We start from the raw sequence: 56,747 nt of genomic DNA on the forward strand, positions 1-56,747 counted from the left end.
GCGCGCGCCCTGGCCGTCGAAGTGGCAGCCGGTCGCCTGTTGCCCGAGCAGATCGACGAATCGCTGCTGGGCAGCCAGGTCGCCCTGGCCGACCTGCCGCCGCCGGACCTGTTCATCCGCACCGGCGGCGACACCCGCATCAGCAATTTCCTGCTGTGGCAGCTGGCCTACACCGAGCTGTGGTTCACCGAGGCCCTGTGGCCGGACTTCGATGCCGGGCAGCTGCAGCAGGCGCTTGACGCCTATGCCGGCCGCGAGCGTCGTTTCGGCCTGACCAGCGCCCAGATCGCCGCACTGGCCACCGAGACTTCCAGCCCATGACCAAGACCCGAGTCCTTGCCGCACTGATCATGGCGCCGGTTGCCATTGCGGCGATCCTGCTGCTGCCCACGCAATGGCTGGCCGCCGCCGCCGCCGCGGTGCTGCTGATCGGCCTGTGGGAGTGGCTGAAGCTGGCCGGTATCGAAGACACCCTGGCGCGCACCGTGCTGCTGGTGCTGAACCTGCTGCTGATGGTGCTGCTGGTCTGGGCCGATGGCAGCACGCTGGTGCTGTTCCAGATAACCACCCTGGCCGGCGTTGCCTGGTGGCTGGCCGCGCTGGTCTGGCTGCGCTTCTTCAATTTCGGCGCACAGCCGTCGGCGCCCTCGCGCATCCTGAAGATGCTGGCCGGCACCCTGGCCATCGTGCCGGCCTGGGCCGCGCTGGTGCTGATCCATGCCGGTGGCGATCCGCCGGGCAAGCAGGGCCACCTGTGGCTGCTGGCTGCATTGGCGCTGGTGTGGGCGGCCGACTCGGGCGCCTATTTCGCCGGCCGCCATTTCGGCAAGCACAAGCTGGCCCCGCGGATCAGCCCCAACAAGACCTGGGAAGGCCTGTTCGGCGGCCTGCTGGCCGGTGTCGCCGTGGCCGTCGGCCTGGGCTGGCTGGCGGGCATCGATACCGCACACCTGCCGGGCCTGCTGATCACCTCGGTGGTGGCCGTGTTCGCCTCGGTGCTGGGTGACCTGTTCGAGAGCCTGATCAAGCGCCACGCCGGCGCCAAGGATTCGGGCCACCTGATCCCGGGCCATGGCGGCGTGCTCGACCGTGTCGACGGCGTCCTGGCCGCCGTACCGGTGTTCGCGCTGGGCAAGGAAATCTTCGGGTTCTGACCATGAATGCTGCTGCAGACCTGCGCCGGGTCGCCGTATTCGGCGCCACCGGCTCGATCGGTGCCTCCACGCTGGACGTGATCACCCGCCACCCGCAGCGCTACCAGGCCACCGTGCTCGCCGCCGGCCGCCAGGTGCAGGCGCTGCTGGCGCTGTGCCGCCAGCACAAGCCGGCGCACGCGGTGATCGCCGACGAATCGCTGTTCGCCGAACTGCGCGACGGCCTGCGCGACGCCGGACTGGCCACCGAGGCCCATGCCGGCCAGGCCGCGCTGGACCAGCTGGCCGCCAGCGACGCCTGCGATACCGTGGTCGCGGCCATCGTCGGCGCTGCCGGCCTGTCCTCGACCCTGGCCGCGGCCGCCGCCGGCAAGCGCATCCTGCTGGCCAACAAGGAATCGCTGGTGCTGGCCGGCGAACTGCTGACCCGCACCGCCGAACGTGCCGGCGCCGAAATCATCCCGATCGACAGCGAACACAGCGCGATCTTCCAGTGCCTGCGCTCGCGCGACGCCAGCGTCGACGGCGCCGGCGTGCGCCGGATCCTGCTGACCGCCTCCGGCGGCCCGTTCCGTGGCCGCAGCCGCGCCGAACTGGCCCAGGTCACCCCGGCGCAGGCCGTTGCCCACCCGAAGTGGTCGATGGGACCGAAGATTTCGGTCGATTCGGCGACGTTGATGAACAAGGGCCTGGAAGTCATCGAGGCCCACCACCTGTTCGGCGTACCCGGTGAACGCATCGAGGTGCTGGTGCACCCGCAGAGCCTGGTCCATTCGCTGGTCGAGTTCGTCGACGGCTCGACCCTGGCGCAGATGGGCTTGCCGGACATGCGCACCACCCTCGCCGTCGGCCTGGGCTGGCCGCAGCGCATCGACTCGGGCGTGGCCGGGCTGGACCTGCTGGCCCAGGGCCGGCTGGATTTCGAGGCCCCGGACACCGACGCCTTCCCCTGCCTGGCCCTGGCCTGGCAGGCGATGCAGGCCGGCGGCACCGCACCGGCGGTGCTGAACGCCGCCAACGAAGAGGCGGTTTCAGCGTTTCTTCAGGGCCGGATCGGTTTCCTGACGATCCCGGAGCTGGTTGCTAACGCTCTTTCAACACTGCCGACGCAAGCAGCCGATACACTGGAGGTCCTGTTGTCCGCCGACCAGCGGGCACGCCAGCTCACCCTGAACGCCATCGACGCCGCCTGAACGACCGCCTCGCCCAGCATGACGCCGCCGCCCCTGCCCGCCACTGTGAGCCTGCATGACTGACTTCATCGGATCGGTCTGGTGGATGATTGTCAGCCTCGGGCTGCTGGTCACGTTCCACGAGTTCGGGCATTACTGGGTCGGGCGCCTGTGCGGGGTCAAGATCCTGCGCTTCTCGGTCGGCTTCGGCCGGCCGCTGTGGTCGCGCCGCGACAGGCACGGTACCGAATTCGCCATCGCCGCCATCCCGCTGGGCGGCTACGTGAAGTTCCTCGACGAACGCGAGGTCGAAGTCCACCCGCACGAGCGCGGCCAGGCCTTCAACCACAAGACCGTCTGGCAGCGCATCGCCATCGTCGCCGCCGGCCCGATCGCCAACCTGCTGCTGTGCATCCTGCTGTTGTGGGCGATGTTCGTGATCGGCAAGCAGGACTACTCGCCCACCATCGGCCGCGTCAGCGGCATCGCCGCCAGTGCCGGCCTGGCCAGCGGCGACCGCGTGCTGCGCGTGGACGAGCGCCAGGTGGTCACCCTCGGCGAGGCCAGCATGGCGCTGACCGCCGCCGCGATGGACCGCCGTGACGTGAAGCTGGAAGTGCTGGATGCGGCCGACCAGGTGCGCATGCGCACCCTGCCGCTGTCGCAGCTGCCGGCCGGTTTCGATGAACGGCGGGTGCCGATCCTGGCCGGCCTGTACTGGCAGTCGTGGCTGCAGCCGGCGCGGGTCGATTCGCTCACCGCAGACTCCGTGGTGGCCGGGCAACTGCAGCCAGGCGACCTGATCGTGGCCATCGATGGCCAGCGCATCGACAGCGTCGACCAGGTGATCGGCGAGATCCAGGCCCTGGGCCGCGCCGGCGGACCGGGGATGATCGAGGTCCTGCGTGGCGGCGAGCGCCTGGCGCTGGAAGTCACCCCGCGCCAGGGCAAGGACGGCAAGGGCAACCCGGTCTGGCAGATCGGCGTCGGCTTCCCCACCACCTACAGCCCCGCCTACGACACCCTGCTGCGCTACGGGCCGCTGGACGCGGTGACCGTCGCGGTGCGCGAAACCGGCCGCCTGGCGGCCGACTCGCTGGGCATGATGGGCCGCATCGTCACCGGCAAGGCCTCGCTGCAGAACGTTTCCGGGCCGGTCACCATCGCCCGCGTGGCCAATGTCTCGGCCAAGCGCGGCCTCGACTGGTTCCTGCAGTTCCTTGCCCTGCTGTCCCTCAGCCTGTGCATCATCAACCTGCTGCCGATCCCGATCTTGGACGGCGGCCACCTGCTGTATTACCTTATCGAGTTGGTCAAGGGCAGCCCGCTGAGCGAGCGTGCCATCGCCGCCGGCCAATACATCGGCCTGGCGTTGCTGGCCGGGCTGATGGGGTTGGCGTTCTACAACGACATCCTCGGCCTGGTCCCGCGATGAACTTTTCCACGTTGTTGCCGTCTACAGCGTCGGCATCCCGCACCAATGAAATCGACCTTCCTACCGGACGTGACATGACGCGACTCCCCAATCGCCGCCTGCTGGCCCTCGCCCTCGCCGCCGTCACCGGCGCTCCCGCCCTGGCCCAGGCAGCCGAGCCCTTCACTGTCAGCGACATCCGCGTCGATGGCCTGCAGCGCATCAGCTCGGGCACGGTGTTCACCTACCTGCCGGTGGAACGTGGCGAGACGGTCACCGACAACAAGGTCGGCGAGACGATCCGCGCCCTGTACAAGACCGGCTTCTTCGAAGACGTGCAGCTGGACCGCCAGGGCACGATCCTGGTGGTGACCGTCAAGGAACGCCCGGCGATCAACAAGCTGACCGTGACCGGCAACAAGGACATCAAGTCCGACCAGCTGCTCAAGGGCCTGTCCGACATCGGCCTGACCGAGGGCGGCACCTTCGATCGCCTGAGCCTGGACCGCGTGACCCAGGAACTGCGCCGCCAGTACAACGACCGCGGCAAGTACAACGTCGACATCACCCCGACGGTGAGCCCGCTGGACCGCAACCGCGTGGACATCGCCATCGCCATCAAGGAAGGCAAGGCGGCCAAGATCCGCCACGTCAACCTGGTCGGCACCGAGAAGTACGAGAGCAAGGACATCCTGGAGACCTGGGAGTCCAAGGAGCACAACTGGGCCTCGTGGTACCGCCGTGACGACCAGTACTCCAAGGAAAAGCTGTCCGGCGACCTGGAAAAGCTCAACTCCTGGTACCTGGACCGCGGCTACGTCGATTTCAGCATCGATTCCACCCAGGTCTCGATCAGCCCCGACAAGCGCGACATGTTCCTGACCGCGGGCGTGACCGAGGGTGCGCAGTACAAGATCTCCGAGATCAAGGTCAGCGGCGACACCATCCTCCCGCAGGAGGACGTCGAGCGCATGGTGATCCAGAAGTCCGGCGACACGTTCTCGCGTGCCCTGCTGGAATTCAGCTCGGACACCATCACCAATTCGCTGTCCAACATCGGCTACGCGTTCGCCAAGGTGAACCCGATTCCGACCACCAACCGCGCCGAGCAGACCGTCGCCATCAACATGCAGGTCGTGCCCGGCCCGCGCGTGTCGGTGCGCCGCATCCTGTTCCGCGGCAATACCCGTACCTCCGACGAAGTGATGCGTCGCGAGCTGCGCCAGTTCGAGAACAGCTGGTACTCGCAGGCCGCGATCGACCGCTCCAAGATCCGCCTGCAGCGCCTGGGCTACTTCGAATCGGTGGAAGTGGAGACCCCGGCCGTCAGCGGCAGCAACGACCAGGTCGACGTCGTCTACAACGTCAAGGAAACCACCTCGGGCAGCTTCGTGTTCGGCCTGGGCTATTCGCAGTCCTACGGCATGACCACCTCGGTGCAGCTGTCGCAGAACAACTTCCTCGGCGGCGGCAACCGCGTGTCGGTCGAAGCCTCGCGCAGCAGCTACCTGCAGCGCTACGGCTTCAGCTACACCAACCCGTACTTCACCGATGACGGCGTGTCGCTGGGCTACAACCTGTCCTGGCGCGAACTGGACTACTCCGACTTCAACACCGCGCAGTACAACAGCACCAATGGTTCGGCGCAGGTGGTGTTCGGCGTGCCGCTGACCGAGACCGATACCGTCTCGCTGATGTTCGGCATCGACAGCAACCAGATCACCACCTACCAGGGCTCGACCCCGCAGTCGATCATCGACTACATCAACGCGGTCGGTAAGCGCACCTTCCACGCCTGGCGCACCGAGCTGGGCTGGGCGCGCGACTCGCGCAACGACTACTTCATGCCGACCCGCGGTACCTACCAGCGCGTCGGCCTGGAAACCACGCTGCCGGGTTCGACCATCGAGTACTACAAGCTGAACTACCAGATCAGCAAGTACTGGCCGATCATGCCGTCGCTGGTGATCAACACCCGCGCGGAAATCGGCTACGGCGATGCCTACGGCAAGGACTACACCCGCGTCATCGACAACGGCGACGGCACCACCCGCACGGTCACCGCCACGGGCCTGCCGTTCTTCGAGAACTTCTACGCCGGTGGTACCAACTCGGTACGCGGCTTCGAGGACAACACCCTCGGCCCGCGCGAAGTCACCACCGGTTATCCGGAAGGCCAGCCGCTGGGTGGTTCGCTGAAGACCGTCGGTTCGGTCGAAGCCTACTTCCCGCGCCTGTTCGACAGCCCGTCGGCACGCGTGTCGGCCTTCGTCGACTTCGGCAACGTCTACAACGGCACCAAGAACTTCAAGGCCAACGAGCTGCGCGTGTCCACCGGTGTGGCCCTGCTGTGGCGCGCCCCGGTTGGCCCGATCTCGATCAGCTACGCCTTCCCGCTGAAGAAGGAAGACGATGACAAGATCGAACGCCTGCAATTCACGTTCGGTGGGCAGTTCTGACGAACCGCCCTGCGGTTCATCAGAACTGCACGCGCATCCCTCCTATCCCCCGCGCCGTTGGCGCGCCCCCCTTAACAGAAGGGGGGCTCTCCACCAGACGGGGTGCGAAGCGCCGGGCATTGCCCGGCGTTTTCGTTTTACTTGCTCGCCGCCGCCGTTACTTCCCGCGCTCGCGCGAAGTCATCTGGTGATGGCGCAGGGGGCTGACCAGGACCGATGGCGCCATGGATGGCGCCATCGAGCCCCCAGGGATGGGTTTACGGCGTGTCCTGGGCAGCCCCCTGCGCCATCACCCCGGGACATCAGGCAGGCGCCGCTTCTGACCCCGCATGACCGCAATGGCGTCACACGTTAAACTCCCGCCGTGAATACTCCCACCTACACCGCCCAGCAACTCGCCGAGCAGTTCGGCCTGCAGGTCCACGGCGACCCGGCGACCGCCATCCATGGCGTGGCCACGCTCGCCCACGCCGGTCCTGGCCAGCTGACCTTCCTCGCCAACCCGCGTTACCGCGTCCAGCTGGCCGACAGCCACGCCTCGCTGGTGGTCCTGCGCGCCGACGACGTCGAGGCCGCCCCGGGCGCCGCGCTCGTGGCCAAGGACCCGTACACCGCCTTCGCCAAGATCGCCGCGCTGTTCGACATCGCGCCGACCCGCCCGCCGGGCATCCACCCCAGCGCGGTGATCGATCCCGACGCCCAGGTGGCCGCCAGCGCCCACATCGGTCCGTTCGTCACCATCGGCGCACGCAGTGTCATCGGCGAGAACTGCATCGTCGGCGCCGGCAGCGTGATCGGCGAGGACTGCAGCCTGGATACCGGCTGTGAACTGATTGCCCGGGTCACCCTGGTCACCCGGGTCAAGCTGGGCAGGCGCGTGCGCATCCACCCCGGTGCCGTGCTGGGTGCCGATGGTTTCGGCCTGGCGATGGATGCCGGCAAGTGGATCAAGGTGCCACAGCTGGGCGGCGTCCGCGTCGGCGACGATTGCGAGATCGGCGCCAACACCTGCGTTGATCGTGGCGCACTGGAAGACACCATCCTCGCCGAGGACGTGCGCCTGGATAATCTGGTACAGATCGCGCACAACGTGCAGATCGGCGCGCACTCGGCCATCGCCGGCTGCACCGGCATCGCCGGCAGCGCCAAGATCGGCCGCTACTGCCTGCTCGGCGGTGCCGTGGGCGTGGTCGGCCACCTCGAGATCTGCGACAAGGTCGTGATCACCGGCAAGTCGGTGGTCCGCAATTCCATCACCGAGCCGGGCGAGTATTCGTCCGGCACCCCATTGACCGACAACCGCACGTGGCGCAAGAACGCCGCGCGCTTCAAGCAGCTGGACGCATTGGCTCGCCGCGTCCTGGCTGCTGGCAAGGAGAAAGAATGAACGATTCGCTGCAGCTTCCGATCGACGTCTGCCAGATCCAGGAACTGCTTCCACACCGCTACCCGTTCCTGCTGGTGGACCGGGTGCTTGAACTCGACGTCGAGGCCAAGCGCATCCTGGCGCAGAAGAACGTCAGCATCAACGAGCCGTTCTTCCAGGGCCACTTCCCGGGCCGCCCGATCATGCCCGGCGTGCTGATCATCGAAGCGCTGGCGCAGGCCGGCGGCGTCATGACCCAGCTCACGCTCGGCCGCGATGCGCAGTCCAAGCTGTTCTACATGGTCAAGGTGGAAAACGCCCGCTTCAACAAGCAGGTCGTGCCCGGCGACGTGCTGATGCTGGATGTGCAGATGAAGCGCCTGATCCGCAACATGGGCTGGTACTACGGCGAAGCCAAGGTCAACGGCGAAGTCGTCGCGTCGGCCGAGGTCATGTGCGCCGGCGCCAAGGGCTGATCCACTGGAGGCAGCAATGACTGACAACGCACCGCGGATCCACCCCACCGCCGTCATCGATCCGGCCGCGCGCCTGGCCGACGATGTGCAGGTGGGCGCCTTCACCCTGATCGGCCCCGACGTTGAAATCGGCGCCGGCACGGTGGTGGGCCCCCATTGCAGCATCCACGGCCCGACCCGGATCGGCCGCGACAACCGCTTCGTCGGCCATGCCGCGATCGGTGGCGAGCCGCAGGACAAGAAGTTCGCCGGTGAGCGCACCGAACTGGTGATCGGCGACCGCAACGTGTTCCGCGAGTTCGTCACGCTCAACCGTGGCACCGGCGGCGGCGGCGGCATCACCACCATCGGCAACGACAACTGGATGCTGGCCTACACGCACGTGGCGCACGACTGCCATGTCGGCAACTTCTGCGTGTTCTCCAACAACACCACGCTGGCCGGTCACGTGACCGTGGGCGACTACGTGATCATCAGCGGCTTCGCAGGTGCCCACCAGTTCTGCCGCATCGGTGCGCATGCCTTCCTCGGCATGGGCGCGCTGACCAATGGCGATGTACCGCCGTTCACCATGGTCGGTACCGATTCGCTGGGCCGCCCGCGCGGCATCAACAGCGAAGGCCTGAAGCGCCGCGGCTTCGACGCCGACCGCATCTCGGCCATCAAGCGTGCCTACCGCACGCTGTACGTGGCAGGCCTGCCGCTGGCCGAAGCCAAGGTGCAGCTGACCGAACAGGCGCGTGACAGCGATGACGTGAAGGCCATGCTGGACTTCATCGAGCACGCCGAGAGGCCGTTGCTGCGATGAGCAGCACGACCGGCCAGGCGCCGGCCGGCGCCGCGGTGATCCCGCTGGCCTCGATGGCCGGCAGCGTTCCCGCGCAGCGGGTGCTCAGCGGGCGCCCGTTGCGGATCGCGCTGGTCGCCGGCGAAGCGTCCGGCGACCTGCTCGGTGCGGGCCTGGTGCGTGAACTGAAAGCGCGCTTCCCGAATGCCGAGTTCGCCGGTATCGGCGGCGATGCCATGCGCAGCGCCGGCTGCCAGACCTGGCACGATGCCAGCGAGCTGGCGGTGATGGGCCTGACCGAAGTACTGCGCCACCTGCCACGCCTGCTCAAGCTTCGTTCTGCGTTCCGCCAGCGTGCGCTGGAATGGCAGCCGGACGTGTTCATCGGCATCGACGCACCCGATTTCAACCTCGGCATCGAGCGCTGGCTGAAGCAGCGCGGCGTGCGCACCGTGCATTACGTCAGCCCCTCGGTCTGGGCCTGGCGCGAAAAACGCGCCGAGAAGATCGGCAGCAGTGCCGACCTGGTGCTGTGCCTGTTCCCGATGGAGCCGCCGATCTATGCCAGGCACGGCATCGATGCGCGCTTCGTCGGCCATCCGATGGCCGATGACATCCCGTTGCAGGGCAGCCGTGAGGAAGCACGCGCCGCGCTTGGCCTGCCGGCCTCGGCCAAGGTGCTGGCGGTGTTGCCGGGCAGCCGCCTGGGCGAGATCTCGCGCCTCGGTGAACCGTTCTTCGAGGCCGCCTGGCAGGTCTCCGAACACATCCCCGGCCTGCATGTGGTGGTGCCTGCCGCCAACCCCGCCTGCAAGCGCCTGATCGAAGAGCAGCTGTCACGCTCGGCATTGCCAGTCGCTTACTCGCACGTGCTGGACGGCCAGGCGCGCAACGCGATGGTCGCCGCCGACGTGGTGGTACTGGCCTCCGGCACCGCGACCCTGGAAGCGATGCTGGTGAAGCGGCCGATGGTGGTCGGATACCGCGTCAATGAACTGACCTATCGACTGGTCAAGGCGCTTGGCCTGATCAAGGTCGACCGCTTCGCCCTGCCCAACATCCTGGCTGGCCAGGACCTGGCACCGGAGCTGATGCAGCACGACTGCACGCCGGACAGGCTGGCCGCAGCCATCCAGCAGTGGTTCGACCACCCGCAGCGGGTGATCGACCTGCAGGACACCTACGTGCGCCTGCACGAGCGCCTGCGCCGCAACGCCTCGGCGCGCGCCGCCGACGCCGTCGGCGAGCTGCTGATGCGCGACCAGGCACAGGCATGAGCCGCCGCCACGCCGCGGCGGCCAGCCTGGCCCTGTTCGACGGTTCGGCCGTGGTCGAGCCGGAGCGCCTGGTCGCCGGCGTCGACGAGGCCGGCCGGGGCCCGCTGGCCGGACCGGTCGCTGTGGCCGCGGTGGTGTTCGACCCGTCCCGGCCACGGATCAACGGCCTGGATGACTCCAAGCAGCTGACTGCGGCGCGCCGCGAGCAGCTGCATGACCGCATCATCGAGCGCGCCCTGGCCTGGCATGTGGTGCTGGTGGACGTGGACACCATCGACCGCCTGAACATCTACCAGGCCACCCTGCAGGGCATGCGTGACGTTGTTGCAGCGGTCGCCCATGTGGCCGGCTTCGCCCGCATCGATGGCAACGTGGTGCCCAAGGGCCTGGTGCTGCCGGCGCAGGCGCTGGTCGGCGGCGATGGCATCGACCGCGCGATCATGGCCGCCTCGATCCTGGCCAAGGTCTCGCGCGACCGTTACATGCAGGACGTGCATACCCGCCACCCGCAGTACGGTTTCGAGCAGCACAAGGGCTACGGCACCCCGGCCCACCTGGCCGCCCTGCGCGAGCACGGCCCCTGCGTGGAGCACCGGCGCAGCTTCGCCCCGGTGCGTGAATGCCAGGAAGCGGCGCAGGCGGCCACCACCGCGATCGCCTGAACGGCTGCCGCAACCCCGCTGGGGAACAGTCCCCCTGAGTCAGGGGGACGCGTCCCTGGCGGGAGGGTGTGGAAGCGCGGTGAGACGGGGCCCGCGATTCGCCTGCGAACCACGGGCGGCGAGAGCGCGAATGCGATATCGCGTGCCGTCAAGAGCTTGTCGCCTCCCCCTGCCCTCGCTACCCTGACCGGGCACTCCAGCGCATCCCGACCCCGGCGACGATCTTCCGTCAGCACCCGGGGCCCGCGCGCTCCAACCTGGTCCGGCATGTCCAACTCCCGCTTCGTACATCTCCACGTCCACACCGAGTTCTCGCTGGCGGACTCGACCATCCGCGTGCCGGCCAAGCCCGACCAGGCGGACCCGAAGAAGGCCAAGCAGGCCAACCTGCTGTCGCGCTCGGTCGAACTCGGCCTGCCCGCGCTGGCGGTGACCGACCTCAACAACCTGTTCGCCCTGGTCAAGTTCTACAAGGCGGCCGAAGGCGTGGGCATCAAGCCGATCGCCGGCGCCGACGTGCTGATCGCCGAGGAAGGCCAGGACCCGTGGCGGATGACCCTGCTGTGCCGCGATCGCGAGGGCTACCTGAGCCTGTCGCGCCTGCTGACCCGCGCCTGGATGGAAGGCCATCGCCCGGAAGGCGGCGTGGCCGTGCACCCGGACTGGCTGAAGGCCGGCAACGCCAACCTGTTCGCGCTGGCCGGCCGGCAGAGCCTGGCCGGGCGCCTGGCGCTGGACGGCAAGCATGAACTGGCCGAGCAGCAGCTGGCCGACTGGCAGCGCGTGTTCGGCGATGGCCTGCACCTGGAGCTGACCCGCACCGGCCGCGAGGGCGAGGAAACCTTCAACCAGTTCGCGCTGATGGCCGCCGGCCAGCGCGGCCTGCCGGTGGTGGCCAGCAACGACGTGCGCTTCCTGTCGCCGTCGGACTTCAGCGCGCACGAAGCGCGCGTGTGCATTTCCACCGGCCGCGTGCTGGACGACCCCAAGCGCCCGCGCGAATACAGCGACCAGCAGTACCTGAAGTCGGCCGAGGAGATGTGTGCGCTGTTCGCCGACATTCCCGATGCGATCGACAACACGCTGGCGCTGGCCGAGCGCTGCAACATCGAGATGCGGCTGGGCACCTACTTCCTGCCCAACTACCCAGTGCCGGACGACGAGACCCTGGACACCTGGATCCAGAAGATGTCGCGCGACGGCCTGGAAGAGCGCCTGGAGAAGAATCCGCTGGCGCCGGGCAAGACCCGCGAAGAGTATTTCGAGCGCCTGGAATTCGAGCTCAACACCATCATCAAGATGGGTTTCCCGGGCTACTTCCTGATCGTGGCCGACTTCATCCAGTGGGGCAAGAACCAGGGCATTCCGATCGGCCCCGGCCGTGGTTCGGGTGCCGGTTCGCTGGTGGCGTGGGCGCTGAAGATCACCGATCTGGATCCGCTGCCGTACAACCTGCTGTTCGAGCGATTCCTCAATCCCGAACGCGTGTCGATGCCCGACTTCGACATCGACTTCTGCATGGACCGCCGCGACGAGGTGATCGACTACGTCGCACGCAAGTACGGGCGCGAGCGCGTCAGCCAGATCATCACCTACGGCACCATGGCCGCCAAGGCGGTGGTGCGCGACTCCGGCCGCGTGCTCGGTTTCCCGTACGGCCTGGTCGACGGCGTTTCCAAGCTGATCCCGAACATCCTCGGCATCCACCTGAAGGATGCGCTGGGCAAGGGCAAGGAAGGCCCGAGCTCTGAGATGGCGTCGGCCGAACTGATCCAGCGCTACGAGACCGAGGACGATGTCCGCGACCTGATCGATCTGGCGCTGCAGCTGGAAGACCTGACCCGCAACGCCGGCAAGCATGCCGGTGGCGTGGTGATCGGTCCCGAGCCGCTGAGCGAGTTCTGCCCGCTGTACGCCGAACACGACGAGAACGGCCTCGGCAAGAACCCGGTCACCCAGTTCGACAAGAACGACGTGGAAGAAGTGGGCCTGGTGAAGTTCGACTTCCTTGGCCTGCGCACGCTGACCATCATCGACTGGGCGGTGAAGGCGATCAACAAGCGCCATGAGCGCGCCGGCATTCCGCCGGTGGACATCGCCGCGATCCCGCTGGACGACACGCCCACCTACAAGGACATCTTCGCCAACGGCAATACCGGCGCGGTGTTCCAGTTCGAATCCTCGGGCATGCGCCGCCTGCTGAAGGATGCGCGCCCCGACCGTTTCGAAGACCTGATCGCGCTGGTGTCGCTGTACCGACCCGGCCCGATGGACCTGATTCCCTCCTTCAACGCGCGTAAGCACGGCCAGGAAGAAATCATCTATCCCGATCCGCGCACCGAAGCGATCCTGAAGGACACCTACGGCATCATGGTGTACCAGGAGCAGGTGATGCAGATGGCGCAGATCGTCGGCGGCTACTCGCTGGGCGGCGCCGACCTGCTGCGCCGCGCGATGGGCAAGAAGGTGCCGGCGGAAATGGCCAAGCACCGCGAGATCTTCCGCGAAGGCGCGGCCAAGGACGGCGTGGACGAGGCCAAGGCCGATGCGATCTTCGACCTGATGGAGAAGTTCGCCGGTTACGGCTTCAACAAGTCCCACGCCGCCGCCTATGCGCTGGTCAGCTACCAGACCGCCTGGCTGAAGCGCCACTACCCGGCCGAGTTCATGGCCGCCACGCTGTCTTCCGACCTCGACAACACCGACAAGGTGGTCGGCTTCCTCGACGAGGTGCGCAACCTCGGCCTGACCGTGCTGCCGCCGAAGGTGAACCAGTCCGCCTTCATGTTCGAGGCGGTGACGCCTGACACCATCCAGTACGGCCTGGGCGCGATCAAGGGCGTCGGCCAGGGTGCCTGCGAAGCGGTGGTCGACGAACGCCTGAAGGGCGGCGAGTACAAGAACCTGCTCGACTTCTGCACTCGCGTCGGTTCGGCCAAGCTCAACCGGCGCACGCTGGAAGCGATGATCAACTGCGGCGCACTGGATGAGCTCGGCCACAACCGCGCCTCGCTGATGCTGCAGCTGCCTGAGGTGATCAAGGCCACCGACCAGATGGCGCGCGAACGTGCGTCGGGCCAGAACTCGCTGTTCGGCGGCCCCGACCCGAGCGCGACCACGATCCAGCTGGACCTGCCCGAAGCCGAGGAGTGGCCGCTGTTGCAGCGCCTCAATGGCGAGCGCGACACGCTGGGCTTCTACCTCAGCGGCCACCCGTTCGACCCCTGGCGCGACGACGTGCGCGACCTGGTCGGCAACGACCTGGGCGCGGTGGAGAAGATCTGGAGCGCCAACAGCGGTGGCGGTGGTGGCGGCGAAAAGCGCTGGCGCCCGGAAGTGCAGACCGTGCTGGCCGGCCAGGTGGTCGGCGTGCGCCGCAAGGGTGAGAGCCAGATCTTCATCCAGCTCGAGGACGGCCGTGGCCGCGTCGAGTGCAGCGCGTTCTCCGACGCGATGGCCGAATTCGGCCACCTGATGACCAAGGACCGCATCCTGGTGGTCAAGGGTGGCCTGCGCGAGGACGAATTCAACGGCGGCTTCGCGCTGCGCATCCGCCAGTGCTGGGACTTCGACGAAGTCTGCGCCAACTACGCCACGCGGCTGTCGCTGCGCCTGGACCTGCGCCAGCAGCGCCCGGTCTGGGAGCGCATCGACGCCCTGCTCGACCGCCATCGCCCCGGGCGAACGCCGCTGCGCCTGGACCTGCTGCTGAAGGGGCCGCACGGTGGCGTCGCCGGCATGCTCGATGTGTCCGGGCAGAGCGCGGTGCGCATCGATTCCAAGCTGATGGAGGCGCTGCGCGCCGACCCGGCCGTGCGCACGTTGAAGGTGCGCTACAGCCCGCCCTGGGCCAGCTGAGGCTGGCTCCCTGGTTTTCCTGTCCCCCCTGTTTCCCCGTTCCAAGTATCAAGGACGATTGCCGATGAAGACCCTGCTGTTCCCGTTCGCTGCCGCACTGGCCCTGGCCGCCTGCTCCCCGTCGAAGATCGAGTTCCAGATCGACAACCCGACCGACACGCCGCTGGCGCTGAGCATCGACGGCCAGGACCTGCCGGTGGCCGCGCAGGGTTCGCGCCCGGTCTCGCTGGCCATCGGCGAACATCGCCTGCATACCGACAAGCTCGGTGATGTGCGCTTCATCGTCTACGTCGACGGTCGTGGCGGGCTGATCAACCCGACCCTCAGCGAGTACGTGATCGCCCGTGAGATCTATGTCACCGACGAAAGCAAGGTGAAGAACTTCGGCGTCGGCAATTCCGGTATCCAGCTGGGCGGCGTCGACTTCGAAGGCCCGTTCGAGAAGAGCCACGCACTGTTCATCGACAAGACCTGGACCTACGGCGTGCGCGAACCGTTCCCGAAGGAAAAGGTGGTCGCCCACGTTGATTCCAGCGGCGGCCAGATCGTGGCCAAGGTGTTCACCGCGCCGGATTTCATCGCCTACGTGGAAGAAGGCATGGGCGAGCCCGGCGCCTTCAAGCGCGAGCAGCCGGCCGGCTACGTGGCCCCGGTGTTCAGCCTGGAACCGGCCCCGGCCAGCCTGCCGGCGCTGGTGCCGGCCTTCGAGGCGCATGCCGCGCCGCTGCGCGAGGTCTATGCGCGCTGGCTGAAGGCCACCACCGCCGATGAACAGAAGGCCCTGCGCAAGCAGGACTTCGCCGCGCAGATGGCCTTCACCTCGGCCACCGCCAGCCTGGGCGGCAACCTGGGCCGGGAGGCCAACGAGGCCTACAACGACTTCGTCTCCCAGCGCAGCCAGCTGATGGGCCGCAGCGCCCTGGTGGTGCCCTGAGCTGACTGGCGCCCCCTGCGCGGCTGCGCTACCGTCGCCTTCCAGACGAAGGCGTACGGGTGGTTTGCACGCATTCGGCTAGAATTCCCCCCTTCTTTACACGACGGCTTCCGATGAATCCGAACTACCTCGACTTCGAGCAACCCATCGCCGACCTGGAAGCCAAGATCCAGGAACTGCGCAACGCCAGTGCCGGGCCGGCGGTCAATGTCGAGGCGGAAGTGCATGCGCTGCAGGACAAGCTGCGCGTGCGCACCGCGCAGATCTTCCGCAACCTGACCTCGTGGCAGGTGCTGCAGCTCGCCCGCCACCCGTCGCGTCCGTATACCGCCGACTACATCCGCATCATCTGCGATGAGTTCCAGGAACTGGCCGGTGACCGTGCCTTCGCCGACGACAAGGCCATCATGGGCGGCCTGGCGCGCATCAACGGCCGCGCGGTGATGGTGATCGGCCACCAGAAGGGCCGTGACACCAAGGAAAAGATCAAGCGCAACTTCGGCATGCCCAAGCCGGAGGGCTACCGCAAGGCGCTGCGCCTGATGAAGATGGCCGAACGCTTCGGCCTGCCGGTGCTGACCCTGATCGACACGGCCGGCGCCTGGCCGGGCATCGACGCCGAATCGCGCGGCCAGTCCGAAGCGATCGCGCGCAACCTGATCGAGATGGCCGAACTGAAGGTGCCGATCATCTGCACCGTGATCGGTGAAGGCGGCTCCGGCGGCGCGCTGGCGCTGGGCGTGGGCGACCGCACCGTGATGCTGGAGTATTCGGTGTACTCGACCATCACCCCGGAAGGCTGCGCCTCGATCCTGTGGAAGGATGCCGGCAAGGCCAAGGATGCCGCCGAACAGCTGGGCCTGACCGCGCCACGCCTGAAGAGCCTGGGCCTGGTCGACAAGGTCGTGCGCGAGCCAACCGGTGGCGCCCACCGCAACCCGACGCAGATGGCCAAGCGCCTGAAGGCCGTGCTGCTGAACGAACTGGACGCGCTGGAAAAGCTGTCCACCGGGCAGCTGCTGGAGCAGCGTTACACCCGTCTGCGCAGCTACGGCACGTACGAAGCAGCCTAAGCCCGGTAGTGCCGGCCGCTGGCCGGCAACACGCAGGTGATTGCAGAAACGAAAGAGCCGGGCAGATGCCCGGCTCTTTCGTTTGCGCCCTGGCGGCATCCACGCATGGCGTGGATCTACCGGGTACAGATGACCCCACTCAGAACGGCTTGGCCAGCACCAGCCACACGATCGGAATGAACGCCAGCAGCGGGATCTCGTTGATCCAGCGCAGCGCGCGCGACGACGGCAGCGCCCTGCCCTTGGCCACGCCCTTCAGCAGCCGCCCGATCCAGATGAAATACGCCAGCAACACCACGACCAGCCCCAGCTTGGCATGCAGCCAACCGGCACCGCCCGGGGCGACCATGGTCGGGAAGTCCGGAATGACCTTGTAGCCCAGCCACAGCACCAGCCCGAGCAGGAATGCCAGCCCCAACATCGAGTGGCCGAAGCGGTACAGGCGCAGGCCCATCAGCTGCAGGCGCTCGGTCACCGCCGGCTGGCCTGCGGTCTCGGCCAGGTTGACCAGGATGCGCGGCAGGTAGAACACCGTGGCCATCCACGCCACCACGAACACGATGTGGAAGGTCTTGACCCAGTAGTAGCTCTGCATGCGCTCGCTCCGGCGGCTGGCGTAGGTTGGCCGTCATTCTCGCATGCCATGGCAAGGGGGCCGCAGGCACGCACGCCGCGACACATCGACGCATGGCGCGCCGCAACACCGTACGATAGGCGCCGTTTTCCCCGATCGCGCACCGCCCCATGGACAAGACCTACGACGCCGCCTACTTCCAACGCTGGTACCGCCGTGCCGACATCGGCGGCAGCGCCCGCCTGGCGCGCAAGGTCGCGTTGGCCGTGGCCAGTGCCGAGTACTACCTGGAGCGACCGATCCGCAGCGTGCTGGATATCGGCTGCGGCGAAGGCGCCTGGCGCGCGCCGCTGCTGAAGCTGCGTCCGAAGGTCGAATACCTCGGCTTCGACAGCAGCGAGTACGCTGTGCGCCGCTACGGCAGGACCCGCAACCTGCACCTGGCCAGCTTCGGCGATTTTGCCTGGCTGCGGCCCTGTGCCCCGGTCGACCTGCTGATCTGCTCGGACGTGATGCATTACGTGCCCGACCGCGAGCTGCGCGCCGGTCTGGCCGGCGTGGCCGAGCTGACCGGCGGCGTGGCCTTCCTGGAGACCTTCGCCGCCGAGGACGAGTTCGAGGGCGACCATGACGGCTTCCAGGCCCGCCCGGCGCGCTGGTACCGCCGCACGCTGGCCCGGCACGGCCTGCAGCCGGCAGGGTCGCACTGCTGGCTCGGCCCCGTCCTGGCAGGCGATGCGGCCGCGCTGGAACGGATGTGAATCCGGATTCATTATTTTCATCCGACTTAACCTGCGGGACACCCGGATGGGATATGCTGCGCGGCAACATATGACCATACATATTCGGTCGTCATGCTCTATCAACTGCACGAACTGACCCGCAACCTGCTCGCCCCTTGGGTGCACCAGGCCCAGGCCAACGCCAAATTCTTCGCAAACCAGGGCCACTGGTGGTCGCAGATGCCCGGTGCTGATCGCCTGGCGGCGGTCAATGAACTCTTCCATCGCATCGGCAAGGATTACGAGAAGCCCGAGTGGGGCATCAACGAAATCGACGTCGATGGCGAGCGCGTGCCGATCGTCGTGCACGAGGAAGTGAGCAAGCCGTTCTGCAAGCTGCTGCGCTTCAAGCGCCACAGCAATGAAGCCGACCAGCTGCACACCATGCTCAACCAGCCGTTCGTGCTGGTGGTGGCGCCGCTGTCCGGCCACCATGCCACGCTGCTGCGCGATACCGTGCGCACCCTGCTGCGCGACCACCGCGTGTACGTCACCGACTGGGTCGATGCGCGCATGGTGCCGGCCGGCGAAGGCGAGTTCGGCCTGGACGACTACATCGCCTACATCCAGGAGTTCATCCGCCACCTTGGCGTGGAGCGCCTGCACGTGGTCAGCGTGTGCCAGCCGACCGTGCCGGTACTGGCTGCGGTTTCGCTGATGGCCAGCCGTGGCGAACCGACGCCGCGCACACTGGTGATGATGGGCGGCCCGATCGATGCACGCTGCAGCCCGACCGCAGTGAACAACCTGGCCACGCAGAACCCGCTGTCGTGGTTCGAGAACAACGTCATCCACACCGTGCCGGCCAGCTATCCCGGCGCCGGCCGCCGCGTGTACCCGGGCTTCCTGCAGCACGCCGGGTTCCTGTCGATGAACCCGAGCCGCCACTTCAGCTCGCACTGGGATTTCTACACCGACCTGGTCAAGGGCGACCTGGAAGACGCCGACGCGCACCGTCGTTTCTACGACGAGTACAACGCGGTGCTGGACATGCCGGCCAAGTATTACCTCGATACCATCCGCGTGGTGTTCCAGGACTTCCTGCTGCCGCGTGGCGAGTGGGTGGTCAACGGCGAGAAGGTCGATCCGTCGGCGATCCGCGATACCGCGCTGCTGAGCATCGAAGGCGAGCTGGACGACATCGCCGGCCTCGGCCAGACCGAAGCCGCGCAGGCGCTGTGCACCGGTATCGCGGCTGACCGCCGCGAGCATTTCATCGTCGAAGGTGCTGGCCATTACGGCATCTTCAGCGGCCGCCGCTGGCGCGAGGTGGTGTACCCGAAGGTGCGCGACTTCTTCGCCGCACATGCCGAAGCCCCGGCGGCGAAGGCCACGAAGAAGAAGAGCAACGTGACCCCGTTGCGCCGCAAGGCGGGGTAATGCCCCGCCCGGGGTCGGATCCCTTTCCAACGGAAAGGGCTCTGACCCCAGCATGATGGGATCCGGGGTCAGAGCCCTGTTCTGCGAACAGGGATCCGACCCCTGGCCTGTTACAACCGCACCAGCAGATTCTTGGCGATCAGCCCGTGCAGCTTGCCGATGCCGCGCGCCAGGTGCATCGTCAGCAGCAGCAGCAACGCGCCCACGGCGGCAACCACGATCGCTACCAGCGGCGAGGCCGCCATCGGCAGCACGTTCACGCCGTCGACGTAGACGCCCGGAATGTCGCCGCTGAAGATCGCCGCGACCGGCGCCCAGATCAGGCCCAGGGACAGTGACAGCAGCGTCACCGCGATGGTGAAGTAGATGACGCCCAGCGGCAGCATCAGCACGAAGTACAGCAGGGTCAGCCAGGTGCGGCCGTCAGTGAACATGTCGCCGATGCGCTGCAGCCACGTGCGGCTGCGGTCGGTGTAACGCGGGCGGCGCGGCATGCGTTCGCCCAGCAGTGCTTCCACCAGCCGCCCTTCCAGCAGCGCCAGCCCGCGCACCGAGCCGAAGAACAGCACGGTCAGCGGAATGCCGATGATCAGGATCAGCAGGCCCAGCGACAATGACAGGCCGGTCACCACCCAGGTGAAGAAGAAGATGCCGGTGGCCAGCGACAGCAGCATGTAGAACAGCGCGCCGTAGGTATGCGGATCGGTCACCACGCCAAAGAAGCGCGCCAGCAGCGAACGCTGCACCGGCGCCGGCGGCGGTGCAGCCGGCTCGACGCCACTGGCTTCGGCCGCTGCGCGCAGCACCGGCGCAGTATCCGCGCGCGGCGTGCGCAGCGCGCGGTTCACCGTCACTTCGGTCTCGCGGTAGATCTCGGCCACTTCGTCCGGCGCGCCATAGCTGCCGGCAACGTCGGCGATCACCTCGGCCTCGCTGCGGCCGGGCTGCGCCGCCAGCTCCGAACGCAGGTACTCCTCGGCGTCGTACAGCGCGTCCTGCACCATCGCCGGATCGGCGCCTTCCAGCGCCGCGTGCAGCTGCGCCAGGTACTGCGGAATGGTGGTCGGCAGGGCACGGCCTGCCAGGCTCGGGTCGTTCATTGCGGTACCCCCTCCAACACGGAATCGACGGAATCGCGGGTGGCCTGCCAGGCCTGGCGCCACTGCGCCAGCACGTCGCGGCCACGTTCGTTGATGCGGTAGTAGCGCCGCGGCGGCCCGCTGCTGGACGGCTCCACATGGCTTTCCAGCAGACCGGCGCCCTCCAGGTTGCGCAGCACCGGGTACAGCGCGCTCTGCTTGCCGCTCAGCACGCCCTCGCCCACCCGCTCCAGCTCCTTGGCAATGAGGTACCCGTACAGCGGCTCGCCGGCCCGGGCCAGCACCGCCAGCAGGGCCAGCGACACCGTCCCGGCGCTGAGCTCCTTCTGGAACTTCTTCAGCTGGACATCGTCCTCGGACATGGCCGGCCCTCCACTACGTTGAAGTCCACAATAGTGCGAAGTTCGGTATAGCGAATGTGTCGTTAGTCATCGTGCCGGTTGGCGTGGCTGGGCGGCTCGCGCAGAATCGAAGCCTCGTTCATGTTCCGGGGTTCCCATGCCGCACCGTCGTCGCCTTGCCCTGACCGCCCTCGCCCTGTCCTGCCTGCTGCCCGCCATGGCCAGTGCGGCCACGCCCTACCGCAGCCCGCAGCAGATCCTCGACGCGTCGGCGGCCAGCGACTGGCGCACCCCGGACCCGGCCAACCTGCTGTACATGGACCTGCCGGCCGGGCGGGTGATCATCGAACTGGCACCGCAGTTCGCCCCGCGCCATGTCGCCAACATCCAGACCTTCGCCCACGAGCACTTCTGGGACGGCACCAGCATCTACCGTTCGCAGGACAACTTCGTGGTGCAGTTCGGTGATGCCGACGCCGATGACGCGGCCAAGGCCAAGCCGTTCGGCAGTGCCGCGCGCAAGCTGCCGGCTGAATTCGAACGCGCCAGCGCCGGCCTGAAGGTCAGCGTGCTGCCGGATCGCGACGGCTGGGCCGCGCAGACCGGTTTCGTCGACGGCTTCCCGGTCGGCCAGGACCCGCAGGCCGGCAAGGCCTGGCTGGCGCATTGCTACGGCATGCTCGGCGCCGGCCGCAGCAACGAGGAAGACAGCAGCATCGGTGCCGAACTGTACGTGGTGACCGGGCAGTCGCCGCGCCAGCTGGACCGCAACATCACCCTGGTCGGCCGCGTGCTCAAAGGCATGGAACTGCTCAGTGCAACCCCGCGCGGCCCGGCGCCGATGGGCTTCTACACCGACCCGAAGCTGCGTACGCCGATCGTGTCGATCCGCCGTGCCAGCGACGTGCGGGCAGCCGAGCGCACGCCGATCCAGGTGCTGCGCACCGATTCGAAGACCTTCGCCGATACGGTGGAGGCACGCCGCAATCGCGTGGATGATTTCTACAAGCGCCCGGCGGGGCATATCGATCTCTGCAATGTTCCGGTGCCGGTGCGGTGATGGTTTCCGCACGTTACGCGTGCTGAAGGTGCTTCATCGTTCATGGGCGTTACTTTTCTTTGTACGCAAAGAAAAGTAACCAAAAGAAACGTTCCGCCGGCCGCGAGCCGGTGCTACGCACCGGTGCCCTGCGCTCCTCGGCCCGTCGAGGGACGGCGCGGGAACTCGCTGCGCTCAGACACCCGCGCCTCTTCGCCCTCGCCGGACCTGCGGTGCTCGGCTCGCTCAAGGCGGACTGGGAGGTCAAGATCAACGGCAAAGGCATCCACGCATGGCGTGGATCTACTGGGTGCAGCTGTGGCCTTTGATCTGGGTCCGCCTTGCGTGAGCCGAGCATCGCAGGGGAATCAGGGGCGAAGAGGTGCCGATGTCCTGTAGAGCCGACTGTTAGTCGGCTGACTTCTGCGCACCGTCCCCTGATCCACCGAGAAGCGCAGGGGACCGGTGTGGAGCACCGGCTCGCGACCTGGCGGCGTGTTTCTTTGGTTACTTTCTTTGCACGAGCAAAGAAAGTGACACCTCTCCGCAGGCGCGGAAAAGACCTGCCGGGCAGCGCCCGGCACTACCAGTGCTTCGGCACCCTCAGCCCTTCTGACTCACCGCCACGCTACCCAGAATCAACGCACCCGCAATCAACATCTGCAGCGTCACCGGCTCGCCCAGGAACAACCACGCGAAGGCCGCACCAAACAGCGGGATCAGGTACGTCACCGTAGATGCACGCGACGGTCCGATACGCCCGATCAGGCGGTAGAACATCAGGAACGCCAGGCCGGTACAGGCCACGCCCAGGGCAATCGCTGCGCCCCAGGCCTTGGCCGGAATCGCCACCTGCGGCCAGTGACTCACCGCCATCGGCAGCATCCACAGCGAGGCACACGACAGCGTTGCCGCCGCAGCTGCCGCCGACGGCAGGCCGGTCATGTGCCGCTTCACCAGGTTCACGCCCAGGCCGTACAGCAGCGACGCAGCGGCGCCGGCGAGTACGGCGGTGCCGATGCTCAGGCCCGAGACCTTGGCCGTGGCCAATACCACTACACCGGCAAAGCCGACCAGCAGCGCGCCCGCACGGCGCATGCCGATCTTCTCGCCGAAGAACAGGAAGGCGATCAGCGCGGCGAACAGCACGGTCATCGCATTGCAGATCGCACCGATCGCGGCCGGTGCCTGTTCGGCGGCATAGGCGAACAGCACGAACGGCAGCGCCGAGTTGATCAGGCCGATCGGTGCCAGCCACAGCCAGCGCCGCGGCGGGAACTGTGCGCGGGCACGCCACAGGAACGGCAGCAGCACCAGCGCGCCCAGCACCAGTCGCACCTCGACCAGGGCGAACGGGCCGAACGACGGCACCGCTACCCGCATGAACAGGAACGAGCAGCCCCAGATGGCGCCCAGCAGGGTCAATTCCAGCGGTGTGCGCCAGTCGCGCTCGGCCGCCTGTGGGACCGCATTCATGCCCTGCCTCCGTCCATCGTCTGTTCCTCGCCAAGGCAGACAGGATCGGGCGCAGACGCCTGCCGCACAAGCGCGTAGTATCGCTGCCAGCCACAAATATGGTTTGAGGCTGGACATGCAGCTACGCCCTTCCCTGCTCCCCGCACTGGCCGTGTTCGCGGTTGCAGCGCGCCACCAGAACTTCGCCCAGGCCGCCCAGGAGCTGCACCTGACCGCCAGCGCGGTCAGCCATCACGTGCGCCGCCTGGAGGAGGTGCTGGAGACCCGGCTGTTCCTGCGCCATGCCCGCGGCGTGCGCCTGACCGCCGAGGGCCGGCAGCTGGCCGACGCCGCCAGCGCGGCCTTCACCGATGTCGCGGCGGTCGCCCACCATCTGCACCCGGATGCGGACAGCGTGCCGTTGCGGATCACCACGCTGCGCTCGCTGTCGTACTGCTGGCTGCTGCCGCGGTTGCCGCGTTTCACCCAGGCCCATCCACACATCCGCATCGAGCTGCATACCGGCAGCGGCCTGGACCGCTACGACGACAACGGTCCGGAGGTCGGCATCCGCTACGGCCTGGGCCAATGGCCGGGCCTGCGTGCGCAGCACCTGATGGATGACTACCTGTTCCCGGTGGCCTCACCGGCGCTGGCCGGGGTCGAAACGCTGGTCGATCCGGCGCGCATCGCTGACCTGCCGCTGCTGACCGACCTTTCGCCACAGGGCTGGCGTGACTGGTTCCGTCATGCCGGCGTGCGCCCGCCCTCGCCGCTGCCGCCGATGCATACCTTCGCCGACAGTACCGATGCGATGCGTGCCGCGGTGTACGGCATGGGCGCGGTGCTGGCACGCACCCACATCGCACAGCCCTACCTGCAACGCTACGAGGTGGTGCGCCTGCCCGGCCCGGCGCTGAAAGCGCGCTACGCGTATCACGTGGTGCATGCCGAAGGACAACCGCCGAGCCACGCCGCGCGCCTGTTCATCGACTGGTTGCTGGAGCAGGCGCAGGACGAACGCACGCCGATTCCCGCGTTGCCGGAAAGCCTGCTCGGGCGCCCGGCCACGCACGGCTGACTACGCCCTCACCCGTTCTTTGCTTCACGCTGGCTAGGCTGCAGGCAACCCCACACCGTATTGACGCCATGGCCATGCTGCGACTGCGCATCACCGGAACCGAAGGCGACGCCCGCGCGATCAGCGACCTGCTGCTCGGCCTGGATGGCATCGAACATGTCGAGGAAACCGACGACCTGATGCCGCACATGGACGACGACGATTCCAGTTCTGCCGGGCTGTCCGATGACATCGGCCCGGGCATCCACGAACTGGAAGTGGAAGTCGGCAATGAAAGCACCGCGCAGAAGGTGCGCGATGCGGTGCAGGAGCTGGCACTGGAGCTGGACGTGTTCGTCGAGTACGAGACCGACGAGGGTTGATGCCGGCGGGTTGCCGGCATCAACCTTCACCTCAGAGGCTGGGCGGCAGCGTGCGGCGGCGGCGACGCCACCACGCCCGCACACCCCAGGCTGCGATCAGGGCGAGCACCGCCACCGGCAGCAGCGCGGCCGCGGCGCGGATCAGGAACGCAATACTGGTGCTGAGGATGCTGCCCGATTCGCTCAGCGCCTCACCGATCTCGCTGCGGCTGCGCTGGCCCGAGGTGGTGTCGAAGTGGATCGTCACCAGCTGGGTATCGATGCGCCGGCGCTGCTGGGCGGCATCCTTGTTGGCCTGCTCGACGCCCGCTTCGATCTCCGACAGGCGCGTGGTGATCGCCATCAGGTCTTCGATCTTCAGGTCCTTGCGGTCCTGGTAGGACAGCAGCCGCGCATGTTCCTTCTCCAGCCGCGCCTTGGTCAGTGCCGTATCGGCCACGGCTTGCGCGAGATCTTCGGCGCGCGTGTTGCGCGACTGCAGTTTTCCACCTTCACCGGCCATCGCGATCAACGGCTCGGCGCCCTTCGGCGCGATGCGCACCTTGACCTCGCCGCTGGGCTGCTCGCCGCTGCGCTGGTCAACCTGCAGCACCGCACAGTCGCCGAACTTCGCACTCTGGCAGGCCTGTGCGATCTGATGGATGCGCGGTGCGATCTGCGCTGCCTCCAGCTGCACCTGCACGTCATGTTCGTAGGCGAGGAACGCGCCTTCCGGCGACGCGACAGCGGCATCGGCCGCAGTGGCACCGGCCTCTGCCGCGCGCTCGCCGTTCCTGGCACAGGCCGCCAATGCCAGCAGCAGTACCGGCATCGCTATCACGCGTGTCCACGCACGCACCGGCCTCACAGAGCGGCCCCGTTGTAGGAGGTCACCGAAAGACCGGCCAGGTCGACCTGCGGCACGCAGCGCACGTTCACCGCCACCATCGGCGTACCGGTGCGCGGGTCGACCGCTTCGCTGTACGGCGCGACGCCGCACTCGCGGCAGTGGTGATGATCGATGTGCGCCTTGTTGAAATGATAGGTGGCCACGTCCGCCGGATCGGTGGTCAGCTGGAACGCCTCACGCGGCGCGAACCACAGCAGGCTGCCGCGGCGGCGGCACATCGAGCAGTTGCAGTCGATGACGTCGCTGATCGGCGTCTCGGCCTGTACGGTGAATGCGATCCTGCCGCAATGGCAGCTTCCCTGGTATTCCATGTCCTGCGCTCCGCTGGAGAGTCCCTGTCTGCGCCCATGGTAATCCTATGGCACGGGGACAAAGCAGCCCCGGGGGCCTATGCTCGGGGTTTGACCCTGTACAGGAACGCCGATGCGCCCGCATCTTCTTGCCCTCGCCCTGGTCGCCGCCCTGGCCGGTTGCCAGCCGGCCGACGCCCCGACCAACGGTTCCACCCCGGCCGCCAGCCAGCAGGCCGGTGACGCGGCGGTCGATGCCGCCTTCGCCGACCTGTCCAAGCGCGCCCTGGACACCTGGATGCAGCTCTCGCCGGTCAGCGCCACCCAGATCGGTGACCACCGCTACGACAGCGAGCTGGACGACCTGAGTGCCGCCGGCCAGCAGAAGACCGTGGCCGCCTACAAGGCATTGCTGGGCGAACTGGACAAGATCGAGGTGGCCAAGCTGGGCCGCGAGAACCAGGTGGACGCAGCGATCCTGCGCAACCAGCTGCAGTCGGAAATCTGGAACGCCGAAGTACTGCAGTCCGGCAAGTGGGACCCGCAGCTGTACAACGGCATCGCCGGCAGCGCGATCTACGGCCTGATGGCCCGCGAGTTCGCGCCGCTGCCGGAGCGCCTGAAGTCGGCCACCGCGCGCATGGAAAAGCTGCCGGCGATCTTCGCCCAGGCCCGCGAGAACTTGGATCCGGCCCGCGTGCCGAAGATCCATGCCGAGACGGTGGCCAAGCAGAACAAGGGCATCCTCAGCATCGTCGATACCTTCATCACCCCGCACATCGGTGAACTCCCGCAGGCCGACCAGCAGCGCCTGCAGGCCGCCATCGACGGCCTGAAGAAGGCCGTGGACGAACAGCAGACCTGGCTGGACAAGACCCTGGTGCCGAATGCCAAGGGCGACTTCCGCATCGGTGCGGAAAAGTACGACCAGAAGCTGAAGTTCGCGCTGAGCTCCTCGCTGTCGCGCCAGGAGATCGGTGAGCGTGCACGCGCCGAACTCAAGCGCGTACGCGAAGACATGTACGGCATCGCGCAGACCGTGCTGAAGGACAAGCCGGGTGCGCCGGAAATGCCGGCCCAGCCGACCGACGAGCAGCAGCAGAAGGCAATCGAGGCCGCACTGGAACTGGCCTACGCCGACAAACCGGCGCGCGACAAGGTGGTCGACGACGCCAAGGCCGCGCTGGAGCAGTCCACCGCGTTCGTGCGCGAGCACGACCTGGTGACCCTGCCCGATGCGCCGGTGGACATCATCCTGATGCCGGAATTCCAGCGTGGCGTGGCCGTGGCCTACTGCGATTCGCCGGGCCCGCTGGACAAGAACCTGAAGACCTTCTACGCCGTGTCGCCGATTCCGGACGACTGGAACGAGAAGCAGGTCGACTCGTTCCTGCGCGAATACAACTCGCGCATGATCCACCTGCTGAGCATCCACGAAGGCACCCCGGGCCACTACCTGGAAGGCTGGCATTCGGCCAAGTTCCCCTCCACCCTGCGTGCGGTGCTGCGTTCGGGCCTGTTCGCCGAAGGCTGGGCGGTCTACACCGAGCGCATGATGCAGGAGCAGGGTTACCTCAACAACGACCCGCTGTTCCACCTGGTGCAGCTGAAGTTCTACCTGCGCACGATCTCCAACGCGATCCTCGACCAGGGCGTGCACGTGGACAACTGGGATCGCGAGAAGGCGATGCACCTGATGACCCACGACGCGTTCCAGCAGGAAAGCGAAGCCTCGGGCAAGTGGGTGCGCGCGCAGCTGACCTCGGCGCAGCTGCCGACCTACTTCGTCGGTGCGCAGGAACACTTCGACACCCGCAAGGCGGTGCAGGAAAAGCTGGGCGACAAGTTCAACCTGAAGGCGTACCACGACCAGGTACTGTCCTACGGCGCACCGCCGGTGCGTTTCGCACGCCAGCTGATGCTGGACCAGCCGATCGAGTGATCGGCTGCGGGGCTGAATGCCCCGCGGCTCTGGCAGCACCTCACGGCCCGGACTTCCCGGGCCGTTCTCGTTTGAAGCGCCCGACGGCCTCACATCCGGTGTATGTACAGCTTCCCGGCATGGCTGCGGATATCAAGAAAGTACTTCACCTTGCAGCCCCGGCATGCCGCCGGATGCATTTCATCAAACCCACGTTGGTTCTCCAGCGCGACGGCCAGTATGGGATGCCCGCAGTCGAAACAGCAGAATGCAATGTTGTTGCCATGGGGATCGGCGTCGATCTGGTCGCCATAGTGATCCATTACCAGAAAGTCCGTGATTTTCATGGTCGATCTCCAGAGTAGGTGAATCACCCGCAGACTACATCGCAACCCCGCTGCCCAGAAGGGCACGCGTCGCCCACAGGGCAACGCATCCTTCCCGCCACGCTGGAGCCGCTCCGGTCCTGAACCGTTGCACATCGGGCGTGCGTGACCTCACACCTGGCGAACAACTCCGGGCGCATCTTTCGCCAGGTTCCCCCTTCCGCCGGCGTCCATGTCTCTCCCCCTCTTGCGTCTTGCGCTGCTGCCCGCGCTGATGGCCAGCACTCCTTCCTACGCTGCCTGTCCGCCGCCGCCACCCGGCCAGCCCGACATCCGCGCGCTGGGCTACTACACCGACAAGGCCGGTTCGGTGATCGACCCGGTACTGCATCAGCAGAACAAGGACGCCACCGCGCCGCTGGACCGCTATGCCGCCGACGTGGCGCGCATGAGCGATGACTACCTGCGCACCGGTGACCGGGCGGCGGCGCAATGCACACTGGCCTGGCTGGGTGCGTGGGCCGCCGATGGCGCCATGCTCGGGCAGATGATCCGGGTCAACAACAACCAGTCGTTCTACATGCGGCAATGGATGCTCGACGCGGTAGCGATGGCTTATCTGAAGGTGCACGAGCAGGCCGATGCCCGGCAACGCGCACGCATCGACCCGTGGCTGCAGAAACTGGCCCGGGCCAACCTGGCGTACTGGGACGACTCGAAACGACGCCGCAACAACCACTACTACTGGGGAGGCTTGGGCGTGCTGGCAACCGGCCTGGCCACCGACGACGACGCCCTGTGGCAGGCCGGCCACGCCGCGTTCCAGCAAGGCATCGATGACATCCAGGACGATGGCAGCCTGCCGCTGGAAATGACCCGCGGGCAACGTGCGCTGCACTACCACGACTACGCGTTGGCGCCACTGGTGATGATGGCCGAGCTGGCGCGTCTGCGCGGCCAGGACTGGTATGCCAGCAAGGGCCATGCAATCGACCGCCTGGCGCGCCGGGTCATCGAAGGCAGCAACGACCCCGCGTGGTTCAACCAACACACCGGTGTGGCACAGCTGCCACTGCATGCCAGCGGCTGGGTCGAGTTCTACCGCTTGCGCTCACCCGATGGCGGCCTGTTCGATGCCGCGCATGCACGCGGACCGTTCCGTTCCCCACGGCTGGGCGGCGACCTTACGTTGATGGCTACGCAGGGCATCGTGCGCACGCCGCTACGATAGCCCTCTGTTTCAGCGACCGGCGCGCTGCAGCAGCTGCTGGAACTGCGCACGGCTGCAGCCCTGCCGGTCGCAGCCCGGCAAAGGCAGTGCAACGCGCCCGGGCGGCTGCGCCTCGGTCAGCGGCACTGCATCGCGCAGCTGCGCGGTGGTCGGATAGACGTAGGCCAGGCGGAATCGCTCGCCACCGCTCTGGCGGTCACGCCAACGCTCGAACTGCAGCAGGCCACCGATCGGCGTCTTCTCGAACTGGCCTGGCAGGCTGTAGTCACCGATTGCCATCGCCGCCAGCACCGAACCGATATTGGAATCATGGCCGACCAGCAGGGTCACCTTCGGCGACGCCGGATCACCGAATACCGCATCCACGCGTGCCAGCAACGGAGCAGCCACGTCACGTGCCACCTCGGGCGTTCCGAACAGGATGTCCTGGTAGCGGTTGCGGATCTGCGCCAGCGCCTGCCATTGCGCCTCGGTGGTCAAGCGGCCCCAGCCTTCGCGGGGGATGCCACTGCCCTGGTAGTGCTCCATCAACAAGGCATCGACCAGCCCGCTGGCCAGCGCCAGCGAACCGGAGGCCCGCGGCTCCTTGCCCGGCTCCGCACTGAAGACCGTGTCGGCCAGCATCAGATGGCAGTCGCTGCGCCCCGCACAGGCGGCCGACTGTGGGTAGCGGGTGATCTGCTCCACCATGGACAGCGCCGGTGCCAGATCCGCTGCGGCCAGCGCCTTCTGCATTGACTCCAGCGCGCGCGCGCGGGAGGCCGCGTCATCGTTGTGGATCACCGGATCGAACAGCGGATCCATCGTCCCCAACGCCATGCGCTGTTCGACCGTGACAGGGCAGCCCGGAAACGCACCGGCAACAAAGAACTGCGCGGTGGCCTGGGTGCGCTGCAGGCTGTTGGCATGGACGTGGAAGTCAGCCGGCTGCGGGCAACCCGACGCCGGCAACAGTTGCGCCTGGCGCAGCCACTGGCCGATGTAGCGCCCCATGTAGACCTCCAGCACGCCGCCCTTGGTGGTCAGCTCGCCGGGGCCTACGTCCCAGCCTGGCCAGCGCTCCGGTGTGGCATGGGCCAGGGCGCCCGACGCCACCACCGGCGCGCGCAGGTTGTGGCGGCTGAGCAGGACGACCTGCTCGAGCTGGTCGCCTTGCACCGATGCCGTCGCCGCAGGTGCGGCTGTGGTGACCAGGCTGAGTGCCAGCAACAAGAAGCGTACGGGGCGGATCATGCAGGTCTCCGGAAACACGCTGGGGTCAGAACCCTTTCCTGCGGAAAGAAATCCGACCCCAAGGGATACATGGCTGGGGTCGGATCCTTCTCGCAGAGAAGGCTCCGACCCCGAAAGCAATCATTGCTCGGCAGCCACAAACCCACCGGTCTGCCGCGCCCACAACCGCGCGTACAGGCCACCGGTCGCAATCAGTTCGGCGTGGGTGCCGGTCTCGACGATGCGGCCCTGGTCCATCACCACCAGCCGGTCCATGCGCGCGATGGTCGACAGCCGGTGCGCGATCGCGATCACCGTCTTGCCGCCCATCAGCTGGTCCAGGCTGTCCTGGATCGCCGCTTCCACTTCCGAGTCCAGCGCCGAGGTCGCTTCGTCCAGCACCAGGATCGGTGCGTCCTTCAGCAGCACCCGGGCAATGGCGATGCGCTGGCGCTGGCCACCTGACAGCTTCACGCCACGCTCGCCGACATGTGCGTCGTAGCCACGACGGCCCTGCCCGTCCACCAGCGTATCGATGAAGGCTTCGGCACGTGCCTTGGCCACCGCAGCACGCAGCTGCTCATCGGTCGCATCAGGACGGCCGTACAGCAGGTTGTCGCGGATCGAGCGATGCAGCAGCGAGGTGTCCTGGGTGACCACGCCGATCTGCTGGCGCAGGCTTTCCTGCGTAACGTATGCAATGTCCTGGCCGTCGATCAGGATGCGGCCGCTCTCCAGGTCGTACAGGCGCAGCAGCACGTTGACCAGGGTCGACTTGCCGGCACCGGAAGGACCCACCAGGCCGATCTTCTCGCCGGGCTTCACCACCAGGTCGAGGCCGGCGATCACGCCGCCCTTCTTGCCATAGTGGAAGTGGATGTCCTGGAAATGCACGCCACCACGGGTTACCTGCAATGGCACCGCATCCTCGCGGTCCTGCACGGTCAGCGGCTGGGCGATCGTGGTGATGCCGTCCTGCACCGTGCCGATGTCCTCGAAGATGCCGTTGATGGTCCACATGATCCAGCCGGACATGTTGTGGATGCGGATCACCAGGCCGGTGGCCAGGGTGATCGCGCCGACGGTGATGTGCCCGCCGTTCCACAGCCACAGCGCCAGCCCGCAGGTACCGGCGATCAGGAAGCCGTTGACGATGGCGATGGTCAGGTCCATGCCGGTGGTGACCCGGGTCTGCGCGCGGTGCTTGACCGCCAGTTCCTGGATCGATTCGGCGACGTAGGCCTGCTCGCGTCCGCCATGGGCGAACAGCTTCAGCGTGGGAATGTTGGTGTAGCCATCGACGATGCGGCCCATCGCCTTGGAACGTGCCTCGGACGCGATCCAGGCCCGTTCCTTCGCGCGCGGCACGAAGTAGACCATGATCACCGCATAGGCCAGCAGCCACAGGATCAGCGGCACCATCAGCCGCCAGTCGGCCTGCGCGAACAGGTACAGCGCGGTGCCGGTGTAGACCACGATGTACCAGAGCGAATCGACCATCTGCACGGCCGATTCGCGCAGCGAGGTGCCGGTCTGCATCACCCGGTTGGCGACGCTGCCGGCGAAGTCGTTCTGGAAGAAACTCAGGCTCTGCCGCACCACGTAGTTGTGCATCAGCCAGCGCGAGCGGTTGCTCAGGCCGGGCACGATGGCCTGGTTGACCAGCAGGTTGTGCAGGCCGACCAGGATCGGCCGCGCGATGACCGTGATGAACAGCATCCAGCCCAGTTCATTGGCATGGCGCTTGAAGAAATCAGCCCCTGGCTGCTCGGCGACCATGTCGACGATGCGGCCCAGGTAATCGAACATCGCCACTTCCACCAGCGCCAGCAGCAGGCCAGCGATCAGGGTCGCCAGCAGCACCGGCCACACCGGGCGCAGGTAGTGCAGGTAGAACGGCAGCACCTTGCGCGGTGGCATGCGCCCATCCACGGGCGGGAACACCGGGATCAGGGATTCAAACCAACGGAACATCGCACTCCCTCGCCTCTTGCAAGCGGCGAAGTATCCCACGCCGGATGTGTACGCCAGCCGATGATCGCCGCGGCTCCGGTAGTGCCGGCCGCTGGCCGGCACCCTTGCGACGTTTCCGGGGATCATGAGGTTGCCGGCCAGCGGCCGGCACTACCCTCACTCTCTGACCGGGATGAACAGCAGGTCCTGGAAATCGAAGCTGAAATCGGTCAGGTCGGAGATCGACTGCATGCGCACCTCGCTCACCTTGCCATCCGGGTCCAGATTGAAGTTCACGAATGCATCGGCGTTGAGCGAACGGTCATCCCAGCGCACGATGAAGGTGTCGTGCTGCCAGTGCTCCAGGCGGCCGCTCAGCTGCGCGGTCTTCATGAAGCGCAGGCGCAGGCCCCGGCCCTCGGCGCTGATCTGCATGTCGCCATACCAGCGGTCGCGGAACGTGCCGGTGTAGCCGGCCAGCGGCAGCGACGGCGTGCTGCCCTTGTCGCGCGCGCCCTGGTGTTTGGCCCAGGCCTCGTCGGCCTTGTCCTGGCCCTTGGCCACGGCCTTGGCATAGGCGTCCACCCAGTCGTGCTTCTCGCCGCCCAGATAGGCATCAAGCACGCTCAGGGTGATCGCGTTGAACGCCGCACCCACTTCCTGGTTGGTCAGCACCACCACGCCCAGCTTCTCGCCCGGCACCAGGGTCAGCCGCGAAACCATGCCCGGCCAGCCCCCGGTGTGCCAGACCAGCTTCTGCCCGCGGTAGTCGCTCAGGCTCCAGCCTTCGCCGTAGCCGGCAAAGTTGGCCCGCGCCGGTGCCAGCTCCGGCACGCTCGGCGCCGGGATCGACTGCGGGGTGATCATCCGCCACATCTGCTGCTGGCTCTTTTCGCTGAACAGTGCAGTGCCGTCGGCCAGCTTGCCTTCGGCCAGCTGCACCTGCATCCAGCGCGCCATGTCGTGCGCACTGGAATAGATGCCACCAGCGCCGGCATTGTTCGACCAGGTCAGCGGTGCGACGGTGCGCAGGTCCTTGAAATCGTACTTGGCGTGGCCGACCGCCGCCTTGTCGCCCGGCTTCAGGTGGTCGGCGTTGTAGCGCGTGCCGGCCATGCCCACCTTGTCGAAGATGCGGGTCTGCAGGAACTGCTGGTAGCTCATGCCGGAAACATGCTCGATCACCTGCTGGGCGACCGCGTACAGGATGTTGTCGTATGCATAGCTTTCGCGGAAGCCGCCCTTCAGCGGCACCTTGCCCAGCCGCTGCACCACTTCGGCGTTGCTGTAGGAGGTGGTCGGCCAGAACAGCAGGTCACCGGCGCCCAGGCTCAGGCCGCTGCGATGTGACAGCAGGTCACGAATGGTCATCTGCCCGGTCACGAACGGATCGGACATGCGGAACGACGGCAGGTGGTCGATCACCTTGTCGTCCATCTTCAGCTTGCCGTCCTCGGCCAGCAGGTTCAGCGAGGTAGCGGTGAACGCCTTGGTATTGGAGGCGATCGCGAACAGCGTGTCGGCCTGCACCGGCTCCGGCTTGCCCTGCTCGCGCACGCCCCAGCCACGCTCCAGCACCACCTGGCCGTCCTTGACCACGGCCACGGCGATGCCGGGCACGTCGAACTGCGCGCGCACGCGCTCGACGGTCGCATCCAGGTCCTGCAGCGGCGGCGGGGTCGCCGCGCTCGCCATGGTCGTGCACGCCAGCAGCACGGCACCTCCGATCCAGGTTTTCATCCAGCACCATCTCCGAACAGGGGTAGCGGCCGTGTGCAGGCCGTCACCGGGGTTTCGCGGGATGGTAACGGTCCGCGGCGCACCCTGCCCTGTGCCATAGGAGGGGTGTCATGGGCGAGAACGGCCAACCCAGCAGCGGCTCCACCATCATTCCGTGCCTGCGCTACCGCGACGCGCAGGCCGCCATCGACTGGCTGCAGCGTGCCTTCGGCTTCCATGCCCAGGCCGTCTACGCCGATGGCGATACGGTCTTCCATGCGCAGCTCACCTTCGGCCACGGCATGATCATGCTCGGTTCGGTCAACAAGGAAAGCGAGTGGAACCAGCATGCCGTGATGCCTGACGAGGTCGGCGGACGCCAGACCCAGAGCGCCTGCGTGATCGTCACCGATGCCGATGCGCACTATGCCCGGGCCAAGGCTGCCGGCGCGCGCATCGTCATCGACATCGCCGACCAGGACTACGGCGGCCGTGGCTACGCCTGCGCCGACCCGGAGGGCTACCTGTGGTGGTTCGGCAGCTACGATCCGTGGCGCGCGGACCACGGCCAATGACCCCAGCTGCCGGCCAGGCGGCCATCCGCTGCGGCATCGGCGGCTGGGTGTTTCCCGAATGGCGCGGCGGTGTGTTCTATCCAGCAGGCCTGCCGCAGCGCGAGGAACTGGCCCATGCCAGCCGCGCCCTGCGCTGCATCGAGATCAACGGCACGTTCTACCGCACGCCCACTGCGGCCCAGTGCGCGCAATGGGCTGCACAGACACCCGGCGGTTTCCGCTTCTCGATGAAGGCGCCGCGCTACCTGGTGCAGCGCCGCGACCTGTCCAGCACCGTGGAGGCCGCCGCACCGTTCCTGCAGGCGGCACTCGCGCTCGGTGACCGCCTCGGCCCATTGCTGTGGCAGTTCGATCCGCGCCATCCGGCCGACGCCGAGGCATTGGACGCACTGATGGCGCAGCTGCCGCAGCAGCTGCAGGGCGTACCGCTGCAACACGCGCTGGAGGTGCGCAACGCCGGGGCACATGGCCCGGCGCTGGTCGCCGCCGCGCGCCGCCACGGCGTGGCGCTGGTGATCGAGGACAGCGACGAGGCGCCCCTGCACGGTGATGTCAGTGCCAGCTTCGTCTACGCGCGGATCAAGCGCAGCCAGGCCCGCTTGAACGAAGGCCTGCCAGCGCCGCTGCAGCAGCGCTGGGCCGAACGTGCCCTGCGCTGGTCACGCGGCGAGCCGGTGGATGACCTGCCCTGCCTGGCCGGGCCGGCTCCGGAAACCCCGCGCGAGGTCTACCTGCTGTGCATCGGCGCAGGCAAGGCGCGCAACCCGGCGGCGGCGATGGCCCTGCAGCGGCAGGTGGACGCCCCCAGCAATTCCTCACGCGGATAGCGCTGCGGTCATCGCCTTGCCTCACAATAGGCGGATGAGCACACCCGACACCCGCAAAGCGCTGTGGCAGATCCATTTCTGTGTCCTGCTGTGGGGCGTCACTGCCATCCTCGGCAAGCTGATCACCCTGCCCGCGCTGCCGCTGGTGTGGTGGCGCATGCTGCTGGTGACGGCGATGCTGGCCCTGCTGCCGCGGGTCTGGCGCGGACTGCGTACGCTGCCGCTGCGGCTGGTGGCCGGTTATGCCGGCATCGGCGCCCTGGTCGCCCTGCACTGGCTGACGTTCTACGGTGCGGTGAAGCTGGCCAATGCCTCGGTGGCCGCCACCTGCATCGCGCTGGCGCCGGTGTTCACCTCGATCATCGAACCCTGGGTGGCCAAGCGGCCATTCCAGCTGCGTGAACTCGCCTTCGGCCTGGCCGTTCTGCCGGGCGTGGCACTGGTGGTCGGTGGCGTGCCCGATGGCATGCGCCTGGGCGTGTTGATCGGCGCGATCTCGGCATTGCTGGTAGCGGTGTTCGGCTCACTCAACAAGCGCATGGTCAGCCACGCCGATCCGCTCACGGTCACCGCGCTGGAGCTGGGTGCGGGCACCCTCACCCTGACCCTGCTGGCGCCGCTGATGCCCTACCTGCTGCCTGCGCTGGCCAGCCCGCTGTGGGTAGTTCCGGACCTGCACGACGGCATCCTGCTGCTGGTGCTGGCCGGGTTCTGCACGCTGCTGCCGTTCGCCTTGGCCCTGGTCGCACTGCGCCACCTGAGCGCCTACACGGTGCAGCTGGTGACCAACCTGGAGCCGGTCTATGCGGTGCTGCTGGCGGTGGTGCTGCTGCGCGAGCAGCACGAAGTCACCCCGTGGTTCTACCTGGGCGTGGCGATCATCGTCGGCGCCGTGTTCCTGCATCCGCTGCTGAACCGCCGCAAGCCGGTGCAGCACCCGGAGATCCTCGGTACGGCCGAGGCGCGCAACATCGCCGATTGAGTGCATCCACGCATGGCGTGGATCTACCGGGCGTGGATGGCCGTATCAACGCTGCGGCCAGTGCCATGCTGGGGCATCCAGCAGGCCCTGCCCGCTCAGCAACGTGCGGCCCTGCTCCTTGTGCAGGTGCAGCGAATGGCACCCGGGCGCCTGCTCCAGTGCTGCGATCAGGCGGCTGGCGTGTGACACCACCCAGACCTGGCTGCGCGCACTGGCCGCGATGATCAGCCGTGCCAGCGCCGGCAACAGGTCCGGGTGCAGGCTGGTCTCCGGCTCGTTGAGCACCAGCAGCGGCGGCGGACGCGGCGTGTGCAGCGCTGCGGCAAGCAGCAGGAAGCGCAACGTGCCGTCGGACAGTTCGGCCATCGACAAGGGCCGCAGCAGCCCGGGCTGGTGGAAACGCAGCGCCAACCGGCCATCCAGTTCCTCGAAGCCGACCGAGGCGCCCGGGAACGCATCGTCGACGCTGCGTGCCAACGCAACCGGGTCACCGATCTCGAGGATGGTGACCCAGGCCGCGGCCAGATCACGGCCATCGTGATGCAGCACCGGCGTGCGCGTGGCCATCGCCGGCTGCCGCGCCGGCGCATCGGCATCGCTGCGGAAATGATCGTAGAAGCGCCAACGGCGGATGTACTCGCGCAGGGCGATGGTTTCCGGCATGCGCTGCGGATCGCCGACCTGGGTGAACAGGCTGTCGAACAGCGACAACCGGTCATCCACAAGATCCCAGCCGCGCGCATGGCGTTGCCGCACCATCGCCCCACGGCGGTCGACCAGCAGGTTGGCGCTGCGCAGGAACGGGCCCGCCCAGATCGCTTCGGCCTTGATCTGCGGGTCCAATGCGAAGGCCGATCGACTGGGCGGCGGGTAGCCCAGATCGATGGCGTAGCCGAATTCGTCAGTGGTGAAGCCCAGCTTCAATCCCACCGATTCCTGGCGTGGGCCGCCCTGCAGGGGGATCTCGCCGGCAGCAACCCGACGGTCCATTTTTTCCGGGCCCGCCCACAGCGCCGAACCCAGCCCGCCTTCGCGGGCCAGCACCGCCGCGACGCCGCCCTGCGCGGTCTCCGCCAGCAGGCGCAGCGCGCGGTACAGGCTGGACTTGCCACTGCCGTTGTCACCGGTCACCACATTCAACTGCTGCAGCGGCAGTACCAGCCCGTGCAGCGAGCGATAGTGGGCGATGGCCAGGGTCTGCAGCATGGTTGGCATCCGGGGAAACAGAGAGGTCATGCTGCCCGGTTCTGATCGCAGGAACTGCGACGCAATGTGAATCGGAAACAGCATCCACGCATGGCGTGGATCTACCTGGGGGTGCTTCAGCCCGCCCGTTCCACCCGGTTGCGGCCATTGCCCTTGGCCCGGTACAGCGCCTTGTCGGCACGTGCCAGCGTGTCATCCACGCTTTCACCAGGCTGGTGCTGGGCCACACCAATACTGATCGTGACCGGGAATCCCAGCGGCAGGTCAGCCACCGCCAGGCGCAGGAACTCGCACTGCAGTTCGGCGGTGCGCAGGTCGGTAGCCGGCATCACCGCCACGAATTCCTCGCCACCATAGCGCGCGGCCATGCCGCGACCGGCGAAATGGGAACGCAGCAGCACGCCCAGTTCGGCCAGCACGCGGTCGCCGGTGGCGTGGCCCTGGAAATCGTTGATGTGCTTGAAATGGTCGATGTCCAGCAGTGCGACGCAGGCCACACCGGGCTGGTCTCCGTTCACCGCCACCGCCTCTTCCAGCGCTGCCGCCATCGCACGGCGGTTCGGCAGGCCGGTCAACGCATCGGTGCGGCTCTGCTCGGCCAGGTCGGCATTCTGCGCCAGCAGCACGTCCTGGTACTCCGACAGCAGGCGCTCGTAGTCATCACGCTCCAGCATGTGCTTCTGGATGTCGAGCGCGAAGCGGCGCAGCTCCATCACCAGCATCACCTGCCGCGACAGCGCCGCCAGCGCTTCAGCCTTGTCGCTGGCCAGGTGCTGTGGCTGCGCATCGAATACGCACAGCGTGCCCAGGGGCAGGCCATCTGAGCTGATCAGTGGCGCGCCCGCATAGAAGCGGATGTGCGGGTCACCCGCCACCACCGGGTTGTCGTGGAAGCGGATGTCCTGCAGTGCATCCTCGACCACCATGATCTGCTGCGGTTGCAGGATCGCGTGGCCGCACATCGATTCGCTGCGCAGGTTTTCCGCCGCATCGATGCCCTGGATCGACTTGAACCATTGCCGCTCGACATCGATCAGGGTCACCGCCGCCATCGAGGTGCCGCAGACCGCCTTGGCGATCACCACCAGGTCGTCGAAGGATTTTTCACGCTCCGAATCGAGGATCCGGTAGCGGTACAGCGCCTCAAGCCGAAGGGCTTCATTGGCAGGCTTGTCGGGCTTGATCATGCAGCGTCACGTTCCGGCAGGTCACCGCGAAGTCTAGCTGATGCCGGCGCGCAATCCGCACAACGGGTAGTGCCGGCCGCTGGCCGGCATCCCGGGTCCATCGCACGCCCATTGCAGCCGGCTGGCGGCCGGCCCTTACCAGTCCAGCTGCTTCGGCAGCAGGCCCTGCAGCTCCTGCTCGGTCAGGTTGCGCCACTGGCCCGGCTTCAACGCACCGATCTTGATGTTGTCGATGCGCACGCGGCGCAGCTGGGTCACCCGATAGCCGAACTCGGCCGCCATCAGGCGGATCTGCCGGTTCAGGCCCTGCTGCAGGGTGATGCGGAAACCGAACTTGGCGATGCGCGAGGTCTTGCACGGCAGCGTCATCTGGTCGTGGATGCGGACGCCACGGGCCATGCCACGCAGGAACTCGTCGGTGACCGGCTTGTTCACCGCCACCAGGTACTCCTTCTGGTGGCCGTTCTCGGCACGCAGGATCTGGTTGACGATGTCGCCGTTGCTGGTCATCAGGATCAGGCCTTCGGACTCCTTGTCCAGGCGCCCGATCGGGAAGATGCGCTGTTCATGGCCGACGAAGTCGACGATGTTGCCCTTGACCGAGGTCTCGGTCGTGCAGGTGACGCCGACCGGCTTGTTCAGCGCGATGTAGACGTGGCGGCGGGCACCGGGCTTGCGGGCCACGCGCGCGCGCAGCGGCTGGCCGTCGACCAGCACCTGGTCTTCCTCGCCCACCACCGCGCCAGTGCCGGCCGGGTGGCCGTTGACGGTGACCCGGCGGGCGGCGATCAGGCGATCGGCCTCGCGGCGGGAGCAGAAGCCGGTGTCGGCGATATGTTTGTTGAGTCGGGTGGTCATCGCCCTATTATCCGGCATCGCCGCCCGCAGCGCTTCATGCCAGGCCGGGGGGATCGAGCTCTTCGCCGTCGAATACCCGGTTGCGGCCGGCACGCTTGGCCACGTACATGGCGTGGTCGGCCCGGCGCAACAGCGCAGCCAGGTCGTCCTCGCCCGGCCGCCACTGCGCCAGGCCGATGCTGGCGGTCACCTCCAGGCCGGGCACCTGCAGCACCCGGCCCGCTTCGGTGATGTGCTGGCGCAGGCGATCCAGGCGTGCCGACGCCGCCTCGCGCGGCATGCCCGGCATCAGCAGCAGGAACTCCTCGCCACCCATCCGCACCACCTGGTCCTGGCTGCGGACCGCGGCGCGCAATGCACGAGCCACCGCCACCAGCACCTGGTCGCCCACGGCGTGGCCATGGCGGTCATTGATGTCCTTGAACAGGTCGATGTCGAGGAAGCCGATCACCAGCGGGCCGCGCTCGCGATCGACCCGTTCCAGATGCCGGGCCAGCTGCTGCAGACCGGCACTGCGGTTGGGCAGCCCGGTCAGGCCATCGGTTTCGGCCAGCTGGCGCAGTTCATCGCGCTGCTGGCGCAGGCGTCCCAGCCGCTGGTTCAGCGCATAGGCGGCCATCATCAACAGCCAGGTCACCGAAAGCTGCAGTGCTTCCACGCGGTATTCCAGCAACCACGCAGCGCGGCAGGCATCGGCCAGGATCAGCACCAGCATCGGTGCCAGCGCTGCCAGCCCCGCCTGCGCCCAGCGGTCACCGCGCAGCCGTGCCCATACCCCGACCATCAAGGCCAGGCCACAACCCAGCAGGTAGGACACCTGCAGGCCCTGCGCCACCCAGGCCAGGCTGTTCCACTGCAGCCAGGGCACCCATGCGGCCAGCGCCAGCAGTCCCCACAGCACCAGCAGCTGCACCGGGCGCGATCGCGGCAGCAGGCGGTCGCCGCCGTTCAGACGCCACAGCGCCGGCAGCACCAATGCCTGCGACGCCGCGGTCAACGACAGCAGCCACCAGGCACCGCGCTCGCCCACCGGCAGCCACGGCTCCGGGTAGCCGCTGAGGCCACCGAGGATGGCCTGCCACAGCACCAGCACGGTGGTACCGGCGATGTAGACCAGGAAGCTGCGGTCGCGGGTGGTGAGGAAGGCCATCAGGGCCGACAACGCCAGCGCGATCGCCACGGCGATGCAGGCCGCGCGCACCAGCAGGCGGGCGGTATCGTTCTGCTGCACGGGACTGGGCGCCCCCAGCCGCAGGGTCGGTACCCAGCGCGCCTTCAGCGGCGTCTGCCATGACACCAGGAACGGTTCATGGCTGCCCGCCGGCGGCACCGCGACCAGGCCGATGCCTGCGCGGAACCGGGAATCACGGGTACGGGCATCGTGCATGTTGCCGCAGATTTCGCGATCACCGTGCTGCACGCGGACTTCGCCGGCAAACACATTGAACACGTCCAGGGCCTGCGGCTGGCCCGACCAGCCGCCCGCTGGCGCGGACACCTGCACCTGTTGCCGTGGCCCCGCCAGCATCTCCGGCGTGCAAGCGCGATGCGGGGTGGGTTCATCGGTGGCCGCACCGACCAGCAGGTAATCACGCCCGGCTTCGGCTACCGCCGCCGACAGCGGCCACGGCGTTGCCAACCACACCAGCAGCATGACCAGCACCACCCCTGTTCCGTACTGCCACTGCCTGCCGACCACGCCACGCCCTGTTCCTGCTTACGCCCGCGCCCACTGCGCGTCGCCCCTGCCGGGCATTATCGCAGCCGCGGCGGCGGCGCACGTGTAGACCAAAGTCGCCGACGGGCGTTCAGCCTGCGGCGGGAGGCCCCTTCACCGCCACCAGGCGCACCGGCCTCAGGTCACTCAGGGTCATCCGCTCCAGCGGCTGCGGCCGCTCGACCGCATAGCCCTGCAGGCCCTGCACCCCGAGCCGGGTCAGCGCGGCGGCGACCTCGGCAGTCTCCACCCATTCGGCCACCACCTCCATCTGCAGCTCGCGCCCCAGTTCACTGATCGCGCGCACGGTGGCGTGGCTGACCGGATCGGTATCCATGTCACGCACGAAGGCCCCGTCGATCTTCAGGATGTCGGCCGGCAGCTGGCGCAGGTAGCCGAACGAGGACAGGCCGGAGCCGAAATCGTCCAACGCCATCCGGCAGCCACGCGCCTTCACCGCATCGATGAAGGCGCGCGCCTGGCTGAGGTTGCTGATCGCGGCGGTCTCGGTGATTTCGAAGCACAGCTTGGAGGCCACTGCGCGGTTGCGCTCCAGCAGGTCGCAGACGAAGGCGAGGAAACCCGGCTCGGCGATCGACTGCGCCGAAACGTTGACGTTGCACAGGCCCAGCTGCCGGACGTGTGCCGGGCACACCTGCAGATGCCGGAACAGCAGGCCGAGCACGTGCCGGTCCAGCGCCACGGCCATGCCATAGCGCTCCACCGCCGGCATGAACTGGCCCGGCAGGTGCAGGCTGCCATCGCTGCCACGCATGCGCACCAGCACCTCATAGTGCAGGTACGTGGGATCGCCGACGCGGGCGATGCGCTGCGCATACAGCACCATGCGGTTCTCGGCCATGGCCAGGCTGACGCCCTGCAGGCGTTCGGCCTCCAGGCGCCGTTCCTCCAGCGCCATGCGGTTCTCGTTGAAGCAGTGCACGCGGTTGCGGCCGGCCTGCTTGGCCGCATAGCACGCGCTGTCGGCGGCGCTCATCAGCCAGTTCACATCCGGTGCCTCGGCGCTGACCTCGACCACGCCGATGCTGCAGCTCAGCTGCGGGCTGCCCTCGCTGACCGGGAACGTCGCCTGGCCCAGGTTGCGGATCACCCGCTGCAGCACGCGCTTGGCTTCGTCCTGCCCGGCATGGGCAAGGAACACCGCGAACTCGTCCGCGCCCAACCGGCCCACCCAGTCGCCATCGCGCACCGCCGCCACCAGGTAGTCGGCGAAGCTGCGCAGCATCTGGTCGCCGGCGGCGTGGCCGAAGCTGTCGTTGACCAGCTTGAAATGGTCCAGGTTGATGTAGCACAGCGCGTGCGTGCCGCCCTCGCTGCGCACCTGCAGCAGCGCGCGCTCCAGCAGCCGCTCGATCTCGCGGCGGTTGATCAGGCCGGTCAGCGGATCATGGCTGGCGTGGTGCTCGATCTCGCGCGCCAGTGCATGGTTCTGGCTGACGTCTTCGATGATCGCGAACACCGACAGGCCACCGCCGGTACTGCGCACACCGGTGCCACTCCAGCGGCCCCAGACCAGGCTGCCATCGCGACGGCGGAAGCGCAGTTCGCTCGGCCGCAGCTGGCGGTCCCAATCGATGCGCCCCACCCCATCGATGACCAGTTCGCCGTCCATCAGCAGGTCACCCAGTGACAGCTGCAGCAGCATGTCACGGCGGTGATCGAGGATATCGGCCATCGCCTGGTTGGCCTCGACCACCTTGCCTTCGGTATCGAGCTTGAGCATGCCGACGTTGGCCTGGTAGAACGCAGCGCGGAAACGGCTCTCGTGTTCGGTCAGGTCCTTGCCGACGCGACGCGCCAGCGCAACCGCCATCAGGCTGATCGCCAGCACCGACAGGCCCGCAACCATCAACGTTGCCAGCCTCACCAGCGTCGCCATCCGCAGCAGCGCCTGCGAGAACGCCTGGCTCTGCACCTGCATCCGCCGATCAAGGTCACCCAGTTGCTGCAGGTAGCGGTCACGCGCGGCGGTCGGCACCGGGCCACTGTCGTGCCGCAGCTGCAACTCATCGATCAGGCGCTGCACCGCCATCAGGTCGCCGTCGGTCTTCCGCCACAGCGCGGTTGCTTCGCGGAAGGCACCGATATCGCGCGCATAGCGGAACGAGAACACCAGGCGCGGGATATCGGCGCGCGCGTTGCCGCCCTGCAGGAAACCCTGCCTGGCTTTGGCTTCGTCCGGCTCGGCCTGTTCCAGCGCCAACCGCGCCTGCAGATCGCCCAACGGCACCTGCAGGGCCTGGCGTGCGTCGTCCAGGTCCTGCGCATCCCCCCGCGCCAGATAGCGGCTGAGTGCGGCGGTCGCATCCTGCTGACCACGCGACCAGTAGCCCTGGCCGGCGATCCAGGCGGTGGAGGCCGCCTGCAGTTCCTGGATCAAGGCCGACAGTGCGACCAATCCAATCGCCATGCCCGTCAACAACGCAAATCGCAGTCCCAGGCCGCGGGTCATCGGTACCCGCCGGCTCTGTTGGTCCGTGCCACTCCTACCCATCCCGGATCCCCCCGAATGTGCTGCGGTGACAACCTCCTTTGGAACCGGCTCAGCCTAGGACCGGCAATGTGTTGACCATGCGAAAAAGGGGACGGAGGGGATTAAGTCGTTTTCGGCATAAGCACGTGGCCTGCCATATACGACTTAATCCCCTCCGTCCCCTTTTCCGGCCCTGGAACGGACAACGCCAGCCCGAAGGCTGGCGTTGTCATGGCTACGTTGCCGCTCAGTAGCTGCGCGGGCCGCGCGGCTTGAAGCCGTCACGACGCGGCGGGCGGCTGTCGCGGTCACCGCCGCGGTCGCCACCGTGGCCACCCGGACCGCCCGGGCCACCGCGACGCGGGCCACCCGGGCCGCCCGGACCACGCTTGTCGAAGCGCGGCTTGAACGGACGCGGGGCCGGGTTGGTGTCTTCACCCGGAGCCAGCGCACGCATCTGCAGCTGCTGGCCCGACACCCAGACCTTCTGCAGGTGCGACAGCACGTCCGGCGGCATCTGTGCCGGCAGGTCCAGCAGCGAGAAGTCATCGTGGATGTCGATGCGGCCGATGAAGCGGCTTTCCAGGCCGGCTTCGTTGGCGATGGCGCCGACGATGTTGGCCGGCTTCACGCCGTGCTGGTGGCCGACCGAAATGCGGTAGGTCTCCATGCCCTGCTCCGGCGCACCACGCGGCGGAACCTCGCGGCGCGGACGCTGCTCGAAACCACCTTCGGCGTCGTCGCGACGCGGGCCACGCTCGAAGCGCGGACCACGCTCGTTGCGGTCGAAGCGATCGCCTCGCTCCGGACGGTCGCCACGGTCGAAACGCTCACGCGGCGCACGCTCTTCACGCGGCGCACGAACCGGCGGCTGCAGCAGGAACGGGGTGTCACCCTGCAGCATCTTGGCCAGCGCGGCGGCCACTTCGATGGCCGGCACGTTCTGCTCGTTCTCGAAGCGCTCCAGCAGCTGGCGGTAGAAATCCAGGCCGCCGGCACCGAGGGTTTCGCTGATGCGCGAGGTGAACTTGTTGATGCGGGTGTCGTTGACCGCTTCCACGCTCGGCAGCTGCATCTCTTCGATCGGCTGGCGGGTGGCGCGCTCGATCTGGCGCAGCATGCCCTTCTCGCGCGGGGTGGCGAACAGGATCGCCTCGCCGCTGCGGCCGGCACGGCCGGTACGGCCGATGCGGTGCACGTAGCTTTCGGTGTCGTACGGGATGTCGTAGTTCAGCACGTGGCTGATGCGCTCCACGTCCAGGCCGCGGGCAGCCACGTCGGTGGCGACCAGGATGTCCAGCTTGCCTTCCTTCAGCATGGCGATGGTGCGCTCACGCTGGGCCTGCTGCATGTCACCGTTGATGGCGGCAGCGGCCAGGCCACGGGCCTGCAGCTTGCTGGCCAGTTCTTCGGTGCCGGCCTTGGTGCGCGCGAAGATGATCATCGCATCGAACGGCTCGACTTCCAGGATGCGGGTCAGTGCGTCCAGCTTGTGCATGCCGCTCACCCACCAGTAGCGCTGGCGGATGTTGGCCGAGGTGGTGGTCTTGGCCGCGATGGTCACTTCCACCGGGTCCTGCAGGTAGGTCTGCGCGATGCGGCGGATCTGCGGCGGCATGGTGGCCGAGAACAGGGCCACCTGGCGCTGCTCCGGCAGCTTCTTCAGCACGGCTTCGACGTCGTCGATGAAGCCCATGCGCAGCATTTCATCGGCTTCGTCCAGCACCAGGGTCTTCAGCTCGGACAGGTCCAGGGTGCTGCGGTCCAGGTGGTCGATCACGCGGCCGGGGGTACCGACCACGATATGCACGCCACGGCGCAGCGCCGACAGCTGCTGGCCGTACGGCTGGCCGCCGTACACCGGCAGCACGCGGAAGCCCGGAATCTTCGACGAATAGGACTGGAACGCCTCGGCGACCTGGATGGCCAGTTCGCGGGTCGGCGCCAGGATCAGGGCCTGGGGCTTGATCTGCTGCAGGTCGATGTTGGACAGTACCGGCAGTGCAAAGGCAGCGGTCTTGCCGGTACCGGTCTGGGCCTGGCCCAGCACGTCGCGGCCTTCCAGCATCGCCGGGATGGTGGCGGCCTGGATCGGCGACGGGGTTTCGTAGCCGATGGCGGTGACCGCCTGCATCACAGGCTCGGACAGGCCGAGCTGCGCAAACTGCAGCGGCGCTTGGGAATCTTGGGACATGGGGAACTCCGAAGGCACTGCCGTCTTCCTGGCAGTGCGATAAAAAAGGGATGGTCCGCGCTTTGGGCGCCCTTCTTATCGCGTGCCCTGGCGCTGCTCGGTCGGAGGAGATTTCACTCGCTCAGAGCGGAATGATACCGCATTGATCCTGAACAACGCATACAGCTTTCCATGCGCGTGCCGTCCTGCCCCGTGCTGGCGCACAATACGCGCCCTCTTTCCGGCCCGGCCGCTGGCCTGCGCCCTCTTCCCAGGAACCCCGCCCCATGCAGATTCTCGAATTCGACCTCGACGGTGACTACGTCGAACTCAAGCAGCTGCTCAAGCTGGCCGACCTGGTCACCAGTGGCGGCGAAGCCAAGATGGTCATCAGCGAGGGCCAGGTGCTGGTGGACGGCGAAGTCGAACTGCGCAAGGCCTGCAAGATCCGCGCAGGCCAGGTGGTTGAATTCGCCGACAGCCAGATCCGCGTGCTGGCCGCCGGCTGATCTGAACCTGTTCAGGCCACGCGCTGTGTCAGGTGCGAGGCAATCAGCTGCCTGAACGGTGCCACGCCCTGCGCCAGGCGCAGGCCCGCCGCCCGCAGCAGGCGCGCCGGACGGCGATCGTCGGTGTACAGGCTGGCGATCGCATTGGTGGCTTCGTACAGCGGCCGCGACGCCAGCCGATGACCGCGCTGGTAGCTGGCCAGCATGCCGGCTGCCGCAATGTCGGCACCGCGACGCTGCTGCTCGACGATGGCCTGCGCCAGCCGCTGTGCGCTGGCCAGTCCCAGATTGAAGCCATGCGCGGTGACCGGGTGCATGCCCACTGCGGCATCACCGATCAGCGCCGAACGCTCGCCGACAAAACGGTGCGCGTACACACCCACCAGCGGATACGCCTGCGGCGTGGCCACCGGCTGCATCCGGCCCAGGCGGTGCTCAAAGCAACCGCTGATGGCCTCACCGAAGGCCACCTCGTCCATCGCCAGCAGCTCTTCGATCTGCCGCGGTGGCAGCGTGATCACCGCCGACGCCTGGCCCTCGTTGAGCGGCAGCAGCGCCATGGTGCGGCCGTAGCCGAACCACTCCCACGCGGTGTGGTGATGGTCGCGCTCGACCTGCATGCGGCACACCAGCATCGACTTGCCGAAGTCGCGCATCTGCGCACCGATGCCGAGCATGCGGCGGGTGGCGGAGAAGCGGCTGTCGGCGGCGACCAGCAGCCGCGCATGAAGTTCGCTGCCGTCATCGAGTTTGACCACGTGCCCCTGCGCATCGACCTGCACGCCCAGCACCTTGCGCCCGTCGAACAGTTCCAGGCCGTCCTGGCCCTGCACGGCATCCCACGCAGCGCGGCGGATCAGATGGTTGGGCACCAGCCAACCCAGCGGCTGGCCATCGACCTGGCTGCTGGCGAAGGTCAGCGCGAACGGCGAGCCGCCGTTCATCACCTTGGCATCGCGCAGTTCAGCGATTCCGGCGTGCGGCAGGCGCTGCCACAACCCCAGCTGTTCCATGCTCTGTCGTGAGGCATGGGTCAACGCGATCTCGCGCCCATCGAAGGCGGCCTCTGCCAGGGCCTGGCGCGGCTGCACTTCAACCAGCCCGACCTGCAGGCCGCTGCCGGCCAGCGCGCGCGCGAAGCACAGACCTGCCGGTCCGGCGCCGACCACCACCACGTCCATCCTGCGCATGCGCGCCTCCCGCCAATGATCCAGTCCGGGCAGCATAGCGCCACGCACCTGACCGGCCTTGATCTGGATCAGGCCCGGGTCACAACAACGCGAACACCAGCGCCAGGATCGACAGCAGCGACACCGCCCAGACCAGGCTGCGCACGTAGGGCACGCCCGCGGCATACAGCGGCAGGTAGGCCACGCGCGCCCAGAAGTAGGCCTGCGCGGCCAGCGCCGTGGTGTCGTTGCCGCGCCCGGCCACGACCACTGCGATGGCGGCGGCGGCGAAGAACGGGAACGTCTCCAGGAAGTTGGCCTGCGCACGCTGCAGGCGACCGGCCAGCGCGCTGACCGGCTTTGCATCGCCATCGCGTGCCGAGGCATTCCACTTCATCCCCCGCTCGCGGGTGACCACCGTGGAGGTGGCGAAGATGTAGACGAAGCCGAGCACGATCGACCAGGCCAGCATTGTCAGTTCAGTTGCCATTTTCTCATCCACGGGACGACAGGTTGATCGGAGGACCCTTAATTACTTCGATTCATTACGCAGACTGCTGATAATTCGGTTCCAGTACCGCACAGCTTCAAAGTGCTGCTGTCTCGTCAACCACGTTTTATTCTCTGGACAGAACGGATCACCGCCAACGATAACGGGCTTGATCTCGAACAACTCCATGCCCCTGGGACGCGAATGCTTATCCAGGTCAATCATCCTGTTCTGCCAGCTGAGCAAACAGATCGGGAATGTCCCGCGCTACCGAGATCGCATACTGACGATCCATACCTATGAAGGGAACCCGAACCACCGGCATTGCCACATCAAATGTGTCAAACCCATACCCCTCACCTCCGCCATTGGAGGCGAACAGGAATATTCCCGGAGCATATGTCTCGACCTCATATTCACGATTGAAATCGACCACCTCTTCGACTTTCCAGAAAATAATGTAGTTGTCACCAATGAATCCCTCACCGCCATCGTGGGCCTTGAAGAATTCAATGTAACTTTCAGGGAGCGCAAATCCCACGCGCGTTGACAGACCAGCGACAGCCAAAGCGGCAGCCGGACTATTAAGCTGACCCTCGGTCAGATGATATTGCATCGTTGTTTTTCCAAGCATCTCTGCAAATGGCTCCGCCAATGAATTACCTGCTAACGACCCTCAGGGTGCCGATGCACGCAGGCTGTATCCGGCCAGGCGCCACACCTGGTCCTCGTCGAAGCGGAACGAGACCAGCTCACGTACCGGCTGCGCGCTGTTGGCGAAACGGGTCGGGAAGCTGACGTTGATGTACAGCCCCTCCGGTACTGCGGCACCGGCGCTGTACTTGACCCGGGTGATGGTCGGCTGGCCACGCCCGGCCAGCGCCCCCAAGCGCGTGCGTTCGGTGGTCAGCTGACTGACGAAGGCGGCCTTCGGTACTGCACGGCGCGCGACGGCGGAGGCGCCATCCCACAATTCGCCGGCGCGGTTGGCATCGACCAGCTGCGCTGCCTTCACCGCGGCGGCGCCCATTTCCGCGTCCTGTTTCTGCACCTGCGCCTGCTGTGCAGCGGTCAACGCAGGGGAACCGGCGGTAGCGGGCTTCGCGGCCGCTGGCGAGGCAGGGGCCGGGCGTGCCGGAGCCGGTGCAGGCGTGGCCGGCGCAGGCGTCTGCGCCAACACGGTCAGGGGCAGCAGGGACAGCAGCAGGAGCACGCGCTTCATGGACACCGCCGGTTCTCGGGAAAGAACCGCAGTCTACGCCAGCGCGGTGAGCCATTCGTCAGCGTGCGTGGGCGCTGCCTTCCACCACTGCGGCGTCGGCCTGCGCGGCCGGCGTGCCGGTTGCGGCCGGGGCCTGTTCGGCCACCGGCGGCGGCTCGGACGGTGCCGGTGGCAGCGTCGCCACATCGATTTCAGACAGCGGGCTCTCTTCCGGGCATACCGCATCCGGGAAGCCGAAGCGCTGCTTCAGGGCCTGGCCACAGCTGTTGATCGATTCCATGTCGGCGCCTTCGCGCTTGCACTGCTGGTCGAAGGCGATCAGGAACGCGTCCTTGCGCTGCACGAAATCATCGCCGCAGGCGCGCATCTGCTTGATCCGCTCCAGGTCGTCCTGCACCGCGTTGGTGCCGTCCAGGCCGTACTGGCGCAGCTCATCCGGCGTCAGCAGGCGCAGGCTGCGGTTGGGCACGGTCATCATCAGATCGGCCACGCCCACCGCCACGCCATTGCGCTGCAGGTAATCCTTCACGTTGTCGTAGACCTCGTGCAGTTCGCGGTTGAGCTCGGCGCGCGAGGTGGCCTTGGAGCTGATGCGCATCATGCGGTGGATGCCGACCTTGCCCGACAGCAGGCGGTTGTCACCGGCGGCCAGTACGAACACGCAGGCGCTGTGGCAGATCGAGCCTTCGCGCACCCAGATGGTCCAGCCCGATTCACCGATGCTGTCACCGGCGACGATCGCCGACTCCACCTGGCCGCCGCTGGAGTCCAGATCGAGGATGCGCTTGTGGATCTTCTGCTCGTCAGCGACCACCGCCAGTCGCCACATCATCTCGGCGAAGCCCGGGTTGATCTTGCCGGCGTAACGCACGCGCATCAGCCCCCGCTCGGCGCACGGCGCCAGGGCCTGGGTGATCTGCTCGCGCTGCAGGCCTTCCAGCTCGACGCCGTCGCCGGCATCGCCAGCATATTCCGTGCTGCAGCTGACCCAGGCGCGGCCATTCTCCAGCTGCGCCTGCGGCCATGGCCGATCCGCCCGGCTGCGCGGCGGCGCTGGCGGTGGTGGCGCGTCGGCCGCATTGATCGACACCATGTTTTCGCCATCGCTGGCCGGTGCCCGCGCCGCCTTGTCGGCAGCGGTCACATTGCCCGGATTCTCCAACTGACTGCAGCCCGCCAGGGCCAGGCACAATAGGGGCAACCAGCGGAGTTTGGCGGACATCGGGCAACCGGTCTTCATCTGAGCAAGAGCCACAGTCTACCCGTCCAGGCCGCGCATTCAGCGCGTGGTGATGAACCCCTTCTGACCCTTGGGAAAGCGTGTCGACCAAGGTCGACACCTACCAACAGCAAAGCGTGCCGACCAACGGTCGGCACCCACCAACTGCAGCGACCAACTGTCAGTGGTGGGGCGATGTGGGCTGGCAGGACCGTTGGCGCCATGGATGGCGCCATCGAGCCCCCATGAACGGGTTGTGGTGGTCTAATCAACCTGGACACTCGATAGGGATCAATTTCGAGAATCGAGGCAACCCATGGCAAATCAGATCACGCAGGGCATGAGAGACGAGGCCGTTCGCCTTGTCGTTGTGGAGGGGCAGACCGTCAGGGACGTTTGCCAACTGATGGATGTCGGTCCCACGGCATTGAGGCGCTGGATTGAGCAGTGGCGCCGCAAACATGAGCCTCAGGCCCAGGCTCCTCCGCCAGACCCCCAGGTCAGAATCGCCGAACTGGAAGCCCAGAACCGCCGGCTCAAGGAGGAGCGGGATCTCCTAAAAAAATCCATCGCCTTCTTCATTCGGGACAGCGATCACCGGAACAAGTGATCGAAGAATTGGGGAAGGCTGCTCCAATCCGGCTGCTGTGCGAGTTGATGGGCTATCCCCGCAGCAGCTACTACGCTTGGCTGCGCCGGGAACCTCAGATCGATCAGCAGTTTCTGGACCAGGTTGAACTGGTGCGTCGCATTCATGAATCCAGTCGCGGCAGTTATGGGTCCCGCAGGATGGTCAAGGAATTGGCCAACAAGGGCCTGGAAGTCGGACGCTACCGTGCTCGGACGCTGATGCGCAGGGCTGGAGTGAGGGCTCGACAGCACCGGCGGCACAAGTATCACAGCCTTGGGCCACAGGCTTTGACGGTTCCCAATGTATTGGACCGACAGTTCAACCCGACAGCGCCCAATCGGGTTTGGGCAGGCGATATCACCTACATCCCGACCCAGCAGGGCTGGCTCTATTTGGCCATTGTCGTGGACCTGTTTGCTCGCCGGGTGGTGGGTTGGGCTCATTCCCACGAAGCGGGCGCGTGGCTGGCCGTCAGGGCGCTTCAGGGGGCGTTGAAGCAGCGCCGTCCCAAGACGGGGCTGTTGTTTCACTCCGATCAGGGCCGGCAATACACCAGCCATGCTATGGCCGAGATCCTGCGCGACAACGGGATCATCCAAAGCATGAGCCGTAAGGGCAACTGCTGGGACAACGCCGTGGTGGAGCGGACCTTTGCCACCCTCAAGGGAGAATGGCTCTACTCCAAGTACCCGGCGCGGCAGGAGGCGGTGGCCGATATCGAACGGTTCGTAGACTGGTACAACCACCGTCGGCTGCACACCGCCAACGGCCTGGTGCCGCCTGCCCTCCACGAAGAGCAGGCAGCCTGAACACCCCTTGAGAGTGTCCAGAAAAGCTTGACCACCACAGGTTTACGGCGTGTCCTGCCAGCCCACACCGCCCCGCCATCCCACGGACTGCCAGCTTTTGATTGAGACGTTGACGGTGACGTTGCGGGTGCAGGGCTGCAAGCCCTGCCAGTACCCTCTCCAGCATCCATGTCCGAATGTGGCGAGTATTGCCACCCGCACCCGCCTAGACTGGCGCCATGGACACCGCCCTCGCCCTCGACACCGCCGCCTGCGACCGCGCCCGCCTGGCCCGCGACGCACGCTTCGACGGCGTGTTCTTCACCGCCGTGCGCAGCACCGGCATCTATTGCCGCCCGGTCTGCCCGGCACCGCCCCCGAAGCCGCGCAACATCACCTACTACCCGACCGCCGCTGCCGCTGCCGCAGCCGGCTATCGCCCGTGCCTGCGCTGCCGCCCGGAGCTGGCACCACAGGCCCAGCAGGCACTGGCCGGGCAGACCGTGCAGCGCGCCCTGGCCCTGATCCACGGCGGCTTCCTGCAGGAGCAGCCGGTGGCCGATCTTGCAACGAAGCTCGGCCTCAGCGCGCGCCAGCTGCAGCGCCTGTTCGTCGAACACCTGGGCGCGACGCCCGGGCAGATCCATGCCACCCATCGCCTGCTGCTGGCCAAGCAGCTGCTGACCGAAACCACGCTGGCGGTGACCGACGTCGCGCTGGCCGCCGGCTACAACAGCCTGCGCCGTTTCAATACCGCGTTCCTGCAGGGTTGCGGCATGGCGCCCACCGCACTGCGCCGCCAGCATCAACCGCTGGCCGCCGACGATGGCGGCCTGGTGCTGCGCCTGGGCTACCGTCCACCGCTGGACTTCCCGCGCATGCTCGCGTTCCTGCGCAAGCGCAGCCTGCCCGGCATCGAACTGATCGGCGAAGACAGCTACCAGCGCGTGCTGGGCACGCCGGAGCGCCCCACCCTGCTGCGCGTCACTGCAGACCCGAAGCGCCCGGAGCTGCGCCTGCAGCTGGGTGCGGTGGATCCGCGCCTGATCCCGGACATCGTGCGCCGCGTGCGCCGTGTCTTCGACCTTGATGCCGATCTGCAGCAGGTGCATGCCGCGCTCGGCGAGGAACCTCTGCTGGCGCGTGGCATCGCCGAGCGCCCCGGCCTGCGCGTGCCCGGTGGCTGGGATGGCTTCGAGGTCGGCGTGCGCGCCGTGCTCGGCCAGCAGGTCACGGTTGCCGCAGCCACCACCTTCGCGCGGCGGCTGGTCGATGCCTATGGCGCGCACCTGCCGGGCATGCCGTCCGACTTCGATCGCCAGTTCCCGGCACCCGAGGTATTGGCCGAGGCGCCTCTGGAATCGATCGGCCTGCCGCGCAGCCGCGCCGCCACCGTTCGCGCGTTGGCCACCGCCTGCGCCAACGGCCAGCTCGACTTCGGGCCCGGCCAGGCGCTGGAAGAATTTGTTGCCCGCTGCGTGGCACTGCCCGGTATCGGCCCATGGACCGCGCAGTACATCGCCCTGCGTGGCCTCGGCCAGCCCGATGCCTTCCCGGCCGGCGATCTTGTACTGCAGCAGGTGCTCGGCCACGCGCAGGGCCAGCGCCTGAGCGAGCGCGCGACCGAAGCACGCTCGCAGCCGTGGCGCCCATGGCGCGCCTATGCCGTGCTGCACCTGTGGCACCTGTCCGGCACTTTCGTTGGAGAACCGACATGACCCTGTTGTTCGATCGTTTCGACAGCCCGATCGGCGTGTTGACCATCGCCGGCGACGAGCGTGGCCTTTCGCATGTGCTGTTCCCGGAGAACCGCCACCCCGCACGCGGGAGCGATGACTGGCACTACGCACCGGATGCATTGCCGGAAGCGCGCGAGCAGCTGCTGCAGTTCCTGCACGGCGAGCGCAACAGCTTTGACCTTGTGCTGGCGCCGCGTGGTACGCCGTTCCAGCTGCGCGTGTGGCAGGCGCTGGCGCTGATTCCGTTCGGCCAGACCTGGAGCTACCTGCAGCTGGCGCAGCATCTGGGACAACCCAGCGCGACCCGCGCGGTGGGCGCGGCCAATGGTCGCAATCCGTTGCCGATCATCCTGCCCTGCCACCGCGTGATCGGCAGCAACGGCGCGCTGACCGGCTTCGGTGGCGGCCTGGAAACCAAGGCCGCGCTGCTGCGGCTGGAACAGCGCCAGGCCCCGCTGTTCGCCTGAGAGGGCTGGCCGGGCTGCGCCCGGCACCCGCAGAGGCTAGAGCAACAGCGGGCTTCCTGCGGGGAGGCGGGGTGGGTCCAGTTGCAGGGGACGCTGCAAGTACGTCCCTGTAAGCTCGGTCGCGCCATCCATGGCGCTCACGCCCCTGCAACCGGACCCACCCCGCCTTCGACAGGTTCCTGCGATCTGTCCAAACGTCATTCTGCGCAACTGTTGGCAGGTGTCGACCTTGGTCGGCACGGTAGATCCACGCCATGCGTGGATGGAAGCATCAGGGACATGCTTGGAGAAATGCCCCCTTCTTGTTGAAGGGGGCGCGCCGACAGGCGCGGGGACAAGGAAAAAGCGCGGACACGGCGCGCGATAGCACGCCGTGTCTTGGGGGCGTCATTGCAGCGGCTTATCATGAGCAGATGACTTCCGTACGCCTGACCTGTTCGCTGGCGCTGCTGCTGCCATTGGCTGCCTGCACCACTGCGCCCGCCCCTACTGCCTCCGTTCCCACGTCCGTCGCTGCGGCTACGCCGCCGAAGCTGCTGCTGATCTCCATCGACGGCCTGCGCGCCGATGCGCTGGACCGCGGGCTGACCCCGAACCTGCAGCGGATGATCGACGGCGGCGTGCGCGCTCGCTGGATGACGCCGTCCTATCCTTCCCTGACCTTCCCCAACCACTACACGATCGTCACCGGCCTGCGTCCGGATCACCACGGCATCGTCAACAACAGCATGGACGACGCAGCCCTCGGCCGCTTCGAACTGGGCAACCGTGAAGCGGTGACCGACAGCCGCTGGTGGGAGGGTGAACCGATCTGGGTCGGCGCGGAAAATGCCGGCGTGCGCACCGCCACCACGTCGTGGCCGGGCAGTGAATCGGAAATCCGGGGTGTGCGCCCCAGCCAGTGGCGCGTCTACGACGGCAAGGAACCGCTGGAGCAGCGCGCGGGCATCGTGCTCGACTGGCTGGCACAGACCGATGCCGATGCTCCCCGCCTGACCACGCTGTACATGGAGCACGTAGACAAGGCCGGCCACAACTACGGCCCCGGGTCGAAGCAGTACGCCGACGCGATCGTACGCGCCGATCTGATCGTCGGCCAGGTGCTCGACGGCCTGCAGCAACGCGGCCTGGCCGCCACCACCAATGTGATCGTGGTATCCGACCACGGCATGGCATCGGTGCCTGAAAGCCAGGTGATTTCCACCGAATCGATGGTCGATCCGGCCATCGCACGCAATGTCAGCCAGGGCCAGTCGGTGGGCTTCGCGCCAGTGGCCGGTCGTGAGGCGGAGGCCGAACGTACCCTGCTCGGCCGCCACGCGCACTACGAGTGCTGGAAGAAGGAGAACCTGCCGGCACGCTGGCACTACGGCACCCACCCGCGCATTCCGGCCATCATCTGCAACATGGATGAAGGCTGGGACGCGCTGCACCAGCAGAAGCTCGCCAAGCGCGTCCACCAGGACCGGGGCTCGCACGGTTACGACAATGCCCTGCCGTCGATGCGTGCGGTGTTCGTGGCCAGCGGCCCATCGTTCCGCCAGGGCCTGGTGATCGACGGCTTCGACAATGTCGACGTCTACCCGCTGCTGGCCCACCTGCTGCAGGTGCCGGCCGCGCCGAACGACGGCAATGCGGAGACGCTGAAGAAGACGCTGCGCTGACGCCCCTGTAGAGCCGAGCCCATGCTCGGCTGCATTGCGCCAGCCGAGCATGGGCTCGGCTCTACAAGAACGTGCATAAAAAAACGCGGCGCCAGGCGCCGCGTTTTCCTTGGACCGGTCGGTCGGCCGGATCAGGCCTTGGCGACGGCCTTCTTCGCCACAGCCTTCTTCGCCGGAGCCTTGGCCACGGTCTTCTTGGCAACCGGGGCGGCGGCGCCTACGGCGACCTTGCTCGCGGTGTGCGAACGGGCGTTGCCGTAGCTGGCGTTGTAGCGCTTGCCCTTGGCGGTCTTGCGGTCACCCTTACCCATGTCTTCAACTCCTCAAGTGTGAAATCTGGTTACCCCGTACTGACACGGGTTCGGCGGGGCCGCCTTGCTGGGCGCCCCCGCGCACGATCGGAAATCCTATCACGGCGGGCCTAGTGCGCGCAGCTTGCGTCGTGCACGTGGCCGTGGTTGAGGCGCAGGTTGACCAGGTGGGCAACGCCCACCAGCAGGCCGCCGATGGTCATCACCACCGCATGTGGCACCGCATTGTGGT

At 67.2% G+C, this 56,747-nt stretch carries 50 protein-coding genes and 1 pseudogene (2 of these 51 cut by a window edge); 28 read left to right on the top strand and 23 right to left on the bottom strand.

The annotated features are described in order from the left end of the window. The 13 genes and pseudogenes from uppS to BKE09_RS04395 form a co-directional block, all read left to right on the top strand. Positions 1-321 carry the 3' end of a polyprenyl diphosphate synthase gene (gene uppS / locus BKE09_RS04335; protein WP_032956844.1) on the top strand. Its footprint begins 447 nt before the window's first position, so the window shows 321 of its 768 coding nt (coding positions 448-768); the start codon falls outside the window, past its left edge; its stop codon occupies positions 319-321. After that, positions 318-1,154, top strand: coding sequence for a phosphatidate cytidylyltransferase (locus BKE09_RS04340; RefSeq protein ID WP_014036504.1), 837 nt, complete (start codon positions 318-320; stop codon positions 1,152-1,154). The genes uppS and BKE09_RS04340 overlap by 4 nt, the downstream gene beginning before the upstream one ends. Positions 1,155-1,156: 2 nt before the next feature. Continuing rightward, complete coding sequence (locus tag BKE09_RS04345; protein ID WP_075674928.1) at positions 1,157-2,347, top strand: 1-deoxy-D-xylulose-5-phosphate reductoisomerase; 1,191 nt, start codon at positions 1,157-1,159, stop codon at positions 2,345-2,347. 55 nt (positions 2,348-2,402) lie between these two features. Then, positions 2,403-3,761 (top strand): RIP metalloprotease RseP, encoded by a 1,359-nt coding sequence (gene rseP / locus BKE09_RS04350; protein ID WP_014036502.1) that lies wholly within the window; start codon positions 2,403-2,405, stop codon positions 3,759-3,761. A gap of 74 nt (positions 3,762-3,835) precedes the next feature. Then, positions 3,836-6,199 carry an outer membrane protein assembly factor BamA gene (gene bamA, locus BKE09_RS04355; RefSeq protein ID WP_075674929.1) on the top strand — a complete coding sequence of 788 codons (2,364 nt, stop codon included), beginning with the start codon at positions 3,836-3,838 and terminating at the stop codon, positions 6,197-6,199. Positions 6,200-6,563: 364 nt separating this feature from the next. Continuing rightward, entirely contained in the window at positions 6,564-7,586 is a 1,023-nt protein-coding gene (lpxD, locus tag BKE09_RS04360) for a UDP-3-O-(3-hydroxymyristoyl)glucosamine N-acyltransferase (RefSeq protein ID WP_075674930.1), read from the top strand. Beyond that, positions 7,583-8,041, top strand: a complete 459-nt coding sequence (gene fabZ, locus BKE09_RS04365; protein ID WP_005415845.1) for a 3-hydroxyacyl-ACP dehydratase FabZ — start codon at positions 7,583-7,585, stop codon at positions 8,039-8,041. Before lpxD ends, fabZ begins: the two co-directional genes overlap by 4 nt. 16 nt (positions 8,042-8,057) lie before the next feature. Further along, positions 8,058-8,849 carry an acyl-ACP--UDP-N-acetylglucosamine O-acyltransferase gene (gene lpxA / locus BKE09_RS04370; protein ID WP_014036498.1) on the top strand — a complete coding sequence of 264 codons (792 nt, stop codon included), beginning with the start codon at positions 8,058-8,060 and terminating at the stop codon, positions 8,847-8,849. Between the two features lie 92 nt (positions 8,850-8,941). Next, a pseudogene (gene lpxB / locus BKE09_RS04375) lies at positions 8,942-10,105 on the top strand (lipid-A-disaccharide synthase); the annotation flags it as partial. After that, on the top strand, positions 10,102-10,767 hold the full coding sequence (locus BKE09_RS04380) for a ribonuclease HII (RefSeq protein ID WP_075674932.1): 666 nt from the start codon (positions 10,102-10,104) through the stop codon (positions 10,765-10,767). The pseudogene lpxB and the gene BKE09_RS04380, both read left to right, overlap by 4 nt. 267 nt (positions 10,768-11,034) lie before the next feature. Beyond that, positions 11,035-14,625, top strand: coding sequence for a DNA polymerase III subunit alpha (dnaE, locus tag BKE09_RS04385; RefSeq protein ID WP_075674933.1), 3,591 nt, complete (start codon positions 11,035-11,037; stop codon positions 14,623-14,625). A 64-nt stretch (positions 14,626-14,689) separates the two neighbouring features. After that, the gene (locus tag BKE09_RS04390) at positions 14,690-15,559 is read left to right on the top strand and encodes a hypothetical protein (protein WP_075674934.1); all 870 of its coding nucleotides are present in this window, start codon (positions 14,690-14,692) and stop codon (positions 15,557-15,559) included. Between the two features lie 113 nt (positions 15,560-15,672). Further along, the gene (locus tag BKE09_RS04395) at positions 15,673-16,632 is read left to right on the top strand and encodes an acetyl-CoA carboxylase carboxyltransferase subunit alpha (protein WP_075674935.1); all 960 of its coding nucleotides are present in this window, start codon (positions 15,673-15,675) and stop codon (positions 16,630-16,632) included. A gap of 139 nt (positions 16,633-16,771) precedes the next feature. Here the strand turns inward: BKE09_RS04395 and BKE09_RS04400 are convergent, their stop codons facing one another. Continuing rightward, on the bottom strand, positions 16,772-17,227 hold the full coding sequence (locus BKE09_RS04400; protein ID WP_075674936.1) for a CopD family protein: 456 nt from the start codon (positions 17,225-17,227) through the stop codon (positions 16,772-16,774). Positions 17,228-17,376: 149 nt separating this feature from the next. On the opposite strand from BKE09_RS04400, the gene BKE09_RS04405 reads away from it, so the two are divergent. Together BKE09_RS04405 and phaZ are read left to right on the top strand one after the other, a co-directional pair. After that, positions 17,377-17,967, top strand: a complete 591-nt coding sequence (locus BKE09_RS04405; protein ID WP_075674937.1) for a class I SAM-dependent methyltransferase — start codon at positions 17,377-17,379, stop codon at positions 17,965-17,967. Between the two features lie 93 nt (positions 17,968-18,060). Continuing rightward, positions 18,061-19,368: a polyhydroxyalkanoate depolymerase gene (gene phaZ / locus BKE09_RS04410; protein WP_075674938.1), complete on the top strand. Its 1,308-nt coding sequence runs from the start codon at positions 18,061-18,063 to the stop codon at positions 19,366-19,368. A gap of 110 nt (positions 19,369-19,478) precedes the next feature. On the opposite strand, the gene BKE09_RS04415 is transcribed toward phaZ, so the two are convergent. Further along, entirely contained in the window at positions 19,479-20,468 is a 990-nt protein-coding gene (locus BKE09_RS04415) for a sensor domain-containing protein (RefSeq protein ID WP_075674939.1), read from the bottom strand. Continuing rightward, positions 20,465-20,830, bottom strand: coding sequence for a PadR family transcriptional regulator (locus tag BKE09_RS04420; RefSeq protein WP_014036489.1), 366 nt, complete (start codon positions 20,828-20,830; stop codon positions 20,465-20,467). The genes BKE09_RS04415 and BKE09_RS04420 overlap by 4 nt, the downstream gene beginning before the upstream one ends. 136 nt (positions 20,831-20,966) lie before the next feature. On the opposite strand from BKE09_RS04420, the gene BKE09_RS04425 reads away from it, so the two are divergent. Next, positions 20,967-21,869: a peptidylprolyl isomerase gene (locus BKE09_RS04425; protein WP_075674940.1), complete on the top strand. Its 903-nt coding sequence runs from the start codon at positions 20,967-20,969 to the stop codon at positions 21,867-21,869. Positions 21,870-22,451: 582 nt separating this feature from the next. On the opposite strand, the gene BKE09_RS04430 is transcribed toward BKE09_RS04425, so the two are convergent. Further along, a complete protein-coding gene (locus BKE09_RS04430; RefSeq protein WP_075674941.1) occupies positions 22,452-23,324 on the bottom strand; it encodes a DMT family transporter in 873 nt (290 codons plus the stop codon). Between the two features lie 115 nt (positions 23,325-23,439). On the opposite strand from BKE09_RS04430, the gene BKE09_RS04435 reads away from it, so the two are divergent. Together BKE09_RS04435 and BKE09_RS04440 are read left to right on the top strand one after the other, a co-directional pair. Continuing rightward, positions 23,440-24,384 (top strand): LysR substrate-binding domain-containing protein, encoded by a 945-nt coding sequence (locus tag BKE09_RS04435; protein ID WP_014036486.1) that lies wholly within the window; start codon positions 23,440-23,442, stop codon positions 24,382-24,384. Positions 24,385-24,452: 68 nt separating this feature from the next. Beyond that, positions 24,453-24,746: a hypothetical protein gene (locus tag BKE09_RS04440; RefSeq protein WP_075674942.1), complete on the top strand. Its 294-nt coding sequence runs from the start codon at positions 24,453-24,455 to the stop codon at positions 24,744-24,746. A 31-nt stretch (positions 24,747-24,777) separates the two neighbouring features. Here BKE09_RS04440 and BKE09_RS04445 read toward each other — a convergent pair whose 3' ends face one another. Together BKE09_RS04445 and BKE09_RS04450 are read right to left on the bottom strand one after the other, a co-directional pair. Next, positions 24,778-25,557, bottom strand: a complete 780-nt coding sequence (locus tag BKE09_RS04445) for a DUF4349 domain-containing protein (RefSeq protein WP_170871725.1) — start codon at positions 25,555-25,557, stop codon at positions 24,778-24,780. A gap of 32 nt (positions 25,558-25,589) precedes the next feature. Next, complete coding sequence (locus tag BKE09_RS04450) at positions 25,590-25,946, bottom strand: GFA family protein (protein ID WP_075674944.1); 357 nt, start codon at positions 25,944-25,946, stop codon at positions 25,590-25,592. Positions 25,947-26,058: 112 nt separating this feature from the next. Here BKE09_RS04450 and BKE09_RS04455 point away from each other — a divergent pair, with 112 nt between their 5' ends. Beyond that, complete coding sequence (locus BKE09_RS04455) at positions 26,059-27,867, top strand: DUF885 domain-containing protein (protein ID WP_075674945.1); 1,809 nt, start codon at positions 26,059-26,061, stop codon at positions 27,865-27,867. 89 nt (positions 27,868-27,956) lie between these two features. Here the strand turns inward: BKE09_RS04455 and BKE09_RS04460 are convergent, their stop codons facing one another. Further along, complete coding sequence (locus BKE09_RS04460; protein ID WP_075674946.1) at positions 27,957-28,193, bottom strand: hypothetical protein; 237 nt, start codon at positions 28,191-28,193, stop codon at positions 27,957-27,959. 211 nt (positions 28,194-28,404) lie between these two features. On the opposite strand from BKE09_RS04460, the gene BKE09_RS04465 reads away from it, so the two are divergent. Beyond that, entirely contained in the window at positions 28,405-29,403 is a 999-nt protein-coding gene (locus BKE09_RS04465) for a polysaccharide lyase (protein ID WP_075674947.1), read from the top strand. Between the two features lie 9 nt (positions 29,404-29,412). On the opposite strand, the gene agp is transcribed toward BKE09_RS04465, so the two are convergent. From agp to BKE09_RS04480, 3 genes are all read right to left on the bottom strand, one after another. After that, positions 29,413-30,636 carry a bifunctional glucose-1-phosphatase/inositol phosphatase gene (gene agp / locus BKE09_RS04470; RefSeq protein ID WP_075674948.1) on the bottom strand — a complete coding sequence of 408 codons (1,224 nt, stop codon included), beginning with the start codon at positions 30,634-30,636 and terminating at the stop codon, positions 29,413-29,415. Positions 30,637-30,756: 120 nt separating this feature from the next. Beyond that, positions 30,757-32,589, bottom strand: coding sequence for a multidrug efflux ABC transporter SmrA (smrA, locus tag BKE09_RS04475; RefSeq protein ID WP_075674949.1), 1,833 nt, complete (start codon positions 32,587-32,589; stop codon positions 30,757-30,759). 156 nt (positions 32,590-32,745) lie between these two features. Beyond that, positions 32,746-34,308, bottom strand: a complete 1,563-nt coding sequence (locus BKE09_RS04480; protein WP_075674950.1) for a serine hydrolase — start codon at positions 34,306-34,308, stop codon at positions 32,746-32,748. Between the two features lie 110 nt (positions 34,309-34,418). On the opposite strand from BKE09_RS04480, the gene BKE09_RS04485 reads away from it, so the two are divergent. The 3 genes from BKE09_RS04485 to BKE09_RS04495 are packed head-to-tail and all read left to right on the top strand — an operon-like array spanning position 34,419 to position 36,671. Next, positions 34,419-34,862 (top strand): VOC family protein, encoded by a 444-nt coding sequence (locus BKE09_RS04485; RefSeq protein WP_049446290.1) that lies wholly within the window; start codon positions 34,419-34,421, stop codon positions 34,860-34,862. After that, entirely contained in the window at positions 34,859-35,689 is an 831-nt protein-coding gene (locus BKE09_RS04490; protein ID WP_075674951.1) for a DUF72 domain-containing protein, read from the top strand. Before BKE09_RS04485 ends, BKE09_RS04490 begins: the two co-directional genes overlap by 4 nt. Before the next feature lie 34 nt (positions 35,690-35,723). Next, the gene (locus tag BKE09_RS04495) at positions 35,724-36,671 is read left to right on the top strand and encodes a DMT family transporter (protein ID WP_014036476.1); all 948 of its coding nucleotides are present in this window, start codon (positions 35,724-35,726) and stop codon (positions 36,669-36,671) included. Between the two features lie 45 nt (positions 36,672-36,716). On the opposite strand, the gene BKE09_RS04500 is transcribed toward BKE09_RS04495, so the two are convergent. The 6 genes from BKE09_RS04500 to BKE09_RS04525 all read right to left on the bottom strand — a co-directional run bounded on the left by BKE09_RS04500 (position 36,717) and on the right by BKE09_RS04525 (position 46,327). Beyond that, positions 36,717-37,877, bottom strand: a complete 1,161-nt coding sequence (locus tag BKE09_RS04500; protein WP_075674952.1) for an AAA family ATPase — start codon at positions 37,875-37,877, stop codon at positions 36,717-36,719. Positions 37,878-37,993: 116 nt separating this feature from the next. Continuing rightward, positions 37,994-39,064: a sensor domain-containing diguanylate cyclase gene (locus BKE09_RS04505; protein ID WP_075674953.1), complete on the bottom strand. Its 1,071-nt coding sequence runs from the start codon at positions 39,062-39,064 to the stop codon at positions 37,994-37,996. A gap of 135 nt (positions 39,065-39,199) precedes the next feature. Continuing rightward, on the bottom strand, positions 39,200-39,922 hold the full coding sequence (locus BKE09_RS04510; RefSeq protein WP_005408708.1) for a pseudouridine synthase: 723 nt from the start codon (positions 39,920-39,922) through the stop codon (positions 39,200-39,202). Between the two features lie 34 nt (positions 39,923-39,956). Beyond that, positions 39,957-41,621: a GGDEF domain-containing protein gene (locus BKE09_RS04515; protein ID WP_075674954.1), complete on the bottom strand. Its 1,665-nt coding sequence runs from the start codon at positions 41,619-41,621 to the stop codon at positions 39,957-39,959. 109 nt (positions 41,622-41,730) lie between these two features. Then, on the bottom strand, positions 41,731-44,154 hold the full coding sequence (locus BKE09_RS04520; RefSeq protein ID WP_075674955.1) for an EAL domain-containing protein: 2,424 nt from the start codon (positions 44,152-44,154) through the stop codon (positions 41,731-41,733). A 226-nt stretch (positions 44,155-44,380) separates the two neighbouring features. Then, on the bottom strand, positions 44,381-46,327 hold the full coding sequence (locus tag BKE09_RS04525) for a DEAD/DEAH box helicase (protein WP_075674956.1): 1,947 nt from the start codon (positions 46,325-46,327) through the stop codon (positions 44,381-44,383). Between the two features lie 266 nt (positions 46,328-46,593). On the opposite strand from BKE09_RS04525, the gene BKE09_RS04530 reads away from it, so the two are divergent. Then, complete coding sequence (locus BKE09_RS04530; RefSeq protein WP_006426190.1) at positions 46,594-46,815, top strand: RNA-binding S4 domain-containing protein; 222 nt, start codon at positions 46,594-46,596, stop codon at positions 46,813-46,815. Between the two features lie 11 nt (positions 46,816-46,826). On the opposite strand, the gene ubiM is transcribed toward BKE09_RS04530, so the two are convergent. From ubiM to BKE09_RS04560, 5 genes are all read right to left on the bottom strand, one after another. Further along, a complete protein-coding gene (gene ubiM, locus BKE09_RS04535; RefSeq protein WP_075674957.1) occupies positions 46,827-48,005 on the bottom strand; it encodes a 5-demethoxyubiquinol-8 5-hydroxylase UbiM in 1,179 nt (392 codons plus the stop codon). A gap of 79 nt (positions 48,006-48,084) precedes the next feature. After that, positions 48,085-48,474, bottom strand: a complete 390-nt coding sequence (locus BKE09_RS04540) for an MAPEG family protein (RefSeq protein ID WP_075674958.1) — start codon at positions 48,472-48,474, stop codon at positions 48,085-48,087. A 217-nt stretch (positions 48,475-48,691) separates the two neighbouring features. Continuing rightward, positions 48,692-49,090, bottom strand: coding sequence for an SMI1/KNR4 family protein (locus BKE09_RS04550; protein WP_075674959.1), 399 nt, complete (start codon positions 49,088-49,090; stop codon positions 48,692-48,694). Positions 49,091-49,150: 60 nt separating this feature from the next. Then, on the bottom strand, positions 49,151-49,696 hold the full coding sequence (locus tag BKE09_RS04555; RefSeq protein ID WP_075674960.1) for a DUF4019 domain-containing protein: 546 nt from the start codon (positions 49,694-49,696) through the stop codon (positions 49,151-49,153). Between the two features lie 58 nt (positions 49,697-49,754). Beyond that, on the bottom strand, positions 49,755-50,918 hold the full coding sequence (locus tag BKE09_RS04560) for a hypothetical protein (protein ID WP_075676570.1): 1,164 nt from the start codon (positions 50,916-50,918) through the stop codon (positions 49,755-49,757). Between the two features lie 313 nt (positions 50,919-51,231). Between BKE09_RS04560 and BKE09_RS04570 the strand changes: the two genes are divergently transcribed. The 4 genes from BKE09_RS04570 to BKE09_RS04585 all read left to right on the top strand — a co-directional run bounded on the left by BKE09_RS04570 (position 51,232) and on the right by BKE09_RS04585 (position 56,204). Further along, positions 51,232-52,355 (top strand): IS3 family transposase gene (locus BKE09_RS04570; protein ID WP_240502874.1). Its coding sequence is split into 2 segments (ribosomal slippage): positions 51,232-51,472 and positions 51,472-52,355, totalling 1,125 coding nucleotides; the frame shifts between segments, so codons are not numbered across the junction. Between the two features lie 218 nt (positions 52,356-52,573). Further along, positions 52,574-54,052 carry a DNA-3-methyladenine glycosylase 2 gene (locus tag BKE09_RS04575; RefSeq protein ID WP_014036464.1) on the top strand — a complete coding sequence of 493 codons (1,479 nt, stop codon included), beginning with the start codon at positions 52,574-52,576 and terminating at the stop codon, positions 54,050-54,052. Then, positions 54,049-54,540 (top strand): methylated-DNA--[protein]-cysteine S-methyltransferase, encoded by a 492-nt coding sequence (locus BKE09_RS04580; RefSeq protein ID WP_075674962.1) that lies wholly within the window; start codon positions 54,049-54,051, stop codon positions 54,538-54,540. Before BKE09_RS04575 ends, BKE09_RS04580 begins: the two co-directional genes overlap by 4 nt. A 413-nt stretch (positions 54,541-54,953) precedes the next feature. Continuing rightward, entirely contained in the window at positions 54,954-56,204 is a 1,251-nt protein-coding gene (locus tag BKE09_RS04585; RefSeq protein ID WP_075674963.1) for an ectonucleotide pyrophosphatase/phosphodiesterase, read from the top strand. Between the two features lie 131 nt (positions 56,205-56,335). On the opposite strand, the gene BKE09_RS04590 is transcribed toward BKE09_RS04585, so the two are convergent. Beyond that, positions 56,336-56,515, bottom strand: coding sequence for a 30S ribosomal protein THX (locus BKE09_RS04590; protein ID WP_004150462.1), 180 nt, complete (start codon positions 56,513-56,515; stop codon positions 56,336-56,338). A 110-nt stretch (positions 56,516-56,625) separates the two neighbouring features. Beyond that, a protein-coding gene (locus tag BKE09_RS04595) for a MerC domain-containing protein (protein ID WP_075674964.1) crosses the window boundary here: on the bottom strand, positions 56,626-56,747 show its 3' end. The gene runs 292 nt beyond the window's last position; 122 of the gene's 414 nt are visible here — the last part of the coding sequence; its start codon lies off the right edge, out of view; its stop codon occupies positions 56,626-56,628.

It is taken from the genome of Stenotrophomonas sp. TD3 (assembly GCF_001939825.1).
Taxonomy (GTDB): Bacteria; Pseudomonadota; Gammaproteobacteria; order Xanthomonadales; family Xanthomonadaceae; genus Stenotrophomonas.

What these genes read in the sequence shown, in the direction of transcription:
- BKE09_RS04340 (WP_014036504.1), top strand. Translation starts at nt 318, where the DNA reads ATGACCAAGACCCGAGTCCTTGCCGCACTGATCATGGCGCCGGTTGCC.
- BKE09_RS04345 (WP_075674928.1), top strand. Translation starts at nt 1,157, where the DNA reads ATGAATGCTGCTGCAGACCTGCGCCGGGTCGCCGTATTCGGCGCCACC.
- rseP (WP_014036502.1), top strand. Translation starts at nt 2,403, where the DNA reads ATGACTGACTTCATCGGATCGGTCTGGTGGATGATTGTCAGCCTCGGG.
- bamA (WP_075674929.1), top strand. Translation starts at nt 3,836, where the DNA reads ATGACGCGACTCCCCAATCGCCGCCTGCTGGCCCTCGCCCTCGCCGCC.
- fabZ (WP_005415845.1), top strand. Translation starts at nt 7,583, where the DNA reads ATGAACGATTCGCTGCAGCTTCCGATCGACGTCTGCCAGATCCAGGAA.
- lpxA (WP_014036498.1), top strand. Translation starts at nt 8,058, where the DNA reads ATGACTGACAACGCACCGCGGATCCACCCCACCGCCGTCATCGATCCG.
- BKE09_RS04380 (WP_075674932.1), top strand. Translation starts at nt 10,102, where the DNA reads ATGAGCCGCCGCCACGCCGCGGCGGCCAGCCTGGCCCTGTTCGACGGT.
- dnaE (WP_075674933.1), top strand. Translation starts at nt 11,035, where the DNA reads ATGTCCAACTCCCGCTTCGTACATCTCCACGTCCACACCGAGTTCTCG.
- BKE09_RS04390 (WP_075674934.1), top strand. Translation starts at nt 14,690, where the DNA reads ATGAAGACCCTGCTGTTCCCGTTCGCTGCCGCACTGGCCCTGGCCGCC.
- BKE09_RS04395 (WP_075674935.1), top strand. Translation starts at nt 15,673, where the DNA reads ATGAATCCGAACTACCTCGACTTCGAGCAACCCATCGCCGACCTGGAA.
- BKE09_RS04400 (WP_075674936.1), bottom strand. Translation starts at nt 17,227, where the DNA reads ATGCAGAGCTACTACTGGGTCAAGACCTTCCACATCGTGTTCGTGGTG.
- BKE09_RS04405 (WP_075674937.1), top strand. Translation starts at nt 17,377, where the DNA reads ATGGACAAGACCTACGACGCCGCCTACTTCCAACGCTGGTACCGCCGT.
- phaZ (WP_075674938.1), top strand. Translation starts at nt 18,061, where the DNA reads ATGCTCTATCAACTGCACGAACTGACCCGCAACCTGCTCGCCCCTTGG.
- BKE09_RS04415 (WP_075674939.1), bottom strand. Translation starts at nt 20,468, where the DNA reads ATGAACGACCCGAGCCTGGCAGGCCGTGCCCTGCCGACCACCATTCCG.
- BKE09_RS04420 (WP_014036489.1), bottom strand. Translation starts at nt 20,830, where the DNA reads ATGTCCGAGGACGATGTCCAGCTGAAGAAGTTCCAGAAGGAGCTCAGC.
- BKE09_RS04425 (WP_075674940.1), top strand. Translation starts at nt 20,967, where the DNA reads ATGCCGCACCGTCGTCGCCTTGCCCTGACCGCCCTCGCCCTGTCCTGC.
- BKE09_RS04430 (WP_075674941.1), bottom strand. Translation starts at nt 23,324, where the DNA reads ATGAATGCGGTCCCACAGGCGGCCGAGCGCGACTGGCGCACACCGCTG.
- BKE09_RS04435 (WP_014036486.1), top strand. Translation starts at nt 23,440, where the DNA reads ATGCAGCTACGCCCTTCCCTGCTCCCCGCACTGGCCGTGTTCGCGGTT.
- BKE09_RS04440 (WP_075674942.1), top strand. Translation starts at nt 24,453, where the DNA reads ATGGCCATGCTGCGACTGCGCATCACCGGAACCGAAGGCGACGCCCGC.
- BKE09_RS04445 (WP_170871725.1), bottom strand. Translation starts at nt 25,557, where the DNA reads ATGCCGGTACTGCTGCTGGCATTGGCGGCCTGTGCCAGGAACGGCGAG.
- BKE09_RS04450 (WP_075674944.1), bottom strand. Translation starts at nt 25,946, where the DNA reads ATGGAATACCAGGGAAGCTGCCATTGCGGCAGGATCGCATTCACCGTA.
- BKE09_RS04455 (WP_075674945.1), top strand. Translation starts at nt 26,059, where the DNA reads ATGCGCCCGCATCTTCTTGCCCTCGCCCTGGTCGCCGCCCTGGCCGGT.
- BKE09_RS04460 (WP_075674946.1), bottom strand. Translation starts at nt 28,193, where the DNA reads ATGAAAATCACGGACTTTCTGGTAATGGATCACTATGGCGACCAGATC.
- BKE09_RS04465 (WP_075674947.1), top strand. Translation starts at nt 28,405, where the DNA reads ATGTCTCTCCCCCTCTTGCGTCTTGCGCTGCTGCCCGCGCTGATGGCC.
- agp (WP_075674948.1), bottom strand. Translation starts at nt 30,636, where the DNA reads ATGATCCGCCCCGTACGCTTCTTGTTGCTGGCACTCAGCCTGGTCACC.
- smrA (WP_075674949.1), bottom strand. Translation starts at nt 32,589, where the DNA reads ATGTTCCGTTGGTTTGAATCCCTGATCCCGGTGTTCCCGCCCGTGGAT.
- BKE09_RS04480 (WP_075674950.1), bottom strand. Translation starts at nt 34,308, where the DNA reads ATGAAAACCTGGATCGGAGGTGCCGTGCTGCTGGCGTGCACGACCATG.
- BKE09_RS04485 (WP_049446290.1), top strand. Translation starts at nt 34,419, where the DNA reads ATGGGCGAGAACGGCCAACCCAGCAGCGGCTCCACCATCATTCCGTGC.
- BKE09_RS04490 (WP_075674951.1), top strand. Translation starts at nt 34,859, where the DNA reads ATGACCCCAGCTGCCGGCCAGGCGGCCATCCGCTGCGGCATCGGCGGC.
- BKE09_RS04495 (WP_014036476.1), top strand. Translation starts at nt 35,724, where the DNA reads ATGAGCACACCCGACACCCGCAAAGCGCTGTGGCAGATCCATTTCTGT.
- BKE09_RS04500 (WP_075674952.1), bottom strand. Translation starts at nt 37,877, where the DNA reads ATGCTGCAGACCCTGGCCATCGCCCACTATCGCTCGCTGCACGGGCTG.
- BKE09_RS04505 (WP_075674953.1), bottom strand. Translation starts at nt 39,064, where the DNA reads ATGATCAAGCCCGACAAGCCTGCCAATGAAGCCCTTCGGCTTGAGGCG.
- BKE09_RS04510 (WP_005408708.1), bottom strand. Translation starts at nt 39,922, where the DNA reads ATGACCACCCGACTCAACAAACATATCGCCGACACCGGCTTCTGCTCC.
- BKE09_RS04520 (WP_075674955.1), bottom strand. Translation starts at nt 44,154, where the DNA reads ATGGGTAGGAGTGGCACGGACCAACAGAGCCGGCGGGTACCGATGACC.
- BKE09_RS04525 (WP_075674956.1), bottom strand. Translation starts at nt 46,327, where the DNA reads ATGTCCCAAGATTCCCAAGCGCCGCTGCAGTTTGCGCAGCTCGGCCTG.
- BKE09_RS04530 (WP_006426190.1), top strand. Translation starts at nt 46,594, where the DNA reads ATGCAGATTCTCGAATTCGACCTCGACGGTGACTACGTCGAACTCAAG.
- ubiM (WP_075674957.1), bottom strand. Translation starts at nt 48,005, where the DNA reads ATGCGCAGGATGGACGTGGTGGTGGTCGGCGCCGGACCGGCAGGTCTG.
- BKE09_RS04540 (WP_075674958.1), bottom strand. Translation starts at nt 48,474, where the DNA reads ATGGCAACTGAACTGACAATGCTGGCCTGGTCGATCGTGCTCGGCTTC.
- BKE09_RS04550 (WP_075674959.1), bottom strand. Translation starts at nt 49,090, where the DNA reads ATGCAATATCATCTGACCGAGGGTCAGCTTAATAGTCCGGCTGCCGCT.
- BKE09_RS04555 (WP_075674960.1), bottom strand. Translation starts at nt 49,696, where the DNA reads ATGAAGCGCGTGCTCCTGCTGCTGTCCCTGCTGCCCCTGACCGTGTTG.
- BKE09_RS04560 (WP_075676570.1), bottom strand. Translation starts at nt 50,918, where the DNA reads ATGTCCGCCAAACTCCGCTGGTTGCCCCTATTGTGCCTGGCCCTGGCG.
- BKE09_RS04575 (WP_014036464.1), top strand. Translation starts at nt 52,574, where the DNA reads ATGGACACCGCCCTCGCCCTCGACACCGCCGCCTGCGACCGCGCCCGC.
- BKE09_RS04580 (WP_075674962.1), top strand. Translation starts at nt 54,049, where the DNA reads ATGACCCTGTTGTTCGATCGTTTCGACAGCCCGATCGGCGTGTTGACC.
- BKE09_RS04585 (WP_075674963.1), top strand. Translation starts at nt 54,954, where the DNA reads ATGACTTCCGTACGCCTGACCTGTTCGCTGGCGCTGCTGCTGCCATTG.
- BKE09_RS04590 (WP_004150462.1), bottom strand. Translation starts at nt 56,515, where the DNA reads ATGGGTAAGGGTGACCGCAAGACCGCCAAGGGCAAGCGCTACAACGCC.